Consider the following 56,654-nt stretch of genomic DNA (forward strand, 5'->3'; position numbering starts at 1 on the left):
GCCCTTGGGGGCGAAGGTGCGCTCGAAGAAGCCGCCGATGCCGCCCGCGCCGTTCCATACGGTGGAGACGACGACCTTGGCCCTGCCCTCGCCCGCCGGGGTGACGGTCCAGGTGGTGACCATCGAGGAGTTGAGGTCCTTCTCGACCAGCTGCCCGGTGGTCGGCTCGGTGACGTCCAGCAGGCAGTCGCGGACGCGCTTGCTGGTGGCCTGGAGCTTCCAGTGCACCTGGGTGCCCTCGCCGTCGCCGCCCTTGCGCACCTCGTACTCGCTGAAGTGCTCGGGCAGCAGCTTGGCGCGGGTGCCGCTGTAGTCGGCGAGCGCGTCGAACACCTCCTCCGGGTCCGCCGCGATGATCCGCTCCGTGGTGGCCTCGACCTGGCCCATGGCTGTCCTCCCGGACGTCGTGCGTTGTCCCTGCGGGGCTCAGCCAACCACCAACGTGACGGGTGCCCAAATCCGGGGCGGCGCGGTGGCGGCCCGGATGCGGGCACGCTCCGCCCCGGCCCCCGGGCGGGCCCGGCGCGCCGTCACGCCAGGCGGGCGAGGGCCTCGTGGGCCGCCGCGCTGAGGCGGTCGTGGCCACGGGCCGCCACCAGGGCGTCCTCCGCGCGGCGGTCGCCCAGGACGCCGAGGCCCTCCACACAGGCGCGGGCGACGGGCCAGCAGTGGTCCCGGGCGGCGAGCAGCCGCTCCAGGGTGGCGAGCAGGGCGGGCACGGACTCCGGCGCGCGGAGCTCGGTGAGCAGCCGGACGGGGTGCAGGGCGTAGGCGGTGCGCAAGGGGTTGGTGGCGAGGGCGGCGGCCGCGCGGGCCGTCCGGGGGTCGCGCAGCCGGGCGAGGACGAACGCGGCGGTGGCGCACCGCACGGGCTCGCGGTAGTTGAGGAGGAGCACCAGGGTCTCGAAGGCCCGCCGGTCGCCCTCGGCGCCCAGCGCGAAGGCGGCTATCTCCCGGGCCCACAGCGGGCGTTCGGGGGCCACCAGGATGGCCGCGAGCTCGTCGCGGCGCCCGTCGCGGGAGGTGCGCACGAGCGCGAGCAGCCGCTCGTAGGCCGCGAACTCGGCGGGGGTGACCAGTTCGGCGCGTACCCGCTTCAGCAGGGCGCGAAATTCCTCTTCCATTGCCCGCTCTCCTCCCCGAGTGGCCTGAACCACATCGTAAGTCGCGCACCCTTCCCCTGGTGCTCTTGGTTACCCGTGAGTTAATCTCCCGGCAAGAGCAGCACCCCTGCTCGGGCGGCCTGGTGACGCAGCCGCCGCGCATGTGATGTCGGTTCGTCGGTTCGGCACGTTTCAGTACGGCCCGGCCCCGGGACAGGGCCGGCCGGTGAGCTCAACTCCCTTTCCGTGGGCGCTCCTTACCCGTACCCGGAAATCCCACGGCCGTCGCGGGCCGACACGGTCCGCGCACCCGACCGGCACCCAACCGACGTATCCCCCGCGCATGGGGAACACTTTCTGGAGTCTCGCGATGGACCGTACGTCCACCCCTGAGCCTGTCCCCTCCCAGCCGGGTCCAGCCGCCCCGGCCCTTCGCACCGTCGCCGTCGTCGGCCTCGGCACCATGGGCACCGGCATCGCCGAAGTGCTGGCCCAGGCCGGCCGCGAGGTCATCGGCATCGACGTCTCCGAGGCCGCGGCGGCGCACGCGCTCCGCGCCCTGGAGGCCGCGACCGCCCGCGCGGTGCGGCGCGAGCGGATCACCGAGGAGGAGCGGCGGGCCGCGCTGGCCCGCTTCCGCACCTCCCACGAGCTCGAAGCCGCCGCGGACGCCGATCTGGTGATCGAGGTGGTGCCGGAGAACTACGCGCTCAAGCACGAGGTCTTCACCGCCCTCGACGCGATCGTGCGGCCCGCCGCCATCCTGGCGACGGGCACCAACGCCCTGTCCGTGACCCGGCTGGCCGCCGACTCGGCGCGCCCCGAGCGGGTACTCGGCCTGCACTTCTTCAACCCGGCCCCGGCGATGAGGCTGGTCGAGGTCGTCTCCTCGGTGCTCACCGCGCCCGCCGCCGTCACGGCCGTCACCGAGCTCGCCCGCGAGCTGGGCAAGGAGCCGGTCGCGGTCGGCGACCGGCCCGGATTCGTGGCCGACGGGCTGCTGTTCGGCTATCTCAACCAGGCGGCCGCGATGTACGAGTCGCGCTACGCCACCCGCGAGGACATCGACGCGGCGATGCGGCTGGGCTGCGGCCTGCCCATGGGCCCGCTGGCCCTGCTCGACCTGATCGGCATCGACACCGCCCGTACGGTCCTTGAGGCGATGTACACCGCCTCCCGCGACCGGCTGCACGCACCCGCGCCGATCCTCGGCCAGCTCGCCGAGGCGGGGCTGACCGGCCGCAAGTCCGGCCGCGGGTTCTACGCGTACGAGGCGCCGGACTCGGCGGTCGTCGTGCCGGACGAGCGGGCGCCGGAGGCCGGCGCGAACGGCGGCGCGGCGCGCGAGGTGCGCGCCGTGGGCGTCGCGGGCTCGGGGACGATGGCGAGCGGCATCGCGGAGGTCTTCGCGAAGGCGGGCTACGCGGTCGTCCTCGCGGCCCGGTCGGCGGAGAAGGCGGAGGCGGCGAAGATCAGGATCGCCGCGTCCCTGGCCCGCTCGGTGGAGAAGGGCAGGCTGACGGCGGCCGAGCGGGAGACCGCGCTGGCCGCGATCACCCCGGCGGGCTCGCTCGACGCCTTCGCGGAGGTGGATCTGGCCGTCGAGGCGGTGGCCGAGGACCTGGCCGTCAAGCAGCAGCTCTTCGCCGCGCTGGACAAGGTCTGCAAGCCGGGCGCGGTGCTGGCCACCACCACCTCGTCGCTGCCGGTGGTCGCCTGCGCCCGCGCCACCTCGCGCCCGCAGGACGTGATCGGGATGCACTTCTTCAACCCGGCGCCCGCGATGAAGCTGGTCGAGGTGGTGCGCACGGTCCTCACCGGTGACGACGCGCACGCCACGGTCCGGGCGGTGTGCGCCCGCGTCCGCAAGCACCCGGTGGACTGCGGGGACCGGGCGGGCTTCATCGTCAACGCCCTGCTCTTCCCGTACCTCAACAACGCGATCAAGATGGTGCAGGAGCACTACGCGACGCTCGACGACATCGACGCCGCGATGAAGCTGGGCGGCGGCTATCCGATGGGGCCCTTCGAGCTCCTGGACGTGGTCGGCCTCGATGTGTCGCTGGCCATCGAGAAGGTCCTGCACCGCGAGTTCCGCGATCCGGGGCTCGCGCCGGCACCGCTGCTGGAGCACCTCGTCGCGGCGGGGTGCCTGGGCCGCAAGACGGGGCGCGGCTTCCGTGAGTACGCCCGGCGCTGACCGCTGCGTGCTCGCCGACGGCGTGGGGTGGGGCGGGCTGCTCGAACCTGCGGGAAGTCCGCCCCGGCACGCCCACACGGACGCGTGTTACGTTCCCCACATGCCCCAGCCCGCCAAGGCCGCCCGCACCCCGCGCCCGTCCGTCGAAGCATCCCGAGAGCCGCACGGCACCACCGAGAGCGCCGGCAGCCGCCGCGCCGCCGCCCAACGGCTCACCATGCGCCGCAAACTGGCCGCCGCCGCGATGGAGTTGTTCGCGACCAAGGGCTACGAGGCGACGACCGTCGACGAGATCGCGGCCACGGCCGGCGTGGCCCGGCGGACCTTCTTCCGCCACTTCCGCTCCAAGGAAGAGGCGATCTTCCCCGACCACGACGACACCCTCGTCCGCGCGGAGGGCGTGCTCGACGCCGCCCCGCCGCACGAGAACCCGCTCGACACCGTCTGCCGGGGGATCAAGGAGGTCATGCGGATGTACGCGGCCTCCCCCGCGGTCTCCGTCGAGCGCTACCGCCTGACCCGTGAGGTGCCCGCGCTGCGGGAGCGCGAGATCGCCTCGGTGGCGCGCTACGAGCGGCTGTTCACCCGCTATCTCCTGGGTCATTTCGACGAGGGCGCCCATCACGTGGGCGACGACGACCCGTTGCTCGCCGAGGTCGCCGCGTCGGCGGTGGTCACGGCGCACAACCACGTGCTGCGGCGCTGGCTGCGCGGCGGCGGCGAGGGCGATGTCGAGACCCAGCTCGACCACGCGTTCGCCATCGTGCGGGAGACCTTCGGCACCGGCATCGGAGCCGGCCGCTCCGACCGGAGCACGCCCGCCGCCACGGCGCGGACCGAGGGCGAGGTGCTGGTGACGGTGGCCCGTACGGACGCGCCGCTGGGCGAGGTCATGCGCGCCATCGAGAAGGCGCTCAAGAAGAGCTGAATAAAAAACCCACACAGCGGATCCTGAAATAGCCGACCACATCGGGACATTCACGGCGGCCACCCTGAACAGGGTGGCCGCCTTTCCTTGCTCATACGTGCCGTCCGGATGACATCTGAGAGAAATTGTTGGCACTCGGTGTCTTGTCCCATGGCACGCGGTGCCACTACCTTGTGGGTGTCCGGGCGGCCGGCGCGCAGACTCAACCGTCGTGCGCCGGCTGTCCCCACAACTAACCCTGTGCGCCCGGACGCCTGCGTCACAGGCCCCCGCGCCACCCGCGCCGCCCCAGCACCACCCGCCGGACCGACGGCACCGCCTCTGCACCACCCCCGACGTTCCCTCGAGCCCGTTCCACGACGCGCTTCGCCGGAGGCACTACAGATGAACCAGATATTGGACGCGATACTCGCGCCGGACAGCTCGGCCGAGGACTTCGCCGCACTGCCCCTCCCCGAGTCCTACCGCGCGGTGACCGTGCACAAGGACGAGGCCGAGATGTTCGCCGGCCTCAGCAGCCGGGAGAAGGACCCCCGCAAGTCGTTGCACGTCGAGGACGTCGCGGTGCCCGAACTGGGGCCCGGCGAGGCCCTGGTGGCCGTGATGGCCAGCTCGGTGAACTACAACTCGGTGTGGACCTCGATCTTCGAGCCGGTGTCGACGTTCGCGTTCCTCGAGCGGTACGGGAAGCTCTCGCCGCTGGCCAAGCGGCACGACCTGCCGTACCACGTGATCGGCTCCGACCTCGCGGGTGTGGTGCTGCGCACCGGGCCGGGGGTCAACGCCTGGAAGCCGGGCGACGAGGTCGTCGCGCACTGTCTGTCGGTGGAGCTGGAGTCCGCCGACGGGCACAACGACACGATGCTCGACCCCGAGCAGCGGATCTGGGGCTTCGAGACCAACTTCGGCGGGCTTGCGGAGATCGCGCTGGTGAAGTCCAACCAGCTGATGCCCAAGGCGAAGCACCTGACGTGGGAGGAGGCGGCGGCGCCGGGGCTGGTGAACTCCACCGCCTACCGGCAGCTGGTCTCCCGCAACGGCGCGGGGATGAAGCAGGGCGACAACGTCCTGATCTGGGGCGCCAGCGGCGGGCTCGGCTCCTACGCCACCCAGTTCGCCCTCGCCGGCGGGGCCACCCCGATCTGTGTGGTCTCCAGCGAGGAGAAGGCGGAGATCTGCCGGCGGATGGGCGCGCAGGCGGTCATCAACCGCAGCGCGGAGGACTACCGGTTCTGGAAGGACGAGCACACCCAGGACCCGCGCGAGTGGAAGCGGCTGGGCAAGCGCATCCGCGAGCTGACCGGCGGCGAGGACGTCGACATCGTCTTCGAGCACCCGGGCCGCGAGACCTTCGGCGCCAGCGTCTACGTCACCCGCAAGGGCGGCACGATCGTCACCTGCGCCTCGACCTCCGGCTACCGCCACGAGTACGACAACCGGTACCTGTGGATGTCGCTGAAGTCCATCGTGGGCTCGCACTTCGCGAACTACCGCGAGGCGTGGGAGGCCAACCGCCTCGTCGCCAAGGGGAAGATCCACCCCACCCTGTCGAAGACCTACACCCTCGCCGAGACCGGGCAGGCGGCGTACGACGTCCACCGCAACCTCCACCAGGGCAAGGTCGGCGTCCTGGCCCTCGCCCCCGAGGCGGGCATGGGCGTGCGCGACCACGAACTGCGCGAACAGCACATCGACGCGATCAACCGGTTCAGGAACGTGTAATGACCGAACGCCAGAAGGACCGTCCGTGGCTGATGCGGACGTACGCCGGGCACTCCACCGCCGAGGCGTCCAACGAGCTCTACCGGCGCAACCTCGCCAAGGGCCAGACCGGCCTGTCGGTCGCGTTCGACCTCCCGACGCAGACCGGCTACGACTCTGACCACATCCTCGCCCGCGGCGAGGTCGGCCGGGTCGGGGTCCCGGTGGCCCATCTCGGCGACATGCGGCGGCTGTTCAATGACATCCCGCTGGACCGGATGAACACCTCCATGACCATCAACGCCACCGCCATGTGGCTGCTGGCGATGTATCAGGTGGTCGCGGAGGAGCAGGGCGCCGACATCACGAGGCTGGCCGGGACGACGCAGAACGACATCGTCAAGGAGTACCTCTCGCGCGGGACGCACGTCTTCCCGCCGGGGCCCAGCCTGCGGCTGACCACGGACATGATCACGTACGCGGTCAACAACATCCCGAAGTGGAACCCGATCAACATCTGCAGCTACCACCTGCAGGAGGCGGGGGCCACTCCGGTCCAGGAGATCTCGTACGCGATGTCCACCGCGATCGCCGTGCTCGACGCGGTGTTCGCCTCCGGTCAGGTCCCCGAGGACCGCAAGGGCGAAGTCGTCGGCCGCATCTCGTTCTTCGTCAACGCCGGTGTCCGGTTCGTCGAAGAGATGTGCAAGATGCGGGCGTTCTCGCGCCTGTGGGAGAAGATCACCCGCGAGCGCTACGGCATCGAGGACCCCAAGCAGCGCCGCTTCCGCTACGGCGTCCAGGTCAACTCGCTGGGCCTGACCGAGGCGCAGCCGGAGAACAACGTCCAGCGCATCGTGCTGGAGATGCTGGCCGTCACCCTCTCCAAGGACGCCCGCGCCCGCGCCGTCCAGCTGCCCGCCTGGAACGAGGCCCTGGGCCTGCCCCGGCCCTGGGACCAGCAGTGGTCGCTGCGCATCCAGCAGGTCCTGGCCCACGAGAGCGACCTGCTGGAGTACGAGGACATCTTCGCCGGGTCGCACGTCATCGAGGCCAAGGTGGCGTCCCTGGTCACCGAGTGCCTCACCGAGATCGACCGGATCCAGGAGATGGGCGGCGCGATGGCGGCCGTCGAGTCCGGCTATCTCAAGTCCCAGCTGGTGTCCTCGCACGCCGAGCGGCGGGCCCGGATCGAGGCCGGCGAGGAGAAGATCGTCGGCGTCAACTGCTTCGAGTCCACCGAGCCCAACCCGCTGACGGCCGACCTCGACACCGCGATCATGACGGTCGACCCGGCCAACGAGGCCCGCGTGGTGGCGGCCCTGCACTCCTGGCGCGACAACCGCGACGAGACCCGCGCCCAGGAGTCCCTGTCGGTGCTGAAGAAGACGGCCGCGGGCACGGACAACCTGATGCCGGCCACGCTGGAGTGCGTGCGCGCGGGCGTGACGACCGGCGAGTGGGCCTGGGCGCTGCGCGACGTGTTCGGCGAGTACCGCGCCCCCACGGGCGTGAGCAGCGCCCCGGTGGCGGTCACCGCGGAGGCGGGCACCCCGCTCGCGGCGGTGCGCGCGAAGGTCGCCAGGACCGCCGAGGACCTGCGCAGCGGCAGGCTGCGCCTGCTGGTCGGCAAGCCGGGCCTGGACGGCCACTCCAACGGTGCCGAGCAGATCGCCGTACGGGCCCGTGACGCGGGCTTCGAGGTGGTCTACCAGGGCATCCGGCTGACCCCTGAGCAGATCGTCTCGGCGGCCGTCGCCGAGGACGTGCACTGCGTGGGGCTGTCGATCCTCTCCGGGTCGCACGCCGAGCTGGTGCCCGACGTGCTGACCCGGCTGCGGAGCACGGGGGCGGACGACGTCCCCGTGATCGTCGGTGGCATCATCCCGTCCGCGGACGCCGTCGCCCTGCGGGCGGCGGGTGTGGCGGCCGTCTTCACCCCCAAGGACTTCGGTATCACGGAGATCATCGGTCGTATCGTCGACGAGATCCGGAAAGCGAACCACCTCGACCCTCTGGAGGTCCCCGCATGACAACCCCCGTCAACCGTCTGCGGCCGCGCCGCTCCTGCCTCGCCGTCCCCGGCAGCAACCCCCGCTTCCTGGAGAAGGCCCAGGGCCTCCCGGCCGACCAGGTCTTCCTCGACCTGGAGGACGCGTGCGCGCCGCTCGCCAAGGAGGGCGCCCGGCACACCGTCGTCGACGCGCTCAACAACGGCGACTGGACGGGCAAGACCAGGGTCGTACGGGTCAACGACTGGACGACGCACTGGACGTACCGGGACGTCATCACGGTCGTGGAGGGCGCCGGCCCCAACCTCGACTGCATCATGCTGCCGAAGGTGCAGGACGCCGAGCAGATCGTGGCGCTGGACCTGCTGCTGACGCAGATCGAGAAGACGATGGGCTTCGAGGTCGGGCGCATCGGCATCGAGGCGCAGATCGAGAACGCCAAGGGTCTGGTCAACGTGGACGCGATCGCCGCCGCGTCGCCGCGCGTGGAGACGATCATCTTCGGCCCGGCGGACTTCATGGCCTCGATCAACATGAAGTCGCTCGTCGTCGGCCACCAGCCGCCCGGTTACGGCGCGGACGCCTACCACTACATCCTGATGCGCATCCTGATGGCGGCCCGCGCCAACGACCTCCAGGCCATCGACGGCCCCTACCTCCAGATCCGCAACTCCGACGGCTACCGCGAGGTGGCGGGGCGGGCGGCGGCGCTGGGCTTCGACGGCAAGTGGGTGCTGCACCCGGACCAGGTCGGGCTCGCCAACGAGATCTTCTCGCCCTCGCAGGAGGACTACGACCACGCCGAGCTGATCCTGGACGCGTACGACTACTGCACCTCCGAGGCGGGCGGCAAGAAGGGCTCGGCGATGCTCGGCGACGAGATGATCGACGAGGCCAGCCGGAAGATGGCGCTGGTCATCTCGGGCAAGGGCCGTGCGGCGGGCATGACCCGTACCTCCAAGTTCGAGATCCCGGAGGCCTGAGCACGATGCAGTTCGGCCGCACTTTTGAAGAGTTCACCGTCGGCGATGTCTACAAGCACTGGCCCGGGAAGACCGTCACCGAATACGACGACCACCTCTTCTGCCTGCTCACCATGAATCACCACCCGCTGCACATGGACAGCAACTACGCGGGGAAGACGACCGATTTCGGCAAGAACGTCGTGGTCGGCAATTACATCTACTCATTGCTGCTGGGCATGTCCGTGCCGGATGTCTCGGGCAAGGCGATCGCCAATCTGGAGGTCGAGTCGCTCAAGCACATCGCGCCGACCTTCCACGGCGACACGATCTACGGCGAGACGACCGTGCTCGACAAGACGCCGTCGAGGTCGAAGAGCGACCGCGGGATCGTGTACGTCGAGACCAGGGGCTACAAGCAGGACGGCACCGTCGTCTGCGTCTTCCGGCGCAAGGTGATGGTCCCGACCGCCACATACATCGAGGAGCGCGGCGGAGAGCAGCCCGGCCGCCCCGAGCCGATCACCCGGGAGAAGTGAGATGGGACGCCTGGCGCAGACCGACGGGCTGACGGACATCCAGCGGGAAATCCTCTCCACCGTCCGTGAATTCGTCGACAAAGAGATCCTCCCGGTCGCGACGGAGCTGGAGCACCGCGACGAGTACCCGACGCGCATAGTCGAGGGCCTCAAGGAACTCGGGCTGTTCGGCCTGATGATCCCGGAGGAGTACGGCGGGCTCGGTGAGTCGCTTCTCACATACGCGCTGTGCGTCGAGGAGATCGCCCGCGGCTGGATGAGCGTGTCGGGCATCGTCAATACGCATTTCATCGTCGCCTACATGCTGAAGCAGCACGGCACGCAGGAGCAGAAGGACCACTTCCTGCCGCGGATGGCGACCGGCGAGGTCCGGGGCGCGTTCTCGATGTCCGAGCCGGGGCTCGGCTCCGATGTGTCGGCCATCACGTCCAAGGGCGTCCGGGACGGCGAGGACTACGTCCTCAACGGCCAGAAGATGTGGCTGACCAACGGCGGCTCGTCCACGCTGGTCGCGGTGCTCTGCCGGACCGACGAGGGGCATCCCGAGGGCACCGCGCCGCACAAGTCGATGACCACCTTCCTCATCGAGAAGGAGCCCGGCTTCGGGCAGGTCAAGCCGGGACTGACCATCCCCGGCAAGATCGACAAAATGGGCTACAAGGGCGTCGACACCACCGAATTGATCATGGATGGGCTGCGCGTCCCGGGCAACCGGGTGCTCGGCGGCGTCACCGGCCGGGGTTTTTACCAAATGATGGACGGCGTGGAGGTCGGCCGGGTCAATGTCGCCGCGCGTGGTTGCGGCGTCGCTCAGCGCGCCTTCGAACTGGGCGTCTCCTACGCGCAGCAGCGGCACACCTTCGGAAAACCCATCGCTCAACATCAGGCCATTCAATTCAAACTGGCCGAAATGGGGACAAAGGTCGAAGCGGCACATGCGATGATGGTCAATGCGGCACGCAAGAAGGACTCGGGGCAGCGCAACGACCTCGAGGCCGGAATGGCCAAGTACCTGGCTTCCGAGTACTGCAAGGAAGTGGTCGAGGACGCGTTCCGCATCCATGGCGGCTACGGTTTCTCCAAGGAGTACGAGATCGAGCGCCTCTACCGGGAGGCCCCGATGCTGCTCATCGGAGAGGGTACGGCCGAGATCCAGAAAATGATCATTGGTCGTCGGCTACTCGAGGAGTACCGGCTCCAGGGATAATTGTCCCGATTGGGAGTGGTTTCACCGAGAAGAAGATCACACCGAGTCATCGGTGTCCGGCCATCGACTGGCCCTGGCGCTTAGCCAGTTGCCGCTCGCAACCGATAGCATCCCCGGAAAGCCGCCGTCCCCCAATCGTTACGCGGCACCCTCCGCTACGAAGGTCACCCATGCCCCACAGCTCTTCCTCTGCACCACGCGGCCGCGTCCGCCTTGCGCGCGGAGCATCGCCGTGGCTCCTCCCGACCGTCGCCACGGCGGCGGTCAGTCTCTCCCGCGCCCGGCGCTCCGGCCGCTGGGCGGCGCTGGCCGTGCCCACCACCGCGCTCGCGGCGGGCATGCTGTGGTTCTTCCGCGACCCCGATCGCGAGATCGCCCAGGGCCGGGTCATCTCCCCGGCCGACGGCGTGGTCCAGAGCATCATGCCCTGGAAGGACGGACGCACCCGCGTCGCGATCTTCATGAGCCCGCTGAACGTCCACGTCAACCGGGCGCCGCTGGCCGGCACGGTGACGTCGGTCGAGCACATCCCGGGCGGATTCGTTCCCGCTTTCAACAAGGAGAGCGAGAACAACGAGCGCGTCGTCTGGCACTTCGACACCGAGCTCGGTGACATCGAGATGGTGCAGATCGCAGGCGCCGTCGCCCGGCGTATCGTTCCTTATGTACCGCAGGACACAAAGGTGGAGCAGGGTGAGCGGATCGGTCTGATCCGCTTCGGCTCTCGCGTCGACGTCTATCTCCCGGAGGGGATCGAGGTCGCGGTCGAGGTCGGCCAGCCCACCACGGCAGGGGTGACACGCCTTGACCGTGATTGATCCGGACACACAGGCCGCCTGGGTGCCGGAAGCGGAGCCGGAGGACGAGGTCGACATGCCGCTGTCCACGCGGCTGTCGATAGCGGACACGCTGACCCTCGGCAATGCGATCTGCGGCTTCATGGCGGTGTACTTCACCACCACCGGCGTCCTCATGCCGCACCTCACGGGCAACGAGGACGGCGGCATGGCCCGCCACAGCGCGGCGACCGCCGTGATACTGATGCTGCTCGCGTCGGTCTTCGACCTCTTCGACGGGCTCGTCGCGCGGAAGCTGCGCAGCTCGGCGATGGGTGCGGAGCTGGACAACCTGTCCGACCTGATCAGCTTCGGCCTGGCGCCCGCGTATTTCGTGGTCGTCTGGGGCGTCGTCGCCCAGGACGCGCATCAGCGGGTGTCGGCGGTGGCGGCGATCGTGGTGCTGCTCGCCGTGGTGCTGCGGCTCGCGCGCTTCTCGTGCGTCCAGCTGCGGGACGGCATCTTCCAGGGGATGCCGAGTCCCTTCGGGGCGCTGACCGTCGTGTCGATCGTGCTGCTGGAGCTGCCGTTCGTCCCGACCCTGCTGGCGATCGTGGGCGTGGCGTGGCTGATGGTGAGCCGCGTCGAGTACCCGAAGCCGCGGGGCCGGCTCGCGGTGGCGATGCTGAGCTGGATCGTGCTGAGCATGGGCCTGCTGGCGGCCTGGGCGTTCGACGCGCCCGGCGGTGAGCTGCTCCTCCAGACCGGGTGCGCCCTCCAGGTCGTCCTGGGCGCGGTCATCCCGCTCTTCGCGACGGCGCGCCGCGTGAACACGTTCCGCGACAACCGGCGCGAGGCGCGTTCGGCAGCGCAGCTGCCGTAGCGCTTGCGCTTGCTCTTCGGGGCGGGTCGGGGTTTTTCTCCCCTGACCCGCCCCTTCCTCATTTCCGCCTACGGCGGGACCGTACGCGTCACCTCAGGAAGTCCGCCGCCACCCGCTCCGCGAGCCGCTCCAGCAGCGGCCCCGCCTCGGCCATGCACCGCTCGCGGTCCCGTTCCAGCGAAGCGAGCGCGTACGCCCGGGAGATCCCCACCCCCCGCAGCGCCGCCTCGTCCAGCGAGAGCACGCCGCAGACCGCGACCACGGGCACGCCCCGGCGGCGTGCGGCCGTCGCCACTCCCACCGGCGCCTTGCCGTGGAGCGTCTGGGCGTCGAGGGACCCCTCCCCCGTGATCACCAGGTCCGCCCGGTCCAGTGCCGCGGCGAAGCCCAGCACGTCGAGCATGACGTCGATGCCCGGCCGGAACACCGCGTCCAGGCCGACGAGCGCCCCGTACCCCATACCGCCCGCCGCACCGGCGCCCGGCGCCCGCGCGTACTCGGCGGCCCGCGGCCCGGCGGCCGCTTCCAGCACGCGGGCGTAGTGGTCGAGAGCGGCGTCCAGCGCGGTCACGTCGTCCGGTGAGGCGCCCTTCTGCGGGCCGTAGACCGCCGCAGCGCCCTTCGGCCCCGTCAGCGGGTTGTCGACGTCGCAGGCGAGCACGACCCGGGTCCGTGCGAGCCGGGGGTCCAGCCCGGTCAGGTCCGCCGCCGCGAGCCGCGCCAGCGCTGCTCCGCCGGGGGCGAGCGGCGCGCCGTGGGCGTCCGTGAAGCGCGCGCCCAGGGCGGTCAGCATGCCCGCGCCGCCGTCCGTCGTGGCGCTGCCGCCGACGCCGAGTACGACCGTGCGGGCGCCCGCGTCGAGCGCGGCCCGCAGCAGCTCGCCGGTGCCGTGCGTCCCGGCCGTGAGCGGGGCGTACGTCCCGCGCGGCAGGTGCCGCAGGCCGGAGGCCTCGGCCATCTCGACCACGGCGGTGTCGCCGCGCAGCGCGTACGCGGCCGTGACGGGCTCCCCCAGGGGCCCGGTCACCCGCTGCGTGCGGCGCTCGAAGCCCGCGGCGACGGCCGCGTCCACCGTGCCGTCGCCGCCGTCCGCGACGGGCAGCGCCGCTACGTCCACGCCGGGCACCGCGCCCCGCAGCCCGGCGGCCAGGTGTCCGGCGACCTCGACCGCCGTGAGCGAGCCCTTGAACTTGTCCGCGGCGATCAGCACCCGGCGGCCGGACGCACCGGAGCCCCCCGTCGCCGTCCCCGGTGCCGTCGCGTCTGTCATCCCGCCGTCCCCTCGCCGTCCGGGCCCGCGCCGCACACAGAGCGCGGGCCGCCGCGCCGCAGCGACCCTACCCGGGGGAATGCGCGTTGCCCATGCCTGTGGACGGCGTGCCAGGACGCCCAATTCCGTGCATCCCGGCCATAGTGGGGCGACATGAGCACCGACGCGTACGAGTCGCCCGACCCGGCTCCCCCTTCCTCGGCCGCCTCCGGTCCGCCGCTGGACGACTCCCCGGACCTGACCCTCGTCGCGACCGGCGTCGCCGCCGTCCTCGCGGTGGTGGCGTGGGCCGCGCTGGCCAAGCACTCCTTCGACCGGGTGTCGTCGGCCGCGCTGAACTGGGTGCTGTCCAACTTCGCCTGGCTGTTCGTCATCGCGGCCGATGTGTTCCTCGCCCTGTGCGTGGTGATCGCGTTCAGCCGCTTCGGGCGGATCCGGCTGGGCCGGGACGACGACCGGCCGGAGTTCGGCAACCTCGCGTGGATCGCCATGATGTTCAGCGCCGGCATGGGCATCGGATTGATGTTCTACGGCGTCGGGGAGCCGCTGCTGCACTTCGTGTCGCCGCCCCCCGGCAGCGGTGTCACCGCGAACTCGCCCGCCGCGGCCCGCACGGCGCTGGAGTACTCCTTCTTCCACTGGACCCTGCACCCCTGGGCTATCTACGGCATGGCCGGTCTCGCCCTCGCCTACGCGGGCTTCCGCAAGGGCCGTGGCAACCGCCTGAGTTCCGCCTTCGTCCCGTTGCTCGGCGAGAAGCGGGCGGCGGGCTGGCCGGGGCGGGCCATCGATCTGCTCGCGCTCTTCGCGACCGTGTTCGGCACCGCGACCAGCCTCGGGCTGGGCGCCCTCCAGGTGTCGAAGGGCCTCAACATCACCACCGGCGTCAAGGACACCACCACCCTCGAACTGATCATCATCGGCTCGCTGTCCGCGGCCTTCGTGCTGTCGGCCTTCTCCGGCCTGCACAACGGCGTCAAGTGGCTGAGCACCCTCAACATCGCGCTCGCCGCGTGCCTGATGCTCTTCGTGTTCGTCCTCGGCCCGACTGTCTTCGTCCTCAACACCATCCCGGCGGCCACCGGTGGCTATCTGCACGACCTGGTCAACCTCGCGACGCGCACCGGGGCGTTCACGGACTCGGCCTGGCTGGGGGCGTGGACGATCTTCTACTGGGCGTGGTGGCTGTCCTGGGCGCCCTTCGTGGGGACGTTCATCGCCCGGATCTCGCACGGCCGGACCATCCGGGAGTTCCTGATCGGGGTCCTGCTGGTGCCCAGCGGGGCGACGGTGGTGTGGTTCTGCGTGATGGGCGGGAGCGCGCTGCGCCTGGACATGACGGGCGCGGCGGACATGGCCGGGACGGTCAAGGAGGGCGCGGAGGCCTCGCTGTTCGCACTGCTGGACACCCTGCCGCTGGAGTCGCTCACCTCGTGGATCGCGATGGCCCTGGTGATGACGTACTTCATCACGAGCGCGGATTCCGCGTCCCTGGTGATGGGTTCGCTCTCCAGCCGGGGTTCGCTGCACCCGCGCACCTGGCTGGTGGTGACCTGGGGCGTGCTGATGGCCGCGGTCGCGGCGGTCCTGCTGGTGGCGGGCGGCCTGAAGTCGCTCCAGTCGGCGACAATCCTGGTCGCCCTGCCGTTCGTGCTGGTGATGCTGGCGCTGTGCTGGTCACTCGTACGGGAGTTGCGCGAGGACCCGGGCGCGGGCCCGGCCCGGCACCACGCGCTGCACGGGCTGCGCGAGGCGATGAGCACGATGATCGGCGAGGCGATCACGGAGGCGGGCCCGGTCCGCCACGCCCGGCTGCGCCGCGTCGCGGAGAGCGCCCGCGACCGCGAGGACGGCGGCAAGGGCGGCGGGTCCGGGGCCGGTTAGGCCACGCCCCGCGACTTCGCCCCCTGGCGCGCCAGCGCCTTCTTGTGACCGGCGTCGAGGACGGCGACCACGCCGAAGGTGACGGCCATGACCGCCACGGCGCCGATGTAGCACCAGGGGGAGGGAAGGTAGTCGACCGCGATCATCACCGACGGCTCCTTGCCGGTGAACAGGCGGAAGAAGAGGGCGGCCGCCCCTTCCCAGAACCCCGCTATGAACGTCAGGAGCATTCCCAGCCGGTACCAGGCCTCGTCCATGGCAGCCTCCGGATCGTGTCGCACTTTCAGATGGACTTACGTTACGACCGTATCAGTCACCTGAGCCGTAATCGCGCTACTTTCCAGGACAATGTCCATTTTCGTCACACTTTTTGACTGGCGTACGCTACAGGCATGCGTGACGAAAAGAAGTCCGCGGTCTGCCGGGTGTGCGGCGCGGCGCTGCCCGGGACGACCCGGGGGCGCCCGCCCGTGTACTGCTCGCGCGGCTGCCAGGCCAAGGCGTACCGGCAGCGGAAGAGGCCGCCGGTCCCGGCGGCGCCCGCGCCCGCCGCCGAACCGGGCACGCGGGCCCGCAGACGCCGGGAGATCGCCGGGGCCGTCTGGCGGATCGCCGCCGAGCGGGGGCTGCACGAGGCGAGCATGCGGGAGATCGCCGTCGAGGCGGGGGTGTCGCTGCGGGTCGTGCAGTACCACTTCGACAGCAAGCACGACCTGCTCGTCTCCGCGCTCCGGATGCTGCACGAGGAGAACGACCGCCGCGCCCGGGCCCGCGTCGAGGCGCTGCGGAGCCCGGACGACCCCCGTGCGCTGCTGCGGGCGGTCCTGGAGGAGTTCCTGCCGCTGGACGAGCAACGCCGCACGGCCCTGCGGGTGTTCGCCGCCTACTACGCGCGCAGCCTCACCGACCCGGAGCTCGCCGCGGTCTTCCTGCACGACGAGCAGCCCCTGGAGGAGCTCGTCGCTGCGGTCCTGCGCGGGGCGCGGGAGGCCGGCAGGGCCGCCCCGGACATCGACCCCTCCCGGGAGGCGGACCTCCTGGTCTCGGGCATCACGGGCCTGGGCATGGACGTCGTCCACACCCGCCGCACGCCGGCGTCGGTGAGCGAGGTGGTGGACTACCACCTGGAGCGGCTGCTCCCCGCATGAGCCCCGCGTGGGTGCCCGACGCCTAGACCGTCTTGACCGCTCCCCCGTCGATCCGCAGCTCCGCGCCCACGATGCTGCGGGCGTGGTCGGAGAGCAGGACGGCGACCAGGGACGCCACCTCCTCGGGTTCCGTCATGCGGTTCGTCGTCATGCCGATCATCTGCGGGACCTGCTCCAGGAAGGTCCGCAGGTCCGCCGCGCCCATCGCCTTGGCGAGGTGGTCGCCGAAGCCGTTCTCGGCCTCCCACAGAGGGGTGCGGACCGGGCCGGGAGAGACCGTGTTCACGCGCACTCAACTATCGGTCGCGGGGAATTCCGGGGCTACCAGTGGCGGCCTTCGGGGAGTTCGGACAGATGCGGAGCCGACAGGTGCAGCACCTCGTACCGCTCGGTGGCGTCCTCGGCCTCGGGGACGGCGTGCTCCCACAGGACGAAGCGCATCAGCTGCCAGTGCCGGGGGTCGACCGCCAGAGCGGCGGTGTGGACGCCGTCGCGCCGGGCCAGCGCGCGCAGTTCGTCGGTCTCGCGCCGGACGAGTTCGGTGAGGCCCATGGGGTCGACGTCGACGGGCATCGGGGTCAGGCGACGGGAGGCGGCCTTCGGCGCCGCGCCACGGGCCGGGCCCGCCTCGGTGGCGACGCCCGCCCAGTGCTGGACGACCGGCCGGCCGAAGTCGCGGATGATTCCCTGGAATCCGCCCCCGCCGACGAGGAAGGCGCTCATCGCGCCGGTGTCGTTCCAGAGGTAGAAGGGAGCGTACTGGTTGACGGGAGAGCCGTTCACTCCGCGCTCGCGGATGACGTACGCCTTCAGGCCGAGCCCGGCGCGGTCGTCGAGGGTGTGGCCGAAGTCGGCCACCCGCTTGCGGATGACGCGCATGTCGTAGTCGGCGGGCAGGGTGATCTCGTACTGCTGGGCGTGCATGCGGATTGCTGTCTTCCTGATGGTGGTCGGGTGTCTCACCGGGCGGTGGCGTGCCCGGCCAGCAGGCCGAGCACACCGGTGACGGCCTGCTGGAACGGCTCCGTCGACTGCGCCGCGCGGGCCAGGACGTAGCCGCCCTGGAGCACCGCGACCACGGTCGAGGCGGTGGCGACGGGGTCCAGGCCCGCGGCCAGTTCGCCGCGGTCGCGGCCCTCCGCGAGGACTTCGGCGATGCGGCCGCGCAGCCGGATAAAGGTGTCGTCGACCGGCGCGCGCAGCGCCTCGTCGGCCATCACCTCCGGGTCCTGGGTCAGCCGGCCGACCGGGCAGCCCTTGAGGACGTCGCGTTCGCGCTGCAGATACGCGCTGATCCGCTCCAGCGCCGTGCCCGGTGCGGAGAACTGCTCCTCCGCCCTGGCCCGCATCTCCTCCGCGGTGCGGCGGATCGCGGCGAGCGCCAGGTCGGGCTTGCCCGCGAAGTGGTGGTACATGCTCCCCTGCCCCGCGCCCGCCCGCTGCTGGATGGCCTTGGGGCTGGTGCCGACGTATCCGCGCTCCCACAGGAGTTCACGGGTGCTCTCGATCAGGCGTTCCGAGGTGCTCATGGGGCGAGTGTACATACTCGTAGGTACAGACTTTTGGGCACCGTGGGTCTGCCCGTCCGTCGACGGGCAGACCCACGGCGCCGTCGGTCAGGACGGCTGGCACACGCCGAAGACCTTGAGAGTGACCGCGGTGGGGCTGACGCTGTTCACGCCGACCAGATAGCGGTTCTCCTCGGCCACCGGATGTTCGGCGATCCTCTCCATGGCGCCCGACCAGTTGCCGACCTGGGCGTATCCGCCGCCGATGATCCGCGTGCCCGAGGGGCACACCGGGCTCTTCAGCACCTGCTCGCGGGCCATGGAGGCGACGGCGAACTCCTGCTGGACGATCTGCGGGCTCGCGGCGGTCCCGGGATCACCCTTGGGCCCGGCGGGACCCTGCGGCCCGGCGGGGCCCGTGGCTCCGACGTCTCCCTTGTTGCCCTTCGGGCCCGCGGGGCCGGTGGGGCCTGCCGGACCCGCCGCGCCGACCGGACCGACGGGGCCTTGGATGCCGGAGGGTCCGGCCGGGCCGGTGGGCCCCGCCGGGCCCGCGGGGCCCGTGGGACCGTTGGCGCCCGTAGCGCCCGTGTCACCTGTGTCCCCCGTCTCTCCTCGTTCCCCCTTGGGTCCGGGAGGGCCCCCGGGCCCCGCGGGGCCTGCGGATCCGGCAGGGCCGGCCGGACCCGCGGGCCCGGGCCTGCCGGTCGAGCCGGACGGCCCGGCGGGTCCGACGGGCCCTACCGGCCCTGCGGGCCCGGCGGGACCGGTGTCACCGGGCTCGCCCCGGTCGCCCCTGGGCCCGGCGGGACCTACGGGCCCTCCGGGATCACCCCGGTCGCCCTTGGGCCCGGCCGGGCCGACGGCACCCTCGTCACCCCTCGGCCCGGCGGGTCCGGCCGGACCCGTGGAACCGGCCGGGCCCGCGGGACCGATCGAGCCCGTGGGGCCTGCGGGACCGGCCGGGCCCGCCGGACCTACCCGGCCGGGGCCGCCCTGGGGACCCTGCGGCCCCACCGGCCCGGCAGGGCCGGCCGGACCACCCGCCCCTGCGGGGCCCACCCGGCCGGTGTCACCCTTCGGGCCGGGAGGACCCGCGGGCCCGGCGGCACCGTCCGCACCCGCCGGGCCCACCGCACCGGGGTCACCCTTGGGACCCACGACGCCGGGGGCTCCCTTGGGGCCGGCCGGGCCCGCACTGCCCTTGTCACCCTTGGGCCCGGCCGGACCCACCGGCCCCACATCCCCCGCCGGACCGGCGACTCCCGGGTCGCCCTGCGGCCCCGCGGGACCCACGTCCCCCGGGTCGCCCTTCGGGCCGGCGGGACCCGGTCCCGTCACGCCGGGTCTGCCCGGAGGCCCCACGGGCCCGGCCGGACCCACGCGCCCTGGATCCCCCTTGGGACCCTTGGGCCCGGCCGGGCCCGCCGACCCCTTGGGGCCCTTCGGACCCACAGGCCCGACGGGGCCGCGATCCCCCTTGGCACCCTTGTCGCCTTTCGGCCCCCTGGGCCCCTTGGGGCCCTGATCGCCGTGGTGATCGTGACGGTCGTGATGCCCCCCGCCGCCGCACATCGGCACCGAGCCGAACGCGTGGATGTAGCGCGCGCTCATCCAGCCACCCCCGGCGAGCCTGTACCAGTACTTGTCCCCCCGGACGTCCTCGCCGACGGCCCTGCAGTCGATGCGCACGCGTTCCCCGGGGCCGTAGTCGCCGACGACCGGCGTGGAGGTCGACGGCCCTTTGCGTACGTGCTGCCCCACCCCGGAGACCACCTCGCCGGGGACCTCGGCGTACCGGCTCCGCGCGACCGCGGACAACACCCCGCCCGCCGACGCGCAGAGCGCGAACATCACCCCCAATGTGACGGCGCCGCTCCCCGCCACAAAGGTGCCGACCCGCCTCCTCATTAGCGACATATCGCTCCCATCACCCTCAGAAACCTGGAGTCGCACAGGACCACAGCCGCGGGAACGCACCACTGAGACGGGCCCGCGCCTTGGCCCGGATGCGGGTAGCGCGCCACTCGCGGGAGGGAAGGGCGGGCATACAAAACGACCCCGGAAGGGTGATGCGCCCGAATGTCGACAAATCGTCAATAGCTGGGCGACTTTTCGCCGACACCGGAAACCGCGGCGCAAATGTCGACACATCCACAGGATGTCGCCCCCGAAAGGCGACTCACCCGCGTCACTCCCCCGTCGTCGGCTCCACGAAGATCAGCTCCGCCATCCGCCGGAAGAGCTCCGTGGGCTCGACGCCCTCCGACCCGCCGATCCCGCCGTTCAGATGGAGCGTCGCGAAGCCATGGGCCAGGGACCACGCCGCCAGAGCGGCCGTCCGCGCGTCGGGCCCGCGACCGGCTGCGGGCAGGGCGTCGACGCCTCCGCTCAGCAGTCGCCAGGCGCGGTCGCGGGCCGCCACGAGTTCGGGGTCGTCCGGGTGGTGGAGGTGCGGCCGGTGCATCACCTCGAAGTGCGCCGGGTGGTCCACGGCGAACCGCACATACCGGACCCCCAACTCCCGCAAGGCGTCCGGGGATTCACAGGGCACGTCCGCCAGGGCGTCGGCGAGCAGGCCGTACCCATCGGCGGCGATCGCGGTCAGCAGTCCGGCGCGGTCCTTGAAGTGGTGCGCGGGCGCGGCGTGGGAGACACCCGCCCGGCGGGCCAGGTCCCGGAGGCTGATCGCCGCCGGGCCGTCGGCCGCGATCACTTCGAGCGCGGCGGCCATGACGGCGCGGCGCAGATCGCCGTGGTGGTACGAGCGCGAACCGGTCATGGCGCCACCCTAGCCCACATCTTGTCGTTGACAAGTTCCCTTCGGACAAGGAATCTAGTCAGTGTCTAGATGGTGCGACGAACAAGGACGGGAAGCGTCATGACCGGAGAAATACCCCTCTCGCGGCGGATGTGGCAGCTGCTGGAGCCGCTGCACGCCACGCTGTACTACGCGCCGGAGGCGTTCGAGGAGGCCGCGGTGCTCGGCCACGCGGTCGACGAGCGCTGGCCCAGCTACTTCGCGTGGCGCGCGGCGCCGCTCGGCGCCGCGTCGTCGGCGCTCGTGACGGCCGTCTTCTACAGCTTCAGCCCGGACACGGTCGCCCGGTACGTCCCCGGCGCCTGGCGCGTCGCCGACCCGGAGCGGGTGCTCCGGGCCCGTACGCGCGCCGTGGACCGTACCCTGCGGGCCGTCCTCGGCGAGCGCGTCGGATCTCCCGAGCTCGCAGAAGCGGCCGCGCTCGCCAGGCGCGCGGCGGAGGCGGCGGACACCGCGGGCCGCCCGCTGGCCGCCGCCAACGCGGCGCTGCCGTGGGCGGACGAGCCGCACCTCACTCTCTGGCAGGCGGCCACCGTGCTGCGCGAGCACCGGGGCGACGGCCACCTCGCGGCGCTGCTGGCCCACGGGCTGGACGGCACCGAGGCCCTGATCTCGCACGCCGCCGTGGGTGCCGCGCCGGCCGAGGTGTTCGCGAGCCGCGGGTGGACCGGCGCGGAGTGGGAGGCGGCGCGGGAGCGGCTGGCCGCGCGAGGCTGGCTGGACGCCGACGGCGCCGCCACACCCCGCGGGATAGAGGGCCGGACGGCAGTGGAACGGCTCACCGACGAACTGGCCGCGGCCCCCTGGCGGGCGCTCGGCGAGGACGGTGCGACACGCCTGGCGGAGCTCGTCCTGCCCGCGGTCATGGACGTCGTCGGCACAGGAATGTTGCCGATGACCAGCACGCTGGGCATCGGCATGACGTACGACTTCTGACGCGTCGACAGATGAAGCCGCACGACACGCAGCACGGATAAAAGCCGTCGCCCGGGCAGGGCGCCGCTGCGTACGCTCGCGCCATGAGCAGCGGCGAGGTGACGTCCGGGCGGCGGCCCCTGGTGGTGGTCATGAGCGGGGCCGGGATCTCCACGGACTCCGGGATCCCCGACTACCGCGGGCCCAACGGGCTGTGGCGGCGCGATCCGGAGGCGGAGAAGCTCGTCACGTACGAGTACTACATGTCCGACCCCGAGATCCGCAGGCGTGCCTGGCGGATGCGGCGCGACGGCCCCGCGCTGCGGGCGCGGCCGAACGCGGCGCACGAGGCCGTGGTGCGGCTGGAGCGGTCCGGCACGCCGGTGCGTGTGATCACGCAGAACGTGGACGGGCTGCACCAGTTGGCGGGGATGCCCGACCGCAAGGTGCTCGAACTGCACGGTTCCGCGCGGTCGGCGCAGTGCACGCGCTGCAAGGCGCGGTCGAGCATGGCGGCCGCGCTGGAGCGGGTCGACGGGGGTGATCCGGATCCGGCGTGCGAGGTGTGCGGCGGCATCCTGAAGTCGGCGACGGTGATGTTCGGCGAGGGGCTGGACCCGGTGGTGCTGGGCGAGGCGGTGGCGCTGACCAAGGCGTGCGAGGTGTTCATCGCGGTGGGGACGAGCCTGAAGGTGCACCCGGCCGCCGCGCTCGCGGGCCTGGCCGCCGACCACGGCGCCCGGCTGATCATCGTCAACGCGGAGCCGACACCGTACGACGACCGGGCGGACGAGCTGGTGCGCGAGCCGATCGGGACCGCGCTGCCCGCGCTGCTGGACCGGCTCGCGGCGCCCTGAGCCTGCCGTCAAGGGAAGATTGACAAATGATCGGCGTCAAGGAAATCTTGACGCCATGATCACCGAGACGCGGTCGACCGCCGACCGCAGCACAGCCCTCCGGGCCGCCGCCTTCGGCATGTTCCCCATGGCGATCGCACTGATCGTCATGAGCACACAGCTGTCGGACGGCTCCGGCGTCACCTCGTACATCGTCCGGGGCTCCGCCGCCTTCATCGTCCTCTGCGCCATCGGCATGCTCACCGCATCGGCGCGGGGCGACCGGGACGCCGCTCGGCGCGAGCGCGACCGTGCGGCGCTGGACGCGCTGGAGCCCCTGCGTACGGCCGACGGCCGATGAGCGACGAGCAGTTGATCGGCCCGGAAGAGGCCGTGAGCATCCGTGAGGGGATCGCGGCCGCCGTGCTCGGCACGCCGGACGGACTGGCCGAATCGCTGGAGCACGACCCGGCGGGCTACCTCCGCCTGGTGGCCGCCACCCGCGTCGGCGCCGAGGAGACCAGCCGCCTGCTGCGAGAAGCGGTACAGGGCGCGCGGGCCGCGGGCCACAGCTGGGACACCATCGGCCGCATCCTGGGGGTGAGCCGGCAGGCCGCGCAGCAGCGGTTCGCCGCGAAGGGGGCGGCGGCCGCGAAGGGAGCCACGGCCGGGGGGCCGGGGGCGCCGGAGCGGCGGGTGCTGACTCCGCTGACCGCCTTCGACGAGATGGCCGCGCTCGCGGAAGCGGGCCTGGAGGGCTGGCACGTCGTCGACTACGGCCCGTACTTCCACGTGGTGGAGGCATCGGACCGGCCGTGGGAGCACCGCCGCGTGCCGTTCGCCGTGGGCAACCGGCGCCGCCGGATGGAGGCGGAGGGCTGGGTGTCGGTGGGGGCGGGCTCCTTCCCCTGGGCGTACTACAAGCGCCCGCTGACACCCGAGGTCTAGAACAGCCGGGGCTGTCCGTCGGCCGCGTCCGCACCGCGCTCCAGTGCCAGGAGCGCGCGCTTGCGGTCCAGGCCACCGCCGTAGCCCGTGAGTCCGCCCGTCGAGCCGACGACCCGGTGGCACGGGACGATGATCCCGATGGGGTTCTTGCCGTTCGCGAGGCCGACCGCGCGGGAGGCGCCCGGCGCGCCGATCCGCTCGGCGAGTTCGCCGTACGAGAGCGTCTCGCCGTACGGGATCTCCTGGAGCCCCGCCCAGACGCGCTGCTGGAACGGCGTGCCGTCCAGCCGCAGCGGGAGCTCGAAGCGGGTCGACTCGCCCGCGAAGTACGCCGTCAGCTGGCGCAGGGCCTCCGTGAACGGCCGCTCGTCCCGCTCGCCGAAGGTCTCCTCGGGCGGCCGGTGCCGCTGGTCGGCCATGTAGAGGCCGGACAGGGTGCCGTCGGTGGCGACGAGGGTCAGGGGACCCATGGGGCTGTCGGCGACGGTGTGTACGCGTTGCATGGTGCTCAGTCCTCGGGCATGTCGTTGATGGGGTGGTCGTGGGCCGCCCACAGGTGCTGGACGGCGTACGCCCGCCACGGCCGCCACGCGGCGGCGTGCCGGGTCAGCGCCCCGGGCGTCGCGGGGAGGCCGCAGGCCGCGGCGCCGCGGCGGACGCCTAGGTCCGTCGGCACGAAGGCGTCGGGGTCGCCGAGCGCCCGCATCCCGATGATCCCGGTGGTCCACGGGCCCATGCCGGGGAGCTCGGCGAGCCGTGCGTACGCCTGCGACCGGTCGCTGCCGACGCCGAGGGAGAGCTCGCCGGACGCGAGGGCCCGGACGAGTGTCACGACGGTGGTGCGGCGTCCCCCGGGCATGGCGAGCGCCGTGGGGTCGAGCCCGGACAGCGCCTCGGCCGAGGGGAACAGATGGGTCAGGCCGCCGCCCGTCGGGTCGTCGACGCGCTCGCCGTGCGCGGTGACGAGGCGGGCTGCGAGCGTACGGGCCGCGGCGGTCGACACCTGCTGGCCGAGCACGGCCCGCACGGCGAACTCCTCGGGGTCCACGGTGCGCGGCACCCGCCGCCCGGGGGCCTTGGCGACCAGGGGAGCCAACCGCTCGTCGGCGCCCAGCAGTTCGTCCACCGCCTCCGGGTCCGCGTCGAGGTCGAGGAGGCCGCGGCAGCGGCTGATGGCTCCGGCCAGGTCGCGCAGGTCGGAGAGGGCGAGGCGGCAGTCGATGTGGTCGGGGCGCGGACTGAGGGCGACGGTCCCGTGGCCGTACGGGAGGCGCAGGGTGCGGCGGTACGCGCCGTCGCGCCACTCCTCCACGCCCGGCACGGCGGTGGCCACGAGGTGGCCGAAGAGGTTGTCGGGGCACAGGGGCGCCCGGAAGGGCAGCCGGAGTGTCAGCACGCCGGGGGTGGTGGGATTCCGGCCGTGCGCCGCGCGGGTGCGGAGTTCACTGGGCGAGAGCGCGAAGACCTCGCGGACGGTCTCGTTGAAGGCGCGGATGGAGGAGAAACCGGCGGCGAACGCGGCGTCCGCCATGGACAGTTCGCTGGTCTCGATGAGGATGCGGGCGGTCTGGGCGCGCTGGGCGCGGGCCAGGGCGAGCGGCCCGGCGCCGAGCTCGGCGAGCAGTTGGCGCTCGATCTGGCGGGTGCTGTAGCCGAGGCGGGCGGCGAGGCCGGGGACGCCCTCGCGGTCGACCGTGCCGTCACCGATGAGCCGCATGGCCCGGGCGACGAGGTCGGCGCGCTCGTTCCACTGCGGCGAGCCGGGGCTGGCGTCGGGCCGGCAGCGCTTGCAGGCGCGGAACCCGGCCTGCTGGGCGGCGGCCGCGCTGGGGTAGAAGGTCATGTTCCGGTCCTTCGGCGGCACGGCCGGGCAGCTCGGACGGCAGTAGATGCGTGTGGTGAGCACGGCGGTGTAGAACCACCCGTCGAAGCGGGCGTCCTTGGAGCGGACGGCCCTGACACAGCGGTCGAAGTCGGTGTACATGCCTCCAGGATCGTCCGCGCGGGCCGCGTTGGCTCGCGGAAATCCGACATGGACGTGGAGGGACCGGGCCCCTGGCCGGGGCGGGGCACTCCGCGGCTCCCGTCAGGCGAGCAGCTTCAGAATGTTCTCCGTCGTGTCCGTCTCGGCCAGGCGCGGGAAGACCTTCTCGACGGCGACGCGGTGGATCTCCGGGTCGGGGTCGGTGACGGCGTCGGTCGCGATCGTCACGTGGTAGCCGTGCTCGTGGGCCGCGCGGGCGGTGGACTCGACGCCCGCTCCCGTCGCGATGCCCGCGAGGACGATCTGGGTGACGCCGCGGCGGCGCAGCTGGAGGTCGAGGTCGGTGCCGTGGAAGGCGCCCCAGGTGTGCTTGGTGACCACGATGTCGCTGTCCTGGCAGCCGAGTTCGGGGGCCAGATCGGCGAAGTCGGCCGGGAACCGGCCGCCGCGCAGGGGCGCGTCGGAGCGGCCGGGCGCGGCGCCCACGACCCGGACCAGGACGACCGGCAGGCCGCGCTCGCGGAAGGCGGCGGCCAACAGGGCGCCGCGGCCCAGGATATCGGCGGAGGGGTGGGCGGTGGGGAGGGCGAGGATGCCCTTCTGGAGGTCGATGAGGACGAGGGCGGTGTTGGGGTCGAGCGTGGTGGCGGGCATGGGGTCTCCTCAGGTGCGGGGGCGGGTGCGCAGGGCGCGGTCGCGGTGGTGCCGACGGGGTTGAGGGCCGGGCTCAGGCCCCCGGAGCCGGGCGCGCGGGGCGCGGCGGGCGCGCCGTACCCCCGCGCCGTCCGCCGTTGTCACGCGCCGCCCCGGTGGCGGGGGTCCGGGGCGCGCCTTCGAGGTTCACTCCTCGACCAGACGTTTGAGCAGCCGGGTGGCCTCGATCAGGGTGCGCTGTTCGTCGGGGCCGAGGCGGCGGTCGATGGCGGAGGCGAGCCAGCTGTTCTTGGAGTCCCGTACGGACGCGAGGGCCTCCTCGCCCTCGGGTGTGAGGGAGAAGACGACCTGCCGGCCGTCCGTGGGGTGCGGGGAGCGGGCGACGATCTCCATGTCCTCCAGGACGCCGAGGATGACGCGCATGGACTGGGGGCGGACGAGCTCCGCGCGGGCCAGGGCGGCGGTCGTGGCAGGGCCGTCGGTGCCGAGCCGGCCGATCACGGTGCGCTGGGACGGGGTGAGGGCGCCCTGCGGCGAGGCCGTGCGCAGGCGTCTCATGAGCTGGGAGACGGCGGCGGCCAGGTCGGCCGCGACGCGTTCCTGTTCCTTGTCACTCATGGTGCCACCGTAAAGAACGACAGATAAACTTGCAAGTTTCCCTGTTGGGTTATCCACAGGCGGCGTGCTGGTCTTGCCACCGGGCATGGCGGGTCATACGGTCGCAGGCACACGCGGATCTACGCGTGTCAGCCTGGCTGACGCCCCGGCAAAGGAGCAGCTCATGGCCAATGTTGTGCGCGCCGCTCTGGTTCAGGCGACCTGGACCGGCGACACCGAGTCGATGATCGCCAAGCACGAGGAGCACGCCCGCGCCGCCGCCGCGCAGGGTGCGCAGGTGATCGGCTTCCAAGAGGTCTTCAACGCCCCGTATTTCTGTCAAGTGCAGGAGAGCGAGCACTACCGCTGGGCCGAGCAGGTGCCCGACGGGCCCACCGTGCGGCGGATGCAGGAGCTCGCGCGCGAGACCGGCATGGTGATCGTCGTGCCCGTCTTCGAGATCGAGCAGTCCGGTTTCTACTACAACACGGCGGCCGTCATCGACGCCGACGGCCGCTATCTGGGGAAGTACCGCAAGCACCACATCCCCCAGGTCAAGGGCTTCTGGGAAAAGTACTACTTCAAACCGGGCAACCTCGGCTGGCCGGTCTTCGACACGGCCGTCGGCAAGGTCGGCGTCTATATCTGCTACGACCGCCACTTCCCCGAGGGCTGGCGCTCGCTCGGCCTGGCCGGCGCCCAACTGGTCTACAACCCCTCGGCGACCTCGCGCGGACTCTCCGGCTACCTCTGGCAGTTGGAGCAGCCCGCGGCCGCCGTCGCCAATGAGTACTTCATCGCCGCGATCAACCGCGTGGGCCGCGAGGAGTACGGCGACAACGACTTCTACGGCACCTCGTATTTCGTGGACCCGCGGGGTCAGTTCGTCGGCGAGGTCGCCAGCGACACCAAGGAGGAACTGGTCGTCCGCGACCTGGACTTCGGCCTCATCGACGAGGTGCGGCAGCAGTGGGCCTTCTACCGCGACCGCAGGCCCGACGCCTACGACGGGCTGGTCCAGCCGTGAGCGCCGCGCCCCCGGAGGCCACTCCCCCCGCTCCCGCGCCGTCCGCCGCCGCCTCGCTGCACGTCCGGCACCGGGCCGTGATGCCCGAGTGGCTCGCGCTCTACTACCGCGAGCCGCTGGAGCTCACCCACGGCGAGGGCCGCCATGTGTGGGACGTCCAAGGCCGCCGCTATCTCGACTTCTTCGGCGGCATCCTCACCACCATGACCGCCCACGCCCTCCCCGAGGTCACCAAGGCGGTCGCCGAGCAGGCCGGCCGGATCCTGCACACCTCCACGCTCTATCTCGACCGGCACATGGTGGAGCTGGCCGAGCGGATCGCCTCCCTCTCCGGAATCCCCGACGCCCGGGTCTTCTTCACCACCTCCGGCACCGAGGCCAACGACGCGGCCCTGCTGCTGGCCACCACCCACCGCCGCTCCAATCAGATCCTGGCGATGCGGAACAGCTACCACGGCCGTTCCTTCTCCTCGGTCGCCGTCACCGGCAACGCCTCCTGGTCACCGACCAGCCTCTCCCCCCTGCAGACGCTCTATCTGCACGGCGGCGTGCGCAGCCGCGGGCCGTACGCGGCGCTGTCCGACGGGGAGTTCATCGCGGCGTGCGTCGCCGACCTGGAGGACATGCTCGGCCAGGCGCACGGCAATGTCGCCGCCCTGATCGCCGAACCGGTGCAGGGCGTCGGCGGGTTCACCGCACCGCCCGACGGGCTGTACGCCGCGTTCCGCGAAGTCCTCGCGCGCCGCGGCATCCTGTGGATCTCCGACGAGGTGCAGACCGGCTGGGGCCGCACCGGCGACCACTTCTGGGGCTGGCAGGCGCACGCGGCGAGCGGCCCGCCCGACATCCTCACCTTCGCCAAGGGCATCGGCAACGGCATGTCCATCGGCGGGGTCGTCGCCCGCGCCGAGGTCATGAACTGCCTGTCCGCCAACTCCATCTCGACCTTCGGCGGCAGCCCCGTCACCATGGCCGCGGGCCTGGCCAACCTCACGTATCTGCTGGAGCACGACCTCCAGGGCAACGCCCGCCGCGTCGGCGGCCTCCTCACCGAGCGGCTCCGCGCCATCGCCGCGGGGCTCCCCGTCGTCCGCGAGGTGCGCGGCCGGGGCCTGATGGCCGGCGTCGAGCTCGTACGGCCCGACGGATCGCCCGCGCCGGAGGCCGCCTCCCTCGCCCTGGAGCACGCCCGCGAGCGCGGCCTGCTGATCGGCAAGGGCGGCCGCGAGGCGAACGTGCTGCGCATCGCCCCGCCGCTGAGCCTCACCGTCGCCGAGGCCGAGGAGGGCGCGGCGATCATCGAGGAGACCCTGCGCCAGGTGCAGCACGCCGAAGGGAAGGAACGCCCATGAGCAGAACGGCCATTCGCGGCGGGCTCGTCATCACCGCCGCCGAGGAGACGCGGGCGGACGTCCTGATCGAGGACGGCAAGGTCGCCGCCCTGGCCACGCCCGACAGCGCCTTCGCCCAGGGCTGGACCGCGGACCGCACGCTGGACGCCACCGGGAAGTACGTCATCCCCGGCGGGGTCGACGCCCATACGCACTTCGAGCTCCCCTTCGGCGGCACCGCCTCCTCCGACACCTTCGAGACGGGCACCCGCGCGGCGGCGTGGGGCGGCACCACGACCGTCGTCGACTTCGCCGTCCAGCCGCGCGGCGGGGCGCTGCGCGAAGGGCTCGACACCTGGCACGCCAAGGCCGAGGGCACCTGCGCGATCGACTACGCCTTCCACATGATCCTCTCCGATGTGAACGAGGGCTCGCTCAAGGAGATGGACCTCCTGGTCGGCGAGGGCGTCACGTCGTACAAGCTCTTCATGGCCTACCCCGGGGTGTTCTACAGCGACGACGGGCAGATCCTGCGGGCCATGCAGCGTGCCGCGGGCAACGGCGGGCTGATCATGATGCACGCCGAGAACGGCATCGCCATCGACGTCCTGGTGGAGCAGGCCCTCGCCGCGGGCCACACGGATCCGCGCTATCACGGCGAGGTCCGCAGGGCCCTGCTGGAGGCCGAGGCCACCCACCGGGCCATCCAGCTCGCCCGGGTGGCGGGCAGCCCGCTCTACGTCGTGCACGTCTCCGCCGAGGAGGCGCTCGCCGAGCTGGCGCAGGCGAGGGACAAGGGCCTGCCGGTCTTCGGCGAGACCTGCCCGCAGTATCTCTTCCTGTCCACCGACAATCTCGCCGAGCCGGGCTTCGAGGGCGCCAAATACGTCTGCTCGACGCCCCTTCGGCCGCGCGAGCACCAGGACGCGCTCTGGCGCGGGCTGCGCACGGACGACCTCCAGGTGGTCTCCACCGACCACTGCCCGTTCTGCTTCTCCGGCCAGAAGGAGCTCGGCCGCGGGGACTTCTCGAAGATCCCCAACGGCCTGCCCGGCGTGGAGAACCGCATGGACCTCCTCCACCAGGCGGTCGTGGAGGGCCGGATCACCCGCCGCCGCTGGATCGAGATCGCCTGCGCCGCCCCCGCCCGGATGTTCGGCCTCGCCCCGCACAAGGGCGGCGTCACACCCGGCGGCGACGCCGACATCGTCATCTACGACCCGCACGCGGAACAGACACTCTCCGCCGCGACCCACCACATGAACGTCGACTATTCCGCGTACGAGGGGAAGCGGGTCACCGGGCGCGTCGAGACCGTCCTGTCGCGCGGCGAGACCGTCATCGAGCAACGGCGGTTCACGGGGCGGGCCGGGCACGGCCGCTATGTACCGCGCACCACCTGTCAGTACCTCGCGTAAGGAGCACCGCCGTGGACTTCGGAATCGTCCTGCAGACCGACCCGCCCGCCTCCGCCGTGGTGGACCTGATGCGCCGCGCCGAGGGCGCCGGCTTCCGCTACGGCTGGACCTTCGACTCCGCCGTGCTGTGGCAGGAGCCGTTCGTCATCCACAGCCGCATCCTCGACCACACCGAGCGGCTGATCGTCGGGCCCATGGTCACCAACCCCTCCACCCGCACCCCCGAGGTCACGGCCTCCACCTTCGCCACGCTCAACGACATGTACGGCAACCGCACCGTGTGCGGCATCGGCCGCGGCGACTCCGCGATGCGGGTGGCCGGCCGCAAGCCGAACACCCTCGCCACCCTGAGCGAGGCGATGCGAGTCATCCGCGACCTCGCCGAGGGGCGCGAGGCGGACGTGGGTGGCACGGCGATGCGGCTGCCCTGGGTGCGGGACGGCAGGCTGCCGGTCTGGATGGGGGCGTACGGCCCCAAGGCGCTCGCCCTCGCCGGGCGGGAGGCCGACGGCTTCATCCTCCAGCTCGCCGACCCCTTCCTCACCGAGTGGATGGTCAAGGCCGTGCGGACCGCGGCCTCCGACGCCGGGCGCGACCCGGACTCCGTCACCGTCTGCGTCGCCGCGCCCGCCTATGTGGGCGACGACCTGGCCCACGCGCGCGAGCAGTGCCGCTGGTTCGGCGGCATGGTGGGCAACCACGTCGCCGACCTCGTCGAGCGGTACGGCGAGCACTCCGGCCTGGTGCCGGAGGCCCTCACCGAATACATCAAGCAGCGCCGGGGCTACGACTACAGTCACCACGGCCGCGCGGGGAACCCCTCCACGGACTTCGTGCCCGACACGATCGTGGACCGCTTCTGCCTGCTCGGCCCCGTGGAGGCGCACCGCGAAAGGCTTGAGGAGCTGCGGGAGTTGGGGGTGGACCAGTTCGCGATCTACGCGATGCACGACGCGAAGGAGTCGACCATCGACGCGTACGGCCGGCACATCATTCCCGCGCTGACCGGCTCATAGGGCGTTGCTCGATCACCGGACGGGCCCGTCCGGTGATCGAGAAGTGCAAAAGCCGCCGGGGCCCCGCACCGTGCCTTCACCCGGCCGTCTCCTGCCTTTCGCCTTCCCGTCCCCCGACCGGGGACTTTCCGGACGCACACTGGCCACACCCGGCGCACGCGACGCACGCACCGGGGTGCTCCCCGTTCCCCCGTCGAAGGAGGCAAGGCCCATGCCCGTCCCCGTCTTCCTCCACGGCCGCAGCGCGCGGCTGGAGCCGCTCGGCGAGCGGCACGTCGAGGCCCTGGCCATGGCGGCGGCCGAGGACCGCGCGAGCTATGCCTTCACGCCGGTGCCGCATGGGGTGGCGGCGGCGGAGCGCTATGTCGCCGACGCGCTGGCCGCCCGGGCGGCGGGGCAGGCGCTGCCGTTCGCCGTGGTGCGCGCGGCGGACGGCCTGGTGGTGGGCTCGACGCGGTTCTGCGAGCTGGACTACTGGCAGGGCCCGGTGCCCTGGCCCCCGGCTCCGCGCGAGCCGCTGGGCGACCCGCTCACCGCGGTGCCCGACGCGACGGAGATCGGCGGCACCTGGCTCTCCGCGCGCGCCCAGGGCACCGGGATCAACACCGAGGCCAAGCTGCTCATGCTGCGCCACGCCTTCGAGACGTGGGGCGTGCGGCGCGTGTCCCTGCGCGCCGACGCCCGCAATCTGCGCTCGCGCGCCGCGATCGAGCGGCTCGGCGCGACCCTCGAAGGGGTGCGCCGGGCCCACACCCGGGGCCTGGACGGCATGGTCCGGGGCACGGCGTTCTATTCGATCCTCGACGAGGAGTGGCCCCACGTACGGGACCGGCTCGAACAGCGGGTCGCGGCGGGGCCCACGACGGAGCGGATACGTCCGCTGCTGTCGGCGTAGCCGCGCACCACTACGGGACGCGGGCCGTCCACTCCTGCGAGCTGAACTTCGTCGCGGCCAGCTCCTCGGCGCGGGCCATCTCCTCGGGGGTGACGGAGCCCTCCGTCAGGCCGTAGCGGCCGCGGAAGGACGCGATCATGCGCTCGATGACGGCGTCCCGCGGCAGGCCCGTCTGGCGGCGCAGCGGGTCCACCCGCTTCTTGGCGCTCTTGGTGCCCTTGTCGGAGAGCTTCTCCTTGCCGATCCGCAGCACGTCGAGCATCTTGTCGGCGTCGATGTCGTACGCCATGGTCACGTGGTGCAGCACCGCGCCGTCGCCGGAGACCACCCGCTTCTGCGCGGCGCCCGCGATCTTGCCGGCCTCGGTGGCGATGTCGTTGAGGGGCTGGTACCACGCCTTGACGCCCATGCCCTCCAGCGCGCCGAGGACCCAGTCGTCGAGGTAGGCGTAGCTGTCGGCGAAGGACAGGCCCTGCACCAGGGCGTCCGGCACGCACAGCGAGTAGGTGATGGTGTTGCCGGGCTCGATGAACATGGCCCCGCCGCCGGAGATCCGGCGGACGACGGTCATCCCGTGCCGCTCGGCGCCCTCGGGGTCGACCTCGTTGCGCAGGGACTGGAAGCTGCCGATGACCACGGCGGGGGCGCCCCACTCCCACACGCGCAGCGTCGGCGGGCGGCGCCCGGCCGCGACCTCGGCCGTCAGCACCTCGTCCAGGGCCATGTGCAGGGCCGGGGCCTGTGGGCCGTCGTGGATGAGCTGCCAGTCGTAGTGGTGCCAGTCGGTGGCCTGCGCCAGCGCGCGGCGGACGGCGATGCCCACGGCCTCGGCGGAGAAGCCGAACATCACCGTGCCCTCGGGCAGGGCCGCGTCGATGCGCGCGGCGAGCTGCGGGGCGGGGGTGTCGGCGGGGGCGCCCTCCAGGGCCCGGTTGATGTCGAGGAGGGCCTCGTCCGGTTCGAGGAAGAAGTCACCGGCCACCCGGACGTGACGCAGCGCCCCGTCCTCGACCTCCAGGTCCACGACGACGAGCTTTCCGCCCGGAACCTTGTATTCGCCGTGCACGGCTGTGTCCTTCCGCTCGTTCTCCCCGGTCGGCCACCCGACCGACAGCGGAATCAACCGTAACTCCATCAACCACTGTCACTCCCGTGGGTAACCACCTACACTCTGTGTACCCCACACGCATTCATTGCTCTTCCCTCCACCCCACTCCCCCGGTCTGCCGGGCGTCGGCTCGTGACCGGGGGCGGGGCCATGCGCGGAATCGTTCCGCGCAGCAGCCGTTCGAGGGGGAAACCCGAACGTGAGCACATCCATGGCGCGCCGGGCGATACGGGCCGGTGCGGCCCTCGCCGCCACGCTGGCCCTGGGCTTCGGCGCGGTCGCCTGCGACGACTCCGCCAAGCCCGCCGGTACCGAGCCGACGGCATCCGTGTCGGGCCCGGCCACTCCGTCCAAGGCGCCCGAGCCCGAGCCGACGCGGTCCTCGCCGTCGCCCGAGCCGAGCAGCGCGTCCCCGACACCGCCCGCACCCGCGCCCACCCCCACGCCGAAGGAGGAGGCACCCGCCTCCGTCAGCGGAGGAACCAGCGGCTCCGGCGGCTCGACGTCAGGCGGTTCGACGACAACAGGCGGTTCAGGGTCGACCGGAGGATCGGGAGGATCGCACTCCGGCGCCTCCGCGGTCTGCAACGACGGTTCGTCCTCCTACTCCGCGCACCGCAGGGGCACCTGCTCCCACCACGGCGGTGTTGCGCAGTGGTTGAAGGATCTGCCTTCCTAGAGGCCATGTTCACCACGCGGCCCACCCTTCAAGGCACCTTCGGCATGGTCTCCTCCACGCACTGGCTCGCCTCGCAGTCCGCGATGGCCGTGCTGGAGAACGGGGGCAACGCCTTCGACGCGGCCGTGGCCGCGGGTTTCGTGCTCCAGGTCGTCGAGCCGCACATGAACGGGCCCGCCGGGGAGGTGCCCGCCGTCATCGCCCCCGCAGGCGGCACCGTGCGGGTGCTCTGCGGCCAGGGGCCGGCCCCCGCGGGGGCGAGCATCGCGCACTACACCTCGCTGGGGCTGACCCTCGTCCCCGGCACCGGGCCCCTCGCGGCCGCGGTGCCGGGCGCGTTCGACGCCTGGATGCTGCTGCTGCGCGACCACGGCACCAAGCCGCTCGCCGACGTCCTGGCGTACGCGATCGGGTACGCGGAGACCGGGCACGCCCCGGTCGAGGCGGTCGGCCGGACCGTGGAGGCGGTGCGCGAGCTGTTCACCGCCGAGTGGCCGGACTCCGCCGCGCTGTACCTGCCCGGCGGCCGACCGCCCGCCCCCGGCCGGCTCCTGCGGAACCCCGCACTCGCCGCCACCTGGCGCCGCCTCCTCGCCGAGGCCGACGCGGCGGGCGGCGACCGGGAGCGGCGCATCGACGCCGCCCGCCGGGTCTGGCGCGAGGGCTTCGTCGCCGAGGCCCTCGTCCGGGCCGCGGCCCGCCCCACCCTGGACTCCTCCGGCGCCCGGCACGCCGCCCCGCTCACCGGCGACGACCTGGCCGGCTACCGCGCCGGGTACGAGGACCCGGTCACCTACGACTGGAACGGCTGGACCGTCTGCAAGGCCGGCCCCTGGTCCCAGGGCCCGGTCCTCCTCCAGCAGCTCGCGCTGCTGGGCGACCTCCCGGAGTACGGGACCGGCGCGTACGTCCACACGCTCGTCGAGGGCGGCAAGCTCGCCATGGCGGACCGCGAGGCGTGGTACGGCGACGCCACCGGCGACGTCCCGCTGCGCGAGCTCCTCTCGGACGGCTACAACGCCGCCCGCCGGTCCCTGATCGGCGACCGTGCCTCGTACGCCCTGCGCCCCGGCAGCCCCGGGGGCCGCACCCCGCGCCTCCCCCGGCACGCGCTCACGGCCGCCGACGTGCCGGAGGTGCCGCTGATGTCGGGCGTGGGCGAACCGACGCTCACATACGGCACCGATCCGGACGTCGCGCCCGACGGGGTGACGCGTGGGGACACCTGCCACCTCGACGTCGTCGACCGCTGGGGCAACATGATCTCCGCGACGCCCAGCGGTGGCTGGCTCCAGTCCAACCCCGTCGTCCCCGAGCTGGGGTTCCCCCTCGGCACCCGGCTCCAGATGGCCTGGCTCGAACCCGGGCTGCCCAACTCCCTCACCCCCGGGCGGCGTCCGCGGACGACGCTGACCCCGTCCCTCGCGCTGCGCGGCGGCGAGCCGGTGCTGGCCTTCGGCACGCCCGGCGGCGACCAGCAGGACCAGTGGCAGCTGCACTTCTTCCTCGCGACCGCGCTGCGCCCGCCGGTGCGCGGCGGGCTCGACCTCCAGGGCGCGATCGACGCGCCCAACTGGCACCAGGAGTCCTTCCCCAGCTCCTTCCACCCGCGCACGATGCGGCCCGGCTCGGTCACGGTGGAGTCCCGGATCGGGGAACCGGTCGTCAAGGAGCTGCGCCGCCGCGGCCACGACGTGACCGTCGCCGCGTCCTGGTCGCAGGGGCGGCTGTGCGCGGTGGCGCGTGACCCGGAGACGGGTCTGCTGTCGGCGGCCGCCAATCCACGGGGGATGCAGGGCTACGCGGTGGGCCGCTGATCACCGGAGGCCGTTCACCTCGAAGACACCGTGCGGCCATGACCACGCCCCCGGATGTCAGTGGGGCGTGATTCGATGGACGCATGATCGATGAATTTCTCGCAGGTGATCTGAACGACGTCGAGGAGGCGGTCCGCAAGGCGGCCGCCGCCGAGATCGTGCCGCGTTTCCGGCAGCTCGCCGCGCACGAGATCGTCGAGAAGAACGGGCCGCACGACCTGGTGACGGTCGCCGACCGGCTCGCCGAGGAGCACCTGACCGCCTCGCTCACGGCCCTGCTGCCCGGCTCCGTCGTCGTCGGGGAGGAGGCCGTGCACGCCGACCCGGGCATCCTCGACGCCCTGCGCGGCGAGGACCCCGTATGGATCGTGGACCCGGTCGACGGCACCCGGCAGTTCGTCCACGGCGACCCCGGGTTCACCACCCTCGTCTGCCTGGCCCACCGCGGCGAGCTGCTCGCCTCCTGGACGTACGCGCCCGCCCTGGAGCTGATGGCGATCGCCCGCCGCGGCGGCGGCGCGGTGCTCAACGGCACCCCGCTGCGCTCCGGCTCGCCCGGGCCCGGCAAGGTCCTCGAAGTGGCGACCTCGCACTACGACTTCACCGACGACGAGCAGAAGCGCGTGCTGGCGACCCTGCGCACGGAGGGCGTCGCGCCGCGCCCGTGCGGCTCGGCCGGGCTGGAATACCTCAACGTGGCGCGCGGCCACATCGACGGCGTCGCCTTCTCCTGGGAGAACGCCTGGGACCACGCCGCCGGGCTGCTGCTGGTCGCCGAGGCGGGCGGCGCGAGCGGCACGGTCGCGGGCGAGCCGTTCCGGATAGCGGGCGGCAACGCCCTGCCGTTCGCCGCCGCGCGGGACGAGGTGACGCTCCGGCATATCCTGGGCCTGCTGGCGTCCGCCGGCTGATCCACGGGGACGAGGGGAGTTGCGTCCGGTGCCCACCATGCTCGACGCGGTCGTCGTAGGTGCCGGGCCCAATGGGCTCACGGCCGCGGCCGAACTGGCCCGCCGGGGCCTGGCCGTGGAGGTGTTCGAGGCCGCGGGGGCGATCGGCGGCGGCACCCGCACGGAGGAGCTCACGCTCCCCGGCTTCCGCCACGACCCGTGCTCCGCCGTGCACCCGCTGGCCGCGGGCTCGCCCGCCTTCACCAGGATGCCGCTGCACCGGCACGGCCTGGAGTGGATCCACCCCGAGCTGCCCATGGCGCACCCCTTCCCCGACGGCAGCGCCGCCGTCCTGTCCCACAGCGTCGGGGAGACGGCGCTCTCGCTGGGCCCGCGCGACGCCGGCACGTACCGGCGGCTGGTCGCGCCCTTCCGCGGCCGGTGGGACACGGTGGCCGCCGACTTCCTGCGCACCGCGTGGGACGGCCTGCCGCGCGACCCCCTGCTGTACGCGCGCTTCGGCCTGCTCGCCGCGCAGCCCGCGGCCCTGCTGACGCGCCGCTTCCACGACGCGAAGGCCCGCGCGCTCTTCGCCGGGCTCGCGGCGCACGGCATCGCGCCGCTCACCGGCTTCGGCACCGGCGGCATGGCACTGATCTTCGCGCTCGCCGCGCACGCGGGCGGCTGGCCGGTGCCGCGCGGCGGCTCGCAGTCGATCGCCGACGCCCTCGGCTCCTACGTACGGGAGCAGGGCGGCGTCCTCCACACGGACTTCGAGGTCAAGCGCCTCGACGACCTCCCGCCGGCCCGCGCGTATGTCTTCGACACCTCGCCGACCGCCCTCGCCCGGATCGCGGGGCTCGGCAACGCGTACGAGCACTTCCGCTACGGCCCGTCCGTCTTCAAGATCGACTACGCGCTGAGCGGTCCCGTGCCGTGGACGTCGGAGGCCGCCCGCCGGGCGGGCACGGTCCATGTCGGCCCGACGTACGGCGAGATCGACTCCGCCCTCGGCGCCGCGCTCCACGGCGACGACCCCTCGGTGCCCTTCCTCATCACCTCGCAGCCCAGCATCATCGACCCCACGCGGGCGCCGGAGGGCAAGCACACGTTCTGGGTGTACGGGCATGTGCCCAACGGCTGGCGGGGGGACGCCACGGAGGTGATCGAGCGCCAGATCGAGCGGTTCGCACCGGGTTTCCGCGATCTGGTGCTGGCCCGTGCGACGGCCGGACCGCCCGAGCTGGCCGCCCGCAACACGAACTACGTGGGAGGCGACATCGCCACCGGCTCGGTCGCGGGGCTGCGGCTGCTGATCCGCCCCAAGCTCGCACGGGTCCCCTACGCGACGGCGCGGCCGAACGTCTTCATCTGCTCGTCGGCCACGCCGCCGGGGCCCGGGGTGCACGGCATGTGCGGGCACCACGCGGCGCGGGCGGTCTGGCGGCGGCTCCGGGAGCGCTGAACGCTCCGCTGGATGTGCGGTCAGTCGGCTGCGGGCCGCCCACGGCTGATTGCGCCCCGCGGCGGAGCCGCATAACGACGCCTCCCCGCGCCCCTTACTGGTCGCGGTACCGCACCGGACTTCCACGAGCCCCCTTGGGCCCGGGCCGCCACCATGGGTTACGCGGCGTAGAAGCGCGCGAGGTCGGCCAGGACCTCCGCCCGCAGGGGCTCCGCCTCCGTGCCCAGGTGGCGGAAGATCCGGACGATCACCTCGTCCTCGGGGTCGAGGATGCCGTACAGCACGTGCTCGGGCGCGATGCGGCTGTCCCTCTGCTGCACGGGCACCTCGCCCGCGTCCTCCAGCGCCCTCTTGCCGTTGAGCGTGAACGGCAGGTGCTCCTGCATCTGCCGGGCCCGCACCACTGCCGGGTCCTCCTGCGGCTCCGCCTTGCGGCGGCCGAAGAACGACCGCCGCTGCTTGGGCTCGGGGGCGGCGTCCCCGGGCAGCAGGATGCCGAACTCGCGCAGGGCCGCCGCGTCCTTCGCGGACAGGCCCGCACCGTCGCGCACCGCGGCCACGAGCGCCTCCCGGCAGGCGTCGGCGGTGATGCCGGAGCCGGTCAGCGCGGACGGCGTGCGGTCCTCGCGGAAGAGTCCGAGCAGCAGGTGTTCGCTGCCGATCCACGGGTGTTCCAGCTCCCGGGCGACCTCCTGGGCGCGTATGACCGCCATCCGCGCGTCCATCGTCATCCGCTCGAACATGCCTTGCCTATCTCCTGGGGTGCTCACCGTGGGCCCGGCCCGACGGCGCGGACCCGCCCGTCAACCTACCGTGACGGGCAGGGCGCCGGTCCCGGTGGTCACAGGGGAGGGGCGAGGTCGAAGTAGCGGTCGAGGACGCCCCGGTCGCCCGTCACGTCGAGCCGGTCCGCCGGGACCCGCTGCCACAGGAACAGTGCCAGGTCCGACGCCGTACCCGCCAACTCGACGTCGGCGCCCGCCCCTTCGCCCTCGGCGAGCCGGACCTCGGTGCCGTCGAAGTGGGCGGTCCAGTCACCGCCACCGTCCGTCCGCCGGAACCTCAACCGCTCGCCCGCGGCCGGGGGCAGATGCCGCCGGGCCCGCCGGGCGGGTGCCATCACCTCGAAGTTCTGGACGACGGCGTCCGCCGCGAGCTCGGCCGGGAGCGGCCGGGCGGCGCCGAGCGCGTTCTCGGCGTCCCAGCGGTGCACGGCTGTCTCGATGGTCTGCATCCGCGTCCAGAACGCGGCGGTTCCGTCCGCTCCCCAGGACCAGACCGTCTTCGCCGGGTCGGTCGTCCGCAGGGTCTCCTCCAGGGCGGCGGCCCCGGCCGCGAACCAGTCGGCCAGATCTGCGGGCACCGGCCCGGTGTTCGGCGTGCGCTGCGGGTCGGGCCAGTCCCGGTGCTCCGCCGGGATCCCGAGGCCCGGGTGGTCCAGGGAGAGGGCCACGTCGGCCGGGGGCGCGCCGGCGCCGTGGGCGATGACGGCGGTGACGAAGCGGTGGACGACGCCGAGGTGCAGGGCGAGGTCGGCGAGCGACCACTCGGGACAGGTGGGCACCACGGGCGCCGGCGCGTCGGCCGCCCCGCGCAGCGCGGTCTCGAAGGCCGCCGCCTCGTGGTGGAAGTGCCGGAGGAAGTCCATGGCTCTTCTCTCCCCCGCCCCGCCCCGTCCCGAACGGGGGTCGCGGTCAGTGCTTGGGCAGCGGGCCGTCCGGGTGGACGACCAGGGCGGAGCCGCCACCGCGGCGGACCCGCTCGGCGGCGGCCACCCACCGCCCGTCGGGCAGCCGTTGGACACCGGTGGCCGCGCCGATCTCCGGGTTCTCCTTGAAGGCGTGCCCGAGGGCTTCGAGGCGGCTGCGCAACGGGCTGTCCCAGAGGGCCGGTTCGAGTTCGGTCGTCGCGGCGTTGCGCTGGCTGGCGCGGGGCGCGGCGATCGCGTCGACGAGCGGCATGCCGCGGTCGACGTGGTTGAGCAGGGTCTGGAGCGCGGTCGTGATGATCGTCGCGCCGCCGGGCGAGCCGAGCGCGAAGGCGGGCCGGCCGTGGTCGAGGACGATCGTCGGCGAGATGGAGGAGCGCGGCCGCTTGCCGGGGCCCGGCAGGTTCGGGTCGTGGACGCCCGGGGTGACGGGCACGAAGGAGAAGTCGGTCAGCTCGTTGTTGAGCAGGAACCCGCGGCCGGGGACGGTGATGCCGCTGCCGCCGGTCTGCTCGATGGTGAGGGTGTACGCGACGACGTTGCCCCACTTGTCGGCGACAGTCAGATGGGTGGTGTTGTCGCCCTCGTACGGGGTGGCCGCCGCCTTGCCGCGCGTGCCGCAGGGCACCGGGTGGCGGGGGTCGCCGGGCGCGAGCGGGCTGGTCATTGCGCGCTTGTCCGACATGAGGCAGGCCCGGGCGCCGGCGAACGCCTTCGAGGTGAGCGCCTTCGTGGGCACACTCTCCTGGGAGGGGTCGCCGACCCAGCGGTTGCGGTCGGCGAAGGCGATCCGGCTGGCCTCGATGTAGCGGTGCAGATAGGTCTTCTCGCTGAGCCTGGAGAGGTCGCCGTGCTCAAGGATGTTGAGGGCCTCCGCGACCGTGGTGCCGCCGGAGGAGGAGGGGGCGATGCCGTAGACGTCCAGGCCGCGGTAGGTCGTACGGGTCGGGGCCTGCTCCTTCGTCGCGTACGCGCGCAGGTCCGCTTCCGTCAGGCCGCCGGGGCGCGCGACCCGTCGGGACTTCGGGTCGACGGGGGGTTTGCGTACGGTCCGTACGAGGTCACGGCCCAGGTCGCCGCGGTAGAGCGCCCCGATGCCCTGGCGGCCCAGCTGCTCGTACGTCCGCGCGAGGTCCGGGTTCTTCAGCGTGCTGCCGACGGCCGGGGGGCGGCCACCGGGCAGGAAGAGCGCGGCCGTGGCCGGGAAGTCCTTGAACCGGGACTCGTTGTCCGCGGTCTGCTGACGGAAGGTCGCGTCGACGGTGAAGCCGTCGCGCGCGATGCGCTCGGCGGGCTTCAGCACCTGGCCGAGCGAGCGGCTGCCCCAGGAGCGCAGGGCGGTGTCCCAGGTGGCGGGCGTGCCGGGGGTGCCGACGGAGAGGCCGCTGGTGACGGCGTCGGCGAACGGGATCGGCTGCCCCTTCTCCAGGAACAGGTCCGCGCCCGCGCCGAGCGGGGCGCGCTCGCGGCCGTCGACGGTGGAGACGCGATGGCTCTTCGCGTCGTAATAGACGAGGTAGCCACCGCCGCCTATCCCGGCGGAGTACGGCTCGGTGACGCCGAGGGCCGCTGCGGTGGCCACCGCGGCGTCCACGGCGTTGCCGCCCTTGCGCAGCACCTCGATGCCCGCGGCCGAGGCGTCCGCGTCGACACTGGCCACGGCGCCGCCGTAGCCGACGGCGACGGGTGTCTTGGCGGGCGGACGGGCGGCTGCGGGCGCGGCGGCCGCCGGCGCGATGCCGAGGCCGGCGATCAGGCCGGCGGTGGCGGCGAGCACGGGCAGGCGCCGATGAGTGGTCGTTCTCGCGCGGACCATCCCTACCTCCTTGCGGGCGAGCGGGCCCCGGAGCCTACCCGTGGCTCGCTGGGCGCGCCACGGGGTCGGGCCTTTGTGGGTACGGGTCCGTCGCCGCCTGCGGCGGGAGCGCCCTGCGGGCGCGGCCTCAAACGCCGGCCGGGCTGGTTTTCGCGGACCGTAGCCGGCGAAATCAGCCCGTGGGGGCACCTCCCAGCGGTAGCTGGGGGAGTTTGAGGACAGCGCGCGAAGCGTGCTTCGGGGTCTGGGGCGGAGCCCCAGTTTCGGGAAGGGGCGGGGTAGGGGAACAAAGCCCGCCGCAGGCGCAACGGACCGCACCCCGCCCGGAAGGACCCCGCTCAGTGGTTGCGGCCAACGACCTTCAAGACCGCACCCGCCATCGCCGCCTCCCCCTTCGCGTTGGGATGGAACGGCGCCGCCGGGCTCTCCGGCTTCACACCCTCGATCCACCGGTCCGCCGCAGGGGCGCACGTGTCGTGACCGACCGTCGGACCGTACGTGTCGACGTAGCGGACGTGCGCCTTGCCCGCTTCCTTCTTCAGCATCGCGTTGAGGCTCTTCTCGACGTTCCGGAGGTAGGGGACGTCGCCCGCCGCGATCGGCACGGCCGGGAAGCAGCCGGTGCCGCTGTCCGGCATGATCGAGGGGTAGCCGACGAGCGCGACGCGGGCGCGCGGCGCCCGGTCGTGGACGGCCTTCAGCACGGCCGCGATCTTGGGCGCGGCACCCGTGATCCGCGCGGCGAGCTGGTCGCTGCCGTCGGCGGCGGTGTACTGCTTCTTGCACGGCGTGCCGGCCGGGTCGGATACGGACAGCTTGGCGCAGGTTCCGATGATGTCGCCGAAGCCGATGTCGTTGCCGCCGATACCGACAGTGACGAGCGTGGTGCGCTTGTCGAGAGCGTTGAGCTGGGCCGGGTTGGCGCCCTGCGCACTCCACATGTCGTCGGTCTTCGCCCCGCTGCAGCTGACGTCCTTGAAGGTCGCGACGTTCAGCTTCGCGGCGGTCAGGGCCGGGTAGTTGACGCTGGAGCGGAGGCAGTCGCCGCCGGTCTGCTCGGGTATGCCGGGGCCGGAGGTGTAGGAGTCGCCGAGGGCGACGTAGCGCTCGCCGCCGCGGCTGTCCGACGCGGGCTGGGCGGCCGTCGCGGGGGTGGCGGCCGTGGCCGCCAGGGCCGCGGCCGCGCCGAACGCCGCCAGAGTCTTCCCGTACTGCCCGCCGCGTCCGTGCACCTGTGTCACCACTGCCTCCGAAGTTGTTCCACGGTCCTGACGACCGTCAATGCGTCGCAAGACTCGCTCCGTCGTGACTGTCTGTCAATGTGGCTCGATGAAGTCGTTGTGACGCGGGTGCCGTAACAGGGTGGGCGAAACAGGCGATGACCGCCCATGTGATGACTCGAATAGCGACATCCTGTGTGGCGGTCACGCTCGCCACGATCGCTCTGGTCACGGCGCCCTCGGCGTCCGCCGCCGACCCCGTCCCGGGGCCCGACGTGTCCGTGGGACAGGCCGGCAACTATCCGACGAGACCGAACGACACGGGCAGCTTCTCGGTGTCCTGGAAGTCCGAGGGCACGGAGGACGTCACCGGGGTGACCCACCTCACCGTGGACCTCCCGCCCGGCGTGACGACCAGCGGCGCCCTGATGTACTCGACGCCCTACGACTACACCTTCACCGAGACGGTCTCGCCGGACGGCCGCCACCTGGACGCCACCTACGTGGGGACGATGGTGCCCGGCCGGAGCCACTTCATGAAGGTGAAGGTGACCTCCGGGGCGCAGACACCGTCCGGGGTGATCACGGCGACCGTCGCCAACGCCGAGGACGTCAACACGCAGAACAACGTCTCCACGTACACCCTCAACGGCCCCTCGGAGCCGCCCGCGACTCCCCCGGAGCCGGTGGTCGGCGCCGTCGACACGGTCACCGGACCGGGCGCGGGCGGGACGAAGGTCACGGTCACGGGCTTCGGTCTGGACTCCGGGGTGGTGCTGTTCGGCGACGACGCGGCGCGGACCTCGTGCACGAGCACCTCGTGCACCGCGATCGCGCCGGGCGGCACGGGCAGCGTTCCCGTGGACGTGGTCACTCCGGGCGGGGCCGCGGAAGCAGGGCAGTTCACGTACACGGGCCCGGGGCCGGCGGCGCCGCCCGCGCCCGTCGTCCAGCACCTGTCGGTCCAGGGCGGACCGGCGGCCGGTGGCACGGCGGTCGCCGTCCTCGGCACGGACCTGACGCACGGCACCGTCCGCTTCGGGGGACGGCCGGCGGCACACTCCTCGTGCGGGCGGGACTACTGCAGCGCGGTCTCCCCGGCCGGCACGGGCACGGTCGACGTCACCGTGGAGACGGCGGGCGGCACGAGCGCCGTGGGCACGGCGGGGCGTTTCACATACGCGGCGGGCTGACGCGGCGCGAATTGCTCCCGTGAATCATGAGGGCGGGATTCTTTCCCCGCTCCCATCGGCCGGACGGGCTCGTTTTCGGGTCCGTCCGGCGTTCGGGAACACGCGGCGGAATCACCGGTGGAATGGCGGTGTTGCGACTGGCAACGGAAACCCGTTCACCGAGGAGCCTCCATGCGTCTGCACGTCGTCCTTCCCGACGAATCGGCCTCGATGCCGGTATCCCGGCTCGTGGAACTCGCCCGGGAAGCGGAAGTCCTGGGATTCGCCGGGGTATGGCTCCCCGACCACGTGCTGCCGCCCGCGGAGTACGGCCCGGTCTACGGCGGCGTCTACGAGCCCCTGACGACGCTCGCCCATCTGGCGGCCGTCACCACCCGCGTCGCCCTGGGCACTTCGGTGCTCGTGCTGCCGCTGCGGGAGCCCCTCGTGCTGGCCAAGCAGGCGGCCACGCTGGCCCATCTGAGCGAGGGGCGGTTCGTGCTGGGGGTGGGCACCGGCTGGGAGTCGTACGAGTTCGCGGCGGCCGGGGCGGACTTCGCCGGGCGCGGCGCCCGCACCACCGCCGCGCTCCGGCTCATCCGCCACTTGCACACACAGGGCGGCGGGCCGTACGCCGACGACCACCACGCCTTCGACGAGCGCGCCGTCTTCCGGCCGGTTCCCGCGGCGCCCGTGCCGTTCCTGATCGGCGGGAACTCCGACGCCGCGCTGCGCAGGGCCGCGCGCGTCGGTGACATGTGGCAGGGCGTGGGGCTCTCCCCGGAGGAGTTCGTCGTACGCCGGGACCGGCTGCGGGAGTTGGGCGGCGAGCGGGTCTCGGCGGGGGCCAGGGACGCCTGGGACGACGACGCGCTGCCGGTCGAGGACGTGGCGCGGCGCGTCCGGGACTGGGACCGGACCGGCGCCGACGACCTGGCGCTGCACTTCGGCCCCGTCGAGGGGTTCGGGCGGCGCATGCGGACCCTGGCGGCCCGGGTGCCGGAGCTGCTGTCCGGCAGCTGACCAAGGGACCGGACGGCGCGGCTCCGGAAATGGCCGCGCCCATGGCCGGAAACCGGGGCGGTGGCCGGATCCAATTCCCCGGCATTACCTTCCTGTGATCAAGGCCATAGTCCCGGCTCCGGGCGTTGTTGGTAGGTTTTCAATTACCGCTGCATTGCGGACGAGTTCGAACCGGGGGGACGAACTGTTGACTTCTCAGCATGCCGCCGTCCCGGCGGCCGGAGCCGCGCACCGCTCCTGCTCCGCACTTCTGTAGACCGCGTGGACGGCACTGCCGTCAGCACGCCGTCGGCGCGAGCTTCGAAAACGCGCGTTCCCACTTCTCCGTGCCGCATTCCCCGGATTCGAGAAATCCCACGCCATAAGCGTCCCCAGGGCGCGCGGAACGACCGGCGCCACACATCGCCGGTCCGGCGCGCCCCGCTCCACCCCGCCCCCACGGAAGGAATTACGCACATCATGCATGGCTCCACGGCAGCAGACGTCCGCGCCAAGGCCGAACTCGCCATCGACGGACACACCCTGACGGTGAGTGATGTCGTCGCCGCCGCGCGGGGGAAGGACGACGCGCCCCGCGTCACCCTCGCCGAGGACACGGTCCGCCGCATGCTCAAGTCGATCGAGCTGAAGGGCCAGGTCATCGAGGCCGGCATCCCGGTCTACGGGGTGACCTCGGGCTTCGGCGACAGCAACACGCGGCAGATATCGGGGAAGAAGGCGGAGGACCTCCAGAAGAACCTCATCCGCTTCCTGTCCTGCGGCATCGGCCCCGTCGCGGCCGAGGACGTCATCCGCGCCACGATGGTCATCCGCGCCAACTGCCTGGCCCGCGGCTATTCGGCGGTCCGCCCCGAGGTCGTCGAGCTGCTCCTCGAGTGCCTCAACCACGACGTCCTGGCACCCATCCCCGAGCGGGGCTCGGTCGGCGCGAGCGGTGACCTCGTCCCGCTCAGCTATATCGCGGCGCTCGTCACCGGCCAGGGCCGGGCCCTGCACGAGGGCGAGGAGAAGAGCTCGGCGGACGCCCTGGCCGCGGTCGGTCTCGCCCCGGCGGTGCTGGAGGCCAAGGAGGGGCTGGCGCTCGTCAACGGCACGTCCTTCATGTCCGGGTTCGCCGCCCTGGCGCTCCACGACGCCGCGGAACTGGCCTTCGCCGCCGACCTGTCGACCGCACTGACCTCCCAGGTGCTCCAGGGCAACCCCGGCCACTTCGCGCCGTTCGTCTTCGACCAGAAGCCGCACACGGGCACGCGCCGCAGCGCGCACACCATCCGTGACCTGCTCGGCAACCCCGAGGACCGCGACCCGGGCGTCGCGCAGCGCGACGCTTCACTGTCGGAGGCCGGCTTCCGCGAGCTGGAGGAGCCGATCCAGGACCGCTACTCCATCCGCTGCGCCCCGCACGTGATCGGCGTGCTGCGCGACACCCTGGACTGGGCCACCAACTGGGTGGACATCGAGATCAACTCCACCAACGACAACCCGCTGTTCGACATCGACGCCGGTGTCGTCCGCAACGGCGGCAACTTCTACGGCGGCCACGTCGGCCAGGCCATGGACTCCCTGAAGACCGCGGTCGCCAGCGTCGCCGACCTGCTCGACCGCCAGCTGGAGCTGGTCGTGGACGAGAAGTTCAACAACGGCCTCACCCCCAACCTGATCCCCCGCTTCGAGGCGGACAGCTGGGACGCGGGCATGCACCACGGCTTCAAGGGCATGCAGATCGCCGCCTCCGGGCTCACCGCCGAGGCGCTGAAGAACACCATGCCGGCGACCTCGTTCTCCCGGTCGACCGAGGCGCACAACCAGGACAAGGTCAGCATGGCGACCATCGCCGCGCGGGACGCCCGTACGGCCGTGGAGCTGGTCCGCCAGGTCACCGCCATCCACCTGCTCGCCCTGGCGCAGGCCGCCGACCTGCGCGGCACCGAGGTCCTCAGCGGCCCGACGAAGGCCGCGTACGACCTGATCCGCTCGGTCTCCCCGGCGCTGGAGGGCGACCGTCCGCTGGAGGGCGACATCCAGCGGGTCACCGCGCTCATCGCCTCCGGCGAGCTGCGCGAGGCCGCCGAGGCCGCGCTGACCGACTGACCGACCGCTCGACCGGGGCCCACGACGGGCCCCGGTTAATTGGACTCCCAGAAGCCAATTAATTAGAGTCGAACCGTGCGACTCACCAAGGGCACCGACATCGCGCTGCGCATCGCCATGCGCCTCGCAGTGGCGGGCGACGAGGAGGCGCCGACCACCCGGGAGGTGGCCGGCGCGGTCGGCGTGCCGTACACGCACGCCGCCAAGGTCGTCAGCAGACTCCAGCACCTGGGGGTCGTCGAGGCCCGCCGGGGCCGGGGCGGCGGGCTCACGCTCACCGCCACCGGCCGGTCGGCCTCGATCGGCCGCCTGGTGCGCGAGCTGGAGGGCGCGGGCGACGTCGTCGGCTGCGAGGACGACCCGCCGTGCCCGCTGCGCGGCGCGTGCAGGCTGCGCGGCGCGCTGCGCGAGGCCCAGGAGGCGTTCTTCGCCGCCCTGGACCCGATCACCGTGGAGGAGCTGACGGCTCCGCCGACGGGCCCCCTCCTCTTGAGCCTGGGCACCGGCCCAGGGGACTGACCGCGAAAACCCCCATCCCTCCCTCGAGGTCACCGCACACCGTTAAATGCGACTCTCAGATACCAATTCAAGTCGAGCGTCAGGAGCCCCGATGCTGTCCACCAGGTCGACCGAGATCGTCCGCGCCACCCTCCCCGCCGTCGGCGGCGCCATCGGCGAGATCACCCCGCTCTTCTACGACAAGCTCTTCGCCGACCGGCCCGACCTGCTGCGCGACCTCTTCAACCGGGGCAACCAGGCGAACGGCAGCCAGCGCCAGGCCCTCGCGGGCGCCATCGCCGCCTTCGCCACCGCGCTCGTCGAGCACCCGGAGGTCCGCCCCGACGCGATGCTCTCGCGCATAGCCCACAAGCACGCCTCGCTCGGCATCACCCCCGAGCAGTACCCGCTGGTGCAGCGGCACCTCTTCGCCGCGATCGCCGAGGTGCTGGGCGACGCCGTCACCCCCGAGGTCGCCGCCGCCTGGGACGAGGTCTACTGGCTGATGGCCAACGCCCTCATCGCGATCGAGGCCCGGCTCTACGAGGAGGCCGGCGCCCCGGACGGCGACACCCGCGTCCCGTACCGCATCGTCGGCCGGATCCGGGAGACCGCCGAGGTCACCACCTTCCTCGTCCGCCCCCTGGACGGGCGGCCGCTGCCCGCCTCCCGCCCCGGCCAGTACGTCTCCGTGCAGGTGGAACTCCCCGACGGCGCCCGGCAGATCCGTCAGTACAGCCTCTCCGGCCACCCCGACGACGCGCTCCAGTTCTCCGTCAAGCGGCTCGCGGGCGACCCGGACGGCGAGGTCTCCCACCACCTCCACGACCGGCTCGGCGTGGGCGACACCCTGCTGGTCGGCGCCCCCTTCGGGGATGTGGTGCTGGGCGGCGGCGACGCGCCCGTGCTCCTCGCCTCCGCGGGCATCGGCTGCACCCCGATGATCGGGATGCTCTCCCACCTGGCGGCCACCGGCGCCACCCGCCGGGTGATCGCCGTCCACGCCGACCGCGGCGAGTCCACGCACGCGTTCCGCACCGACCTCCTCCAGCTGACGGCCAAGCTCCCGGACGCGGTCGCGCACATCTGGTACGAGGAGCCGGAGGCCGGCCACCCCGCCGACCGCACGGGCCGCGCCGACCTCACCGCCATCGACATCCCCGCGGACACCACGGCCTACCTCTGCGGGCCGCTGCCCTTCCTCCGCTCGGTCCGTACGCAGCTCCTGGCGGCGGGCGTGGCGGCGGCCGACATCCACTACGAGGTGTTCGGCCCGGATCTGTGGCTGGGCGAGGGCGCCTGACGGACCGTCGGCGGGGTACGGGGAGCGGCACCCCGGGCGGATCGTTACCCACGCGTAACTCACGTGACCATTACCCCTGGTAAGTCACCGAGGTTACCGTCGAGTCACTTCGCATCGGAGTGCCGCAACCCCCCGTACCACCAGCGCGGCACCGACCTCAGGAGTGTGACCGTGCGACACCCCCGCAAGGCCCTGCGCGCCACGGCGGTCGGCGCCGCCTCCGCCGCGCTGCTGGCCGGCACCGCCCTCGGATTCGCCCCCGCGGCACAGGCCGCGCCGGACCGCCCGGCCGCGGTGGGTCACGCCGCCGCGTCCGTCCGGTTCACCGACCTCCCCGGCTCCGGCGGCATCACCCTGAAGGGCAACGTCTTCGCCCCCGGCGACACCGGCGGGCGCCGCCTCCCCCTGATCGTGCTGCCCACCAGCTGGGCAATGCCGCAGCTGGAGTACATCGCCCAGGCCAAGCAGCTCGCCGAGTCCGGCTATGTCGTGGTCAGTTACACCGCCCGCGGCTTCTGGCTCTCGGGCGGGAAGATCGAGACGGCCGGGCCGCAGGACATCGCCGACGCCTCCGGGGTCATCGACTGGGCACTCGCCAACACCCCCGCCGACCCCGGGCGGATCGGCATGGGCGGGGTCTCCTACGGGGCGGGCATCAGCCTGCTGACCGCGGCCGCCGACAAGCGCGTCAAGGCGGTCACCGCGCTGAGCGGCTGGGCCGACCTCATCGAGTCGATCTACGGCGACCGCACCCAGCACCGGCAGGCCGCCGAGCTGCTCGGCGGCCTGGGCAACCTCACCGGCAGACCCGGCGACGAACTCCAGCGGATCCTCAAGGACTTCCTCGGCAACGACCTGTCGAAGGAGAAGGACATGCTGGCCTGGGGCGCGAAGCGCTCCCCCGCCAACTACGTCGACCGCATCAACGCCCAGGGCACCGCCGTCATGCTGGGCAACGCCTGGGGCGACTCGATCTTCACCCCCAATCAGTACGCGAAGTTCTACGAGCGGCTGACCGGCCCCAAGCGCCTGGAGTTCCGCCCCGGCGACCACGCCACCGCCGAGGCCACGGGCCTGCTCGGACTGCCCAACGACACCTGGACCCACGCCCACCGCTGGTTCGACCGCTACCTCAAGGGCGAGGACAACGGCATCGACCGCGAGGCGCCCGTCCAGATCTCCTCCCGCTCCGGCGGCGGCTACGAGTCGTACGCGACCTGGGCCGACGTCGAACGGAACCGGCGCGCGGTGCCGATGGACGGCGCGCGGGAGATCCGCACCGGCGTCGACTCCGGCGCCGACGGCGGCACCGTCATCCTCTCCAACGCGCTCGACCAGTTCCTCAAGATCCCGCCGATGGTGTCCGTACCGTTCCTCTCCCGGACGTACGCCGCCGTCTGGCAGACCGGGCCGTACTGGTCCGAGCAGCGGATCCGGGGCAGCGTGCGGGTCGCGACGACGATGACGAGCACCAAGGACACGGGGACGGCCGTCGCCTATCTCTACGACGTGGGCCCGCTGGGCGTGGGCAAGTTGATCACCCACGCGCCGTATACGTTCCGGGACGAGGTGCCGGGGCGGGGGTTCGGGGTGGACCTCTCGCTGTACGCCACGGCGTACGACGTCCCTGCGGGGCACCGGCTGGCGCTGGTGGTGGACTCGGTGGACCCGCTCTACATCTCGCACAACCCGGCGGGGGCGCGCTTGAGCTTCTCCTCACCGACGCTGTCCGTGCCGGTGCGCAACTAGGCCACCCTGCGGGCGCGTCCTCAAACGCCGGACGGGCTGGATTTCCAGCCCGTCCGGCGTTTGAGGACCGGGGTCTGGGGCGGAGCCCCAGTTTCGGGAAGGGGCGGGGCTGGGGAACAAACCCCCTACGCCTCCCGGTAGACCCCCGGCGCGAGGTACACCGAGAAGCGCGGTGAGTCACCGCCCCGGTACGAGATGAAGTTCTGCGTGTGCGACTCCGGCAGCGAACGGTCGGAGATCGCGTCGAGCACCGCCTCGTACCCCACCGCATCCATCCCCTCAGAGCGCAGAAACGCCGCCACCCGATCCCGCGCCGCCGCATCGCTCCCGTGCACAGGGATCATCGGGACGTACAGCGTCGCACCGGGCACGGCCCTTCCCGGGCCGAAGGAGAAGGCCGTCACCGGCGGCTTCCGCTTCCATTCGGGGGTGTCGTCCGCGCCGTTGATGCCGCGCAGCGCGCGGGCGAAGGAGCCCGGTACGTGGTCCGCGGCGACGGCCGACTTCGCGTCGATGGCTTCGGCGGACACCCCGGAGTGCGCGAGGTAGACCTGGACGCGGAAGTCGTCGCCGGGCACGAGGTCCATGGCCAGGGCGGCGGGTTCGTGCTCCGGGCCGTACGCGCCGCCGAGGTGTTCGGTGAGGGCGCGCCAGGGCTGTTCCAGGCCGAGGCGGATCATGGCCTCTTCCGTGCGGGCGGCGGCCTGTTCCCGGCCACGGACCGCGGGGTTGAGGAAGATCTTGTAGCGGGGGTGGCCGCCGGGGGTCCAGGCCACCGCGTGGGCGATGGTGAAGTACCCCTGCGGGTCGTCGTCGGTGAAGAGGTCCTCGACCCGGAGGCAGGGGTCGACGGAGACACCGGGGCGGCCGGCCAGCCGCCGGGTGAGGGCCATGCCGTCCTCCATCCGGCGCTTCGCCGGGCCCCTGGGGGACTCCAGGGAGAGCCGGACCCCTGCCTTGCGCCCGGCCCAGGCGACCGAGGTCTCCAGGGGCATGCCGTCGATGGAGACCCAGCAGGCGTCCTCGGGGGGTGTGCCGACGGGGAGTTCGCCCCAGGGGTCGGTGAGGTCGCGCAGGAACGCGAGGAGCGACTCCCGGTCCCCGCCGTCGGCCCCGAGGCCCTCGTAGGCGCGGCACACCTTGTCGCAGGCGACCTCCGCGTAGGTGTCGGTGGGCCGGTAGCGGTCGGAGTCGAAGCGCATCGGGCGGCCGGTCATCTCGGCTATGACGCCCGTGTCCGGGGTGAAATCGCCTGATGTGCGGGGCGGTTGGGGGCCGGTTCCGGGACCTGCGGACTCCATCGTGACTCCCTGTGCGTGGTGACGGCAAAAACGAGCGCGATCTTCCCACCGTGCGGCGGGCGCTGTCAGAGCTTTGCCCGACAATTGCCCGGGATCCCGTTATCGGGCCTATGTTCCGGCCAACTTGCCGCCCTTCGCGCGTACGGTCGATCCGCCTCAGTCCGCGCCGGAGCCCGACCGGGGATTCGGCCGGTCCGCGGTGGCGGAATGCCCGGGACCGCCAGCCGCACCTGCGCATTACCGCTGGTTACGGTCAGGCTCGGGCATCGGCTTTGCAAGAACGGCCGGATCATGCACGGCGGTGGTCCGCATCACGACGTTCCGCGACACGATCGCTACACATCGCTCGCTGGTGCACGGCGCTCGCGAATCGGTGTGCCCTGTCCACACGCGGCCAACCGGGGAGAGTCGGCGCCGCCGTGCTCCGGGAAGCCTGTGCAGAGGAGTTGTTGACGCGTGTCCGCACAGCACCACTCCGCCCCACTCCGGCCCACCGCCGGTGCTCCGCGTTCCGCATCCCCCACCGACCCCGCCACCCCATCCGACGGGGACGCTCTCCCCGCGACGCTCCCGGAGGCGTTCGCCCGGCAGGCGGCGCTCACCCCCGACGCGCCGGCGCTGGTGAGCGGCGCCGCGGGAGCGGGAACGGCGGAGATCTCCCTGACCTACCGGGAGCTCGACGCACGCGCGGACCGGCTGGCCCGGCGGCTGACGGCGGAGGGCGTGGAGCCGGGCGGCACCGTGGCGGTGCTGATGGACCGTTCGGCCGAGCTCGTCGTCTCCCTGCTCGCGATCGTCAAGTCCGGTGGCGCCTACGTCCCGTTGGATCCGCGGCAGCCCGTATCCCGGTTGCGGTGGATCCTGGACCAGACCGGCGCGGAGCTCGTCCTGACGGCCGGCGGATCCCCGGACGCGCAGCTCACGGCGGGGCGCAAGGTGCTGGCCGTGTCCGTGGGCGACGCGGACGAACGGATACCGACCGTCCCCGTACACCCCTGTGAACCGCGCCAGTTGGCGTATGTGATGTTCACCTCCGGCTCGACCGGCACGCCCAAGGGCGTCGCGGTGACCCATGAGAACGTGGTGGGTCTCGCCCGCGACCAGGCGTGGCGCGGCGGCGCCCACGGCCGGGTGCTGCTGCACTCGCCGCACGCGTTCGACGCCTCGACGTACGAGCTGTGGGTGCCGCTGCTGTGCGGGGGGACGGTGGTGGTCGCACCGCCCGGGGACCTGGACGCACGCGGCATCGCCGCCGCCGTCACGGACGCGGAGATCACCGGGCTGTGGGTGACGGCGGGCCTGTTCTCGGTGCTGGCCGAGGAGGCGCCGCGGTGCTTCCTCGGGGTGCGGGAGGTGTGGACGGGCGGGGACGCGGTCTCCCCCGCGGCCGTCCGGCGGGTGCTGCGGGCATGCCCGGAGACCGCGGTCGTCAACGGCTACGGGCCGACCGAGACCACCACGTTCGCCACCTGCCACCGGGTGGCCGACCCCGGTGTCCTGGGCACGGTCGTGCCCATCGGCGCGGCGATGGCCGGGATGCGCGCGGAGGTGCTCGATCCACGGCTGGCGCCGGTGCCGCCCGGGGAGGTCGGCGAGCTCTATCTCGGCGGCTCGGGGCTGGCCCGTGGCTACTGGAACCGCCCGGCGCTCACCGCCGAGCGCTTCGTCGCCGACCCGCTGGGCGAGCCCGGTGCCCGGCTGTTCCGCACCGGTGACCTGGTGCGGCGCGGCCCGGACGGGCTCCTGGAGTTCGTCGGCCGCAGCGACGACCAGGTGAAGATCCGCGGCTTCCGGGTCGAGCCGGGCGAGGTCGAGGCCGTCCTCGCCGGGCACCCCGGGGTCGCCCAGGCGGCCGTGGTGGTGCGCGAGGACAGGCCGGGCCAGAAGCGGCTCGTCGGCTATGTCGTACCGGCGGAGGAGAGCGCGGCCGAGGCGCCCTCGGACGGCGCGGACCGGGTCGGCGAGTGGCAGGAGATCTACGACTCGCTGTACAGCGACGTGGCGCGGGCGCGCTTCGGCGAGGACTTCTCCGGCTGGAACAGCAGCTACGACGGCGAGCCGATACCGGCGGCGCAGATGCGGGAGTGGCGCGATGCCACCGTGGCCCGGATCCGTGAACTCCGGCCGCGCCGGGTGCTGGAGATCGGCGTCGGCACCGGGCTGCTGATGTCCCGGCTGGCCCCGCACTGCGACGCCTACTGGGGAACGGACCTCTCCGGCCAGGTCATCGAGGCGCTGCGCCATCTGGTGCGACAGGACCCCGAACTGGCGGACCGGGTCGAGCTGCGGGCCGGTGCAGCCGACGACACGGCTGAACTGCCCACCGGCTTCTTCGACACCGTCGTCGTCAACTCCGTGACGCAGTACTTCCCCGACGCCCACTACCTCGCGGACGTCCTGGCCAAGGCCGTCGGGCTGCTCGTCCCCGGCGGGTCGGTGTTCATCGGCGACGTCCGCAATCTGCGGCTGCTGCGCTGCTTCCACACCGACGTCCGGCTCCGGCAGGACGGGTTGCCGGCGGACCCCGCCGCCGTCCGGGCGGCCGTCGAGCACGGCATGGTGCGGGAGAAGGAGCTGCTGGTCGACCCGGCGTTCTTCGCCGAGCTGGCGGCCGGCCTGCCGGGCGCGGTCGGCAGCGAGGTGCGGGTGAAGCGCGGGCGGTCCGTGAACGAGCTGACGCGCTACCGCTACGACGCCGTGCTGCGCAAGCTGTCCCCCGGCGAGCAGGATCCATTGCCCGTACGGGAGTTGTCGTGGGGGCGGGACGTCCAATCGCCGGACGAGCTGGCCGCGCTGCTGCGCGCGGAGCCGCCGGCGGGCGACGTACGGCTGACGGGGTTGCCGGACAGCAGGCTCGCGCCGGTGGCCGAGGCCCTGCGGGAGCTGGACGGGGGTACGGGCCGGATCCGCGCCCTGGGCGCTCGCGACGACGCCGGAACCGACGAGCTGGAGCGCCTCCACGAGCTGGCGGACAGGCTGGGGCTGCGCGCCTCGGCCACCTGGTCGGCCGACGAGGACGGCACGCTGGACGTATTTTTGACGCCACGTCAACCCGGTTCGGCGGTCGACGGCCCGGCGCCTGGGGTGCCGCTCACCTCGCTGGTCAACGCCCCGGCGGCCGCGCGGGACACCGGTGCGCTGGTGTCCTCGGTCCGGGCGTTCCTGCGCGAGCGGTTGCCCGAGTATCTGGTGCCCGCGGCGACGGTGGTGCTGGAGAGCCTGCCACTGACCGCGAACGGCAAGGTCGACCGGCGCCGGCTGCCGGAGCCCGGCACCGGGTCCGCCGAGGACGGCCGGGCGCCGCGCAATCCGCTCGAAGAGCTGCTGTGCGGGCTGTTCGCCGACATCCTCGGGGTGTCCGGGGTCACCATCGACGACAGCTTCTTCACGCTGGGCGGGCACTCGCTGTCGGCCACCCGGCTCAGCACCCGGCTGCGGTCCGTCCTGGGCCTGGAGCTGCCGGTGCGCGCCGTCTTCGAGACGCCGACCGTCGCCGGTCTCGCCGAGGCGGTGCGCGAGGCGTCGGCCGGGGACCGCCCGCCGCTGGTGCCCGCGGAGCGGCCCGAGGAGGTGCCGCTGTCGTTCGCCCAGCGGCGGCTGTGGTTCCTCGACCACCTCCAGGGGCCGGGCGCCGCGTACAACGTCCCGCTCGTGCTCGACCTGGACGGCGAGCTGGACCGCGCGGCGCTCGAAGCGGCGCTGGGCGATGTGCTGGCCCGGCACGAGAGCCTGCGGACGGTCTTCCCGGAGACGGCCGGGGTGCCCCGGCAGCTGGTCCTGGACGGTGCCGCCGTCCGGCCGCGCCTGGAGGTGAGCGCGGTCGCGCCGGAGGAGCTGGACGCGGCGGTGGCCGCCACGGTCCGCCGGCCCTTCGACCTCGCGGCCGAGATACCGGTGCGCGCGCGGCTGTTCACCGCGGGTCCCGGCCGGCACGTCCTGGCGCTGGCCGTCCACCACATCGCGTGCGACGGCTGGTCGCTGGCGCCGCTGTGGCGCGACCTCGCCACCGCCTACGCCGCCCGCCGCGACGGCGGCGCGGCACCCGACGTCGCACCGCTGCCGGTGCAGTACGCCGACTACGCGCTGTGGCAGCACCGGCTGCTGGGCGACGAGGATGATCCCGCAAGCCTGGCGTCCCGTCAGATCGACTACTGGACCAAGGCGTTGGCCGACCTGCCCGAGTGCGCGGAGCTGCCCGTGGACCGGCCCCGGCCGCAGGTGGCCTCGCACCGCGGCGACACCCTGCACTTC

50 protein-coding genes (2 of these 50 only partly in view) are annotated in these 56,654 nt (G+C 72.7%); 31 read left to right on the forward strand and 19 right to left on the reverse strand.

Going from position 1 to position 56,654, the window contains the following annotated elements; all coding sequences use genetic code 11:
• Together ABD269_RS26015 and ABD269_RS26020 are read right to left on the reverse strand one after the other, a co-directional pair.
• On the reverse strand, positions 1–387 hold the 5' portion of the coding sequence (locus ABD269_RS26015) for an SRPBCC family protein (protein WP_301891434.1). Its footprint begins 57 nt before the window's first position; the window shows 387 of its 444 coding nt (coding positions 1–387); the start codon lies at positions 385–387; its stop codon lies beyond the left edge, outside the window.
• Positions 388–530: 143 nt separating this feature from the next.
• Positions 531–1,124 (reverse strand): HEAT repeat domain-containing protein, encoded by a 594-nt coding sequence (locus ABD269_RS26020; RefSeq protein WP_301891435.1) that lies wholly within the window; start codon positions 1,122–1,124, stop codon positions 531–533.
• 349 nt (positions 1,125–1,473) lie between these two features.
• Between ABD269_RS26020 and ABD269_RS26025 the strand changes: the two genes are divergently transcribed.
• From ABD269_RS26025 to pssA, 9 genes are all read left to right on the forward strand, one after another.
• Positions 1,474–3,303 (forward strand): 3-hydroxyacyl-CoA dehydrogenase family protein, encoded by a 1,830-nt coding sequence (locus ABD269_RS26025; protein ID WP_344122076.1) that lies wholly within the window; start codon positions 1,474–1,476, stop codon positions 3,301–3,303.
• Positions 3,304–3,403: 100 nt separating this feature from the next.
• Positions 3,404–4,231: a TetR family transcriptional regulator gene (locus ABD269_RS26030; RefSeq protein WP_344121578.1), complete on the forward strand. Its 828-nt coding sequence runs from the start codon at positions 3,404–3,406 to the stop codon at positions 4,229–4,231.
• A gap of 384 nt (positions 4,232–4,615) precedes the next feature.
• The gene (gene ccrA, locus ABD269_RS26035; RefSeq protein WP_301891437.1) at positions 4,616–5,953 is read left to right on the forward strand and encodes a crotonyl-CoA carboxylase/reductase; all 1,338 of its coding nucleotides are present in this window, start codon (positions 4,616–4,618) and stop codon (positions 5,951–5,953) included.
• Positions 5,953–7,965 carry a protein meaA gene (locus ABD269_RS26040; protein ID WP_344121580.1) on the forward strand — a complete coding sequence of 671 codons (2,013 nt, stop codon included), beginning with the start codon at positions 5,953–5,955 and terminating at the stop codon, positions 7,963–7,965. The genes ccrA and ABD269_RS26040 overlap by 1 nt, the downstream gene beginning before the upstream one ends.
• On the forward strand, positions 7,962–8,927 hold the full coding sequence (locus tag ABD269_RS26045) for an HpcH/HpaI aldolase/citrate lyase family protein (protein ID WP_116214613.1): 966 nt from the start codon (positions 7,962–7,964) through the stop codon (positions 8,925–8,927). Before ABD269_RS26040 ends, ABD269_RS26045 begins: the two co-directional genes overlap by 4 nt.
• A 5-nt stretch (positions 8,928–8,932) precedes the next feature.
• Entirely contained in the window at positions 8,933–9,445 is a 513-nt protein-coding gene (locus ABD269_RS26050; protein WP_301891439.1) for a MaoC family dehydratase, read from the forward strand.
• A gap of 1 nt (position 9,446) precedes the next feature.
• A complete protein-coding gene (locus ABD269_RS26055; protein ID WP_344121583.1) occupies positions 9,447–10,652 on the forward strand; it encodes an acyl-CoA dehydrogenase family protein in 1,206 nt (401 codons plus the stop codon).
• 170 nt (positions 10,653–10,822) lie between these two features.
• Complete coding sequence (locus ABD269_RS26060) at positions 10,823–11,470, forward strand: phosphatidylserine decarboxylase (protein WP_116214610.1); 648 nt, start codon at positions 10,823–10,825, stop codon at positions 11,468–11,470.
• Positions 11,457–12,311, forward strand: coding sequence for a CDP-diacylglycerol--serine O-phosphatidyltransferase (gene pssA / locus ABD269_RS26065; protein WP_301891441.1), 855 nt, complete (start codon positions 11,457–11,459; stop codon positions 12,309–12,311). Before ABD269_RS26060 ends, pssA begins: the two co-directional genes overlap by 14 nt.
• An 88-nt stretch (positions 12,312–12,399) precedes the next feature.
• Here the strand turns inward: pssA and ABD269_RS26070 are convergent, their stop codons facing one another.
• A complete protein-coding gene (locus ABD269_RS26070) occupies positions 12,400–13,581 on the reverse strand; it encodes a glycerate kinase (protein ID WP_344121585.1) in 1,182 nt (393 codons plus the stop codon).
• A 153-nt stretch (positions 13,582–13,734) separates the two neighbouring features.
• Between ABD269_RS26070 and ABD269_RS26075 the strand changes: the two genes are divergently transcribed.
• Positions 13,735–15,465, forward strand: coding sequence for a BCCT family transporter (locus ABD269_RS26075; RefSeq protein WP_344121587.1), 1,731 nt, complete (start codon positions 13,735–13,737; stop codon positions 15,463–15,465).
• Here the strand turns inward: ABD269_RS26075 and ABD269_RS26080 are convergent.
• Complete coding sequence (locus tag ABD269_RS26080; RefSeq protein ID WP_344121589.1) at positions 15,462–15,722, reverse strand: hypothetical protein; 261 nt, start codon at positions 15,720–15,722, stop codon at positions 15,462–15,464. The two genes, ABD269_RS26075 and ABD269_RS26080, sit on opposite strands and share 4 nt — an antisense overlap.
• A 135-nt stretch (positions 15,723–15,857) precedes the next feature.
• Here ABD269_RS26080 and ABD269_RS26085 point away from each other — a divergent pair, with 135 nt between their 5' ends.
• Positions 15,858–16,613 (forward strand): TetR/AcrR family transcriptional regulator, encoded by a 756-nt coding sequence (locus ABD269_RS26085; RefSeq protein WP_344121591.1) that lies wholly within the window; start codon positions 15,858–15,860, stop codon positions 16,611–16,613.
• Between the two features lie 22 nt (positions 16,614–16,635).
• Here the strand turns inward: ABD269_RS26085 and ABD269_RS26090 are convergent, their stop codons facing one another.
• The 5 genes from ABD269_RS26090 to ABD269_RS26110 all read right to left on the reverse strand — a co-directional run bounded on the left by ABD269_RS26090 (position 16,636) and on the right by ABD269_RS26110 (position 20,903).
• Complete coding sequence (locus ABD269_RS26090; protein WP_344121593.1) at positions 16,636–16,899, reverse strand: SDR family oxidoreductase; 264 nt, start codon at positions 16,897–16,899, stop codon at positions 16,636–16,638.
• Between the two features lie 35 nt (positions 16,900–16,934).
• Positions 16,935–17,537 carry a DUF4865 family protein gene (locus ABD269_RS26095; RefSeq protein WP_344121595.1) on the reverse strand — a complete coding sequence of 201 codons (603 nt, stop codon included), beginning with the start codon at positions 17,535–17,537 and terminating at the stop codon, positions 16,935–16,937.
• 35 nt (positions 17,538–17,572) lie between these two features.
• Entirely contained in the window at positions 17,573–18,142 is a 570-nt protein-coding gene (locus ABD269_RS26100) for a TetR/AcrR family transcriptional regulator (RefSeq protein WP_344121597.1), read from the reverse strand.
• Between the two features lie 87 nt (positions 18,143–18,229).
• Positions 18,230–18,442: a hypothetical protein gene (locus ABD269_RS26105; RefSeq protein ID WP_301891449.1), complete on the reverse strand. Its 213-nt coding sequence runs from the start codon at positions 18,440–18,442 to the stop codon at positions 18,230–18,232.
• A 1,870-nt stretch (positions 18,443–20,312) separates the two neighbouring features.
• The gene (locus ABD269_RS26110; RefSeq protein ID WP_344121599.1) at positions 20,313–20,903 is read right to left on the reverse strand and encodes a TetR/AcrR family transcriptional regulator; all 591 of its coding nucleotides are present in this window, start codon (positions 20,901–20,903) and stop codon (positions 20,313–20,315) included.
• A 99-nt stretch (positions 20,904–21,002) separates the two neighbouring features.
• On the opposite strand from ABD269_RS26110, the gene ABD269_RS26115 reads away from it, so the two are divergent.
• The 4 genes from ABD269_RS26115 to ABD269_RS26130 all read left to right on the forward strand — a co-directional run bounded on the left by ABD269_RS26115 (position 21,003) and on the right by ABD269_RS26130 (position 23,641).
• Positions 21,003–21,878 carry an SCO6745 family protein gene (locus ABD269_RS26115; protein ID WP_344121601.1) on the forward strand — a complete coding sequence of 292 codons (876 nt, stop codon included), beginning with the start codon at positions 21,003–21,005 and terminating at the stop codon, positions 21,876–21,878.
• An 83-nt stretch (positions 21,879–21,961) separates the two neighbouring features.
• Positions 21,962–22,714, forward strand: a complete 753-nt coding sequence (locus ABD269_RS26120) for an SIR2 family NAD-dependent protein deacylase (RefSeq protein WP_344121603.1) — start codon at positions 21,962–21,964, stop codon at positions 22,712–22,714.
• 55 nt (positions 22,715–22,769) lie between these two features.
• Positions 22,770–23,054, forward strand: coding sequence for a hypothetical protein (locus ABD269_RS26125; RefSeq protein WP_301891453.1), 285 nt, complete (start codon positions 22,770–22,772; stop codon positions 23,052–23,054).
• A complete protein-coding gene (locus tag ABD269_RS26130) occupies positions 23,051–23,641 on the forward strand; it encodes a hypothetical protein (protein ID WP_344121605.1) in 591 nt (196 codons plus the stop codon). Before ABD269_RS26125 ends, ABD269_RS26130 begins: the two co-directional genes overlap by 4 nt.
• On the opposite strand, the gene ABD269_RS26135 is transcribed toward ABD269_RS26130, so the two are convergent.
• From ABD269_RS26135 to ABD269_RS26150, 4 genes are all read right to left on the reverse strand, one after another.
• On the reverse strand, positions 23,638–24,144 hold the full coding sequence (locus ABD269_RS26135) for a methylated-DNA--[protein]-cysteine S-methyltransferase (RefSeq protein ID WP_344121607.1): 507 nt from the start codon (positions 24,142–24,144) through the stop codon (positions 23,638–23,640). The genes ABD269_RS26130 and ABD269_RS26135 overlap by 4 nt on opposite strands.
• A 5-nt stretch (positions 24,145–24,149) precedes the next feature.
• The gene (locus ABD269_RS26140; protein WP_344121609.1) at positions 24,150–25,625 is read right to left on the reverse strand and encodes an AlkA N-terminal domain-containing protein; all 1,476 of its coding nucleotides are present in this window, start codon (positions 25,623–25,625) and stop codon (positions 24,150–24,152) included.
• 102 nt (positions 25,626–25,727) lie between these two features.
• The gene (locus ABD269_RS26145; protein ID WP_344121612.1) at positions 25,728–26,279 is read right to left on the reverse strand and encodes an isochorismatase family protein; all 552 of its coding nucleotides are present in this window, start codon (positions 26,277–26,279) and stop codon (positions 25,728–25,730) included.
• Positions 26,280–26,465: 186 nt separating this feature from the next.
• Complete coding sequence (locus ABD269_RS26150) at positions 26,466–26,897, reverse strand: MarR family winged helix-turn-helix transcriptional regulator (protein WP_301891458.1); 432 nt, start codon at positions 26,895–26,897, stop codon at positions 26,466–26,468.
• Between the two features lie 163 nt (positions 26,898–27,060).
• Between ABD269_RS26150 and ABD269_RS26155 the strand changes: the two genes are divergently transcribed.
• The 5 genes from ABD269_RS26155 (at position 27,061) to ABD269_RS26175 (ending at position 32,563) form a co-directional block, all read left to right on the forward strand.
• On the forward strand, positions 27,061–27,903 hold the full coding sequence (locus tag ABD269_RS26155) for a nitrilase-related carbon-nitrogen hydrolase (RefSeq protein ID WP_301891459.1): 843 nt from the start codon (positions 27,061–27,063) through the stop codon (positions 27,901–27,903).
• A gap of 80 nt (positions 27,904–27,983) precedes the next feature.
• Positions 27,984–29,255, forward strand: coding sequence for an aspartate aminotransferase family protein (locus ABD269_RS26160; protein WP_344122078.1), 1,272 nt, complete (start codon positions 27,984–27,986; stop codon positions 29,253–29,255).
• The gene (gene hydA, locus ABD269_RS26165) at positions 29,252–30,652 is read left to right on the forward strand and encodes a dihydropyrimidinase (protein WP_344121616.1); all 1,401 of its coding nucleotides are present in this window, start codon (positions 29,252–29,254) and stop codon (positions 30,650–30,652) included. Before ABD269_RS26160 ends, hydA begins: the two co-directional genes overlap by 4 nt.
• A gap of 11 nt (positions 30,653–30,663) precedes the next feature.
• A complete protein-coding gene (locus tag ABD269_RS26170) occupies positions 30,664–31,668 on the forward strand; it encodes a TIGR03842 family LLM class F420-dependent oxidoreductase (protein WP_301891461.1) in 1,005 nt (334 codons plus the stop codon).
• 211 nt (positions 31,669–31,879) lie between these two features.
• On the forward strand, positions 31,880–32,563 hold the full coding sequence (locus tag ABD269_RS26175) for a GNAT family N-acetyltransferase (RefSeq protein ID WP_344121619.1): 684 nt from the start codon (positions 31,880–31,882) through the stop codon (positions 32,561–32,563).
• 10 nt (positions 32,564–32,573) lie between these two features.
• Here ABD269_RS26175 and lplAB read toward each other — a convergent pair whose 3' ends face one another.
• A complete protein-coding gene (gene lplAB / locus ABD269_RS26180) occupies positions 32,574–33,629 on the reverse strand; it encodes a lipoate-protein ligase LplAB (RefSeq protein WP_344121621.1) in 1,056 nt (351 codons plus the stop codon).
• A gap of 241 nt (positions 33,630–33,870) precedes the next feature.
• On the opposite strand from lplAB, the gene ABD269_RS26185 reads away from it, so the two are divergent.
• The 4 genes from ABD269_RS26185 to ABD269_RS26200 all read left to right on the forward strand — a co-directional run bounded on the left by ABD269_RS26185 (position 33,871) and on the right by ABD269_RS26200 (position 38,522).
• On the forward strand, positions 33,871–34,350 hold the full coding sequence (locus ABD269_RS26185; protein WP_344121623.1) for a DUF3761 domain-containing protein: 480 nt from the start codon (positions 33,871–33,873) through the stop codon (positions 34,348–34,350).
• Between the two features lie 5 nt (positions 34,351–34,355).
• Entirely contained in the window at positions 34,356–36,167 is a 1,812-nt protein-coding gene (locus ABD269_RS26190) for a gamma-glutamyltransferase family protein (RefSeq protein WP_344121625.1), read from the forward strand.
• A gap of 83 nt (positions 36,168–36,250) precedes the next feature.
• On the forward strand, positions 36,251–37,078 hold the full coding sequence (locus ABD269_RS26195) for an inositol monophosphatase family protein (RefSeq protein WP_344121627.1): 828 nt from the start codon (positions 36,251–36,253) through the stop codon (positions 37,076–37,078).
• A gap of 37 nt (positions 37,079–37,115) precedes the next feature.
• Positions 37,116–38,522, forward strand: coding sequence for a phytoene desaturase family protein (locus tag ABD269_RS26200; RefSeq protein WP_344122079.1), 1,407 nt, complete (start codon positions 37,116–37,118; stop codon positions 38,520–38,522).
• Between the two features lie 158 nt (positions 38,523–38,680).
• Here the strand turns inward: ABD269_RS26200 and ABD269_RS35425 are convergent, their stop codons facing one another.
• The 4 genes from ABD269_RS35425 to ABD269_RS26225 all read right to left on the reverse strand — a co-directional run bounded on the left by ABD269_RS35425 (position 38,681) and on the right by ABD269_RS26225 (position 43,287).
• A complete protein-coding gene (locus ABD269_RS35425) occupies positions 38,681–39,265 on the reverse strand; it encodes a Clp protease N-terminal domain-containing protein (RefSeq protein WP_425572974.1) in 585 nt (194 codons plus the stop codon).
• Positions 39,266–39,363: 98 nt separating this feature from the next.
• The gene (locus ABD269_RS26215; RefSeq protein WP_344121629.1) at positions 39,364–40,170 is read right to left on the reverse strand and encodes a maleylpyruvate isomerase family mycothiol-dependent enzyme; all 807 of its coding nucleotides are present in this window, start codon (positions 40,168–40,170) and stop codon (positions 39,364–39,366) included.
• Positions 40,171–40,216: 46 nt separating this feature from the next.
• Positions 40,217–42,046: a gamma-glutamyltransferase gene (ggt, locus tag ABD269_RS26220; protein ID WP_344121631.1), complete on the reverse strand. Its 1,830-nt coding sequence runs from the start codon at positions 42,044–42,046 to the stop codon at positions 40,217–40,219.
• A 338-nt stretch (positions 42,047–42,384) separates the two neighbouring features.
• Positions 42,385–43,287 (reverse strand): SGNH/GDSL hydrolase family protein, encoded by a 903-nt coding sequence (locus ABD269_RS26225; RefSeq protein ID WP_344121633.1) that lies wholly within the window; start codon positions 43,285–43,287, stop codon positions 42,385–42,387.
• 137 nt (positions 43,288–43,424) lie between these two features.
• Between ABD269_RS26225 and ABD269_RS26230 the strand changes: the two genes are divergently transcribed.
• The 6 genes from ABD269_RS26230 to ABD269_RS26255 all read left to right on the forward strand — a co-directional run bounded on the left by ABD269_RS26230 (position 43,425) and on the right by ABD269_RS26255 (position 51,102).
• The gene (locus ABD269_RS26230; protein WP_344121635.1) at positions 43,425–44,459 is read left to right on the forward strand and encodes an IPT/TIG domain-containing protein; all 1,035 of its coding nucleotides are present in this window, start codon (positions 43,425–43,427) and stop codon (positions 44,457–44,459) included.
• Between the two features lie 171 nt (positions 44,460–44,630).
• Entirely contained in the window at positions 44,631–45,461 is an 831-nt protein-coding gene (locus ABD269_RS26235) for a TIGR03619 family F420-dependent LLM class oxidoreductase (RefSeq protein WP_344121637.1), read from the forward strand.
• 459 nt (positions 45,462–45,920) lie between these two features.
• Positions 45,921–47,552 carry an aromatic amino acid lyase gene (locus tag ABD269_RS26240; protein ID WP_344121639.1) on the forward strand — a complete coding sequence of 544 codons (1,632 nt, stop codon included), beginning with the start codon at positions 45,921–45,923 and terminating at the stop codon, positions 47,550–47,552.
• A gap of 75 nt (positions 47,553–47,627) precedes the next feature.
• Positions 47,628–48,071: an RrF2 family transcriptional regulator gene (locus ABD269_RS26245; protein WP_344121642.1), complete on the forward strand. Its 444-nt coding sequence runs from the start codon at positions 47,628–47,630 to the stop codon at positions 48,069–48,071.
• A gap of 91 nt (positions 48,072–48,162) precedes the next feature.
• Positions 48,163–49,353, forward strand: a complete 1,191-nt coding sequence (locus tag ABD269_RS26250) for a globin domain-containing protein (protein ID WP_344121644.1) — start codon at positions 48,163–48,165, stop codon at positions 49,351–49,353.
• A gap of 171 nt (positions 49,354–49,524) precedes the next feature.
• Complete coding sequence (locus tag ABD269_RS26255; protein ID WP_344121647.1) at positions 49,525–51,102, forward strand: CocE/NonD family hydrolase; 1,578 nt, start codon at positions 49,525–49,527, stop codon at positions 51,100–51,102.
• 125 nt (positions 51,103–51,227) lie between these two features.
• On the opposite strand, the gene ABD269_RS26260 is transcribed toward ABD269_RS26255, so the two are convergent.
• Entirely contained in the window at positions 51,228–52,403 is a 1,176-nt protein-coding gene (locus ABD269_RS26260; RefSeq protein ID WP_344121649.1) for a tryptophan dimethylallyltransferase family protein, read from the reverse strand.
• 456 nt (positions 52,404–52,859) lie between these two features.
• Between ABD269_RS26260 and ABD269_RS26265 the strand changes: the two genes are divergently transcribed.
• Positions 52,860–56,654: the 5' portion of an amino acid adenylation domain-containing protein gene (locus ABD269_RS26265; protein ID WP_344121651.1), read on the forward strand. The gene runs 3,723 nt beyond the window's last position; only the first 3,795 of its 7,518 coding nucleotides appear in the window; the start codon lies at positions 52,860–52,862; its stop codon lies off the right edge, out of view.

The organism is Streptomyces blastmyceticus, from assembly GCF_039521185.1.
Lineage (GTDB): Bacteria > Actinomycetota > Actinomycetes > Streptomycetales > Streptomycetaceae > Streptomyces > Streptomyces blastmyceticus.

Excerpts from the sequence above, each read along its gene's own strand:
- ABD269_RS26050 (WP_301891439.1), top strand. The coding sequence starts at position 8,933 with ATGCAGTTCGGCCGCACTTTTGAAGAGTTCACCGTCGGCGATGTCTAC.
- ABD269_RS26045 (WP_116214613.1), top strand. The coding sequence starts at position 7,962 with ATGACAACCCCCGTCAACCGTCTGCGGCCGCGCCGCTCCTGCCTCGCC.
- ABD269_RS26125 (WP_301891453.1), top strand. The coding sequence starts at position 22,770 with ATGATCACCGAGACGCGGTCGACCGCCGACCGCAGCACAGCCCTCCGG.
- ABD269_RS26075 (WP_344121587.1), top strand. The coding sequence starts at position 13,735 with ATGAGCACCGACGCGTACGAGTCGCCCGACCCGGCTCCCCCTTCCTCG.
- ABD269_RS26150 (WP_301891458.1), bottom strand. The coding sequence starts at position 26,897 with ATGAGTGACAAGGAACAGGAACGCGTCGCGGCCGACCTGGCCGCCGCC.
- ABD269_RS26080 (WP_344121589.1), bottom strand. The coding sequence starts at position 15,722 with ATGGACGAGGCCTGGTACCGGCTGGGAATGCTCCTGACGTTCATAGCG.
- ABD269_RS26060 (WP_116214610.1), top strand. The coding sequence starts at position 10,823 with ATGCCCCACAGCTCTTCCTCTGCACCACGCGGCCGCGTCCGCCTTGCG.
- ABD269_RS26040 (WP_344121580.1), top strand. The coding sequence starts at position 5,953 with ATGACCGAACGCCAGAAGGACCGTCCGTGGCTGATGCGGACGTACGCC.
- ABD269_RS26115 (WP_344121601.1), top strand. The coding sequence starts at position 21,003 with ATGACCGGAGAAATACCCCTCTCGCGGCGGATGTGGCAGCTGCTGGAG.
- ABD269_RS26200 (WP_344122079.1), top strand. The coding sequence starts at position 37,116 with ATGCTCGACGCGGTCGTCGTAGGTGCCGGGCCCAATGGGCTCACGGCC.
- ABD269_RS26235 (WP_344121637.1), top strand. The coding sequence starts at position 44,631 with ATGCGTCTGCACGTCGTCCTTCCCGACGAATCGGCCTCGATGCCGGTA.
- ABD269_RS26140 (WP_344121609.1), bottom strand. The coding sequence starts at position 25,625 with ATGTACACCGACTTCGACCGCTGTGTCAGGGCCGTCCGCTCCAAGGAC.
- ABD269_RS26160 (WP_344122078.1), top strand. The coding sequence starts at position 27,984 with ATGCCCGAGTGGCTCGCGCTCTACTACCGCGAGCCGCTGGAGCTCACC.
- ABD269_RS26095 (WP_344121595.1), bottom strand. The coding sequence starts at position 17,537 with ATGCACGCCCAGCAGTACGAGATCACCCTGCCCGCCGACTACGACATG.
- ABD269_RS26070 (WP_344121585.1), bottom strand. The coding sequence starts at position 13,581 with ATGACAGACGCGACGGCACCGGGGACGGCGACGGGGGGCTCCGGTGCG.
- ABD269_RS26110 (WP_344121599.1), bottom strand. The coding sequence starts at position 20,903 with ATGACCGGTTCGCGCTCGTACCACCACGGCGATCTGCGCCGCGCCGTC.
- ABD269_RS26085 (WP_344121591.1), top strand. The coding sequence starts at position 15,858 with ATGCGTGACGAAAAGAAGTCCGCGGTCTGCCGGGTGTGCGGCGCGGCG.
- hydA (WP_344121616.1), top strand. The coding sequence starts at position 29,252 with ATGAGCAGAACGGCCATTCGCGGCGGGCTCGTCATCACCGCCGCCGAG.
- ABD269_RS26155 (WP_301891459.1), top strand. The coding sequence starts at position 27,061 with ATGGCCAATGTTGTGCGCGCCGCTCTGGTTCAGGCGACCTGGACCGGC.
- ABD269_RS26145 (WP_344121612.1), bottom strand. The coding sequence starts at position 26,279 with ATGCCCGCCACCACGCTCGACCCCAACACCGCCCTCGTCCTCATCGAC.
- ABD269_RS26195 (WP_344121627.1), top strand. The coding sequence starts at position 36,251 with ATGATCGATGAATTTCTCGCAGGTGATCTGAACGACGTCGAGGAGGCG.
- ABD269_RS26260 (WP_344121649.1), bottom strand. The coding sequence starts at position 52,403 with ATGGAGTCCGCAGGTCCCGGAACCGGCCCCCAACCGCCCCGCACATCA.
- ABD269_RS26100 (WP_344121597.1), bottom strand. The coding sequence starts at position 18,142 with ATGAGCACCTCGGAACGCCTGATCGAGAGCACCCGTGAACTCCTGTGG.
- ABD269_RS26120 (WP_344121603.1), top strand. The coding sequence starts at position 21,962 with ATGAGCAGCGGCGAGGTGACGTCCGGGCGGCGGCCCCTGGTGGTGGTC.
- ABD269_RS26240 (WP_344121639.1), top strand. The coding sequence starts at position 45,921 with ATGCATGGCTCCACGGCAGCAGACGTCCGCGCCAAGGCCGAACTCGCC.
- ABD269_RS35425 (WP_425572974.1), bottom strand. The coding sequence starts at position 39,265 with ATGTTCGAGCGGATGACGATGGACGCGCGGATGGCGGTCATACGCGCC.
- ABD269_RS26130 (WP_344121605.1), top strand. The coding sequence starts at position 23,051 with ATGAGCGACGAGCAGTTGATCGGCCCGGAAGAGGCCGTGAGCATCCGT.
- ABD269_RS26215 (WP_344121629.1), bottom strand. The coding sequence starts at position 40,170 with ATGGACTTCCTCCGGCACTTCCACCACGAGGCGGCGGCCTTCGAGACC.
- ABD269_RS26020 (WP_301891435.1), bottom strand. The coding sequence starts at position 1,124 with ATGGAAGAGGAATTTCGCGCCCTGCTGAAGCGGGTACGCGCCGAACTG.
- ABD269_RS26025 (WP_344122076.1), top strand. The coding sequence starts at position 1,474 with ATGGACCGTACGTCCACCCCTGAGCCTGTCCCCTCCCAGCCGGGTCCA.
- ABD269_RS26055 (WP_344121583.1), top strand. The coding sequence starts at position 9,447 with ATGGGACGCCTGGCGCAGACCGACGGGCTGACGGACATCCAGCGGGAA.
- ccrA (WP_301891437.1), top strand. The coding sequence starts at position 4,616 with ATGAACCAGATATTGGACGCGATACTCGCGCCGGACAGCTCGGCCGAG.
- ABD269_RS26190 (WP_344121625.1), top strand. The coding sequence starts at position 34,356 with ATGTTCACCACGCGGCCCACCCTTCAAGGCACCTTCGGCATGGTCTCC.
- ggt (WP_344121631.1), bottom strand. The coding sequence starts at position 42,046 with ATGGTCCGCGCGAGAACGACCACTCATCGGCGCCTGCCCGTGCTCGCC.
- ABD269_RS26230 (WP_344121635.1), top strand. The coding sequence starts at position 43,425 with ATGACCGCCCATGTGATGACTCGAATAGCGACATCCTGTGTGGCGGTC.
- ABD269_RS26135 (WP_344121607.1), bottom strand. The coding sequence starts at position 24,144 with ATGCAACGCGTACACACCGTCGCCGACAGCCCCATGGGTCCCCTGACC.
- ABD269_RS26030 (WP_344121578.1), top strand. The coding sequence starts at position 3,404 with ATGCCCCAGCCCGCCAAGGCCGCCCGCACCCCGCGCCCGTCCGTCGAA.
- ABD269_RS26105 (WP_301891449.1), bottom strand. The coding sequence starts at position 18,442 with ATGGCCCGCGAGCAGGTGCTGAAGAGCCCGGTGTGCCCCTCGGGCACG.
- ABD269_RS26250 (WP_344121644.1), top strand. The coding sequence starts at position 48,163 with ATGCTGTCCACCAGGTCGACCGAGATCGTCCGCGCCACCCTCCCCGCC.
- ABD269_RS26175 (WP_344121619.1), top strand. The coding sequence starts at position 31,880 with ATGCCCGTCCCCGTCTTCCTCCACGGCCGCAGCGCGCGGCTGGAGCCG.